Annotated in this window: 53 protein-coding genes (2 of these 53 running past the window's edge); 19 read left to right on the forward strand and 34 right to left on the reverse strand. The window is 68.2% G+C overall.

The genetic code is table 11. The features are described from left to right. From ACTIFS_RS02080 to htpX, 6 genes are all read right to left on the reverse strand, one after another. Window positions 1-377: the 5' portion of a carbonic anhydrase gene (locus ACTIFS_RS02080; RefSeq protein WP_439572369.1), read on the reverse strand. 340 nt of this gene lie to the left of the window's left edge; the window shows 377 of its 717 coding nt (coding positions 1-377); it begins with the start codon at window positions 375-377; the stop codon falls past the left edge of the window. A gap of 10 nt (window positions 378-387) precedes the next feature. Continuing rightward, the gene (locus ACTIFS_RS02085) at window positions 388-543 is read right to left on the reverse strand and encodes a hypothetical protein (protein ID WP_439572370.1); all 156 of its coding nucleotides are present in this window, start codon (window positions 541-543) and stop codon (window positions 388-390) included. Between the two features lie 181 nt (window positions 544-724). Then, window positions 725-1990, reverse strand: a complete 1266-nt coding sequence (lysA, locus tag ACTIFS_RS02090) for a diaminopimelate decarboxylase (protein WP_439572371.1) — start codon at window positions 1988-1990, stop codon at window positions 725-727. Window positions 1991-1993: 3 nt separating this feature from the next. After that, window positions 1994-2305 (reverse strand): LPS translocon maturation chaperone LptM, encoded by a 312-nt coding sequence (gene lptM, locus ACTIFS_RS02095; protein ID WP_439572372.1) that lies wholly within the window; start codon window positions 2303-2305, stop codon window positions 1994-1996. A gap of 65 nt (window positions 2306-2370) precedes the next feature. After that, a complete protein-coding gene (locus ACTIFS_RS02100; protein ID WP_439572373.1) occupies window positions 2371-3714 on the reverse strand; it encodes an RsmB/NOP family class I SAM-dependent RNA methyltransferase in 1344 nt (447 codons plus the stop codon). A 52-nt stretch (window positions 3715-3766) separates the two neighbouring features. Further along, window positions 3767-4687 (reverse strand): zinc metalloprotease HtpX, encoded by a 921-nt coding sequence (htpX, locus tag ACTIFS_RS02105; protein ID WP_439572374.1) that lies wholly within the window; start codon window positions 4685-4687, stop codon window positions 3767-3769. Between the two features lie 147 nt (window positions 4688-4834). Between htpX and fdxA the strand changes: the two genes are divergently transcribed. The 3 genes from fdxA (at window position 4835) to ACTIFS_RS02120 (ending at window position 7304) form a co-directional block, all read left to right on the forward strand. Next, a complete protein-coding gene (fdxA, locus tag ACTIFS_RS02110; protein ID WP_439572375.1) occupies window positions 4835-5170 on the forward strand; it encodes a ferredoxin FdxA in 336 nt (111 codons plus the stop codon). A gap of 402 nt (window positions 5171-5572) precedes the next feature. Beyond that, the gene (locus tag ACTIFS_RS02115) at window positions 5573-6157 is read left to right on the forward strand and encodes a CarD family transcriptional regulator (RefSeq protein WP_439572376.1); all 585 of its coding nucleotides are present in this window, start codon (window positions 5573-5575) and stop codon (window positions 6155-6157) included. 283 nt (window positions 6158-6440) lie between these two features. Further along, window positions 6441-7304, forward strand: coding sequence for an RNA polymerase factor sigma-32 (locus tag ACTIFS_RS02120; RefSeq protein ID WP_439572377.1), 864 nt, complete (start codon window positions 6441-6443; stop codon window positions 7302-7304). An 18-nt stretch (window positions 7305-7322) separates the two neighbouring features. On the opposite strand, the gene ACTIFS_RS02125 is transcribed toward ACTIFS_RS02120, so the two are convergent. The 3 genes from ACTIFS_RS02125 to ACTIFS_RS02135 form a co-directional block, all read right to left on the reverse strand. Beyond that, window positions 7323-7565, reverse strand: coding sequence for a Trm112 family protein (locus ACTIFS_RS02125; protein WP_439572378.1), 243 nt, complete (start codon window positions 7563-7565; stop codon window positions 7323-7325). A 75-nt stretch (window positions 7566-7640) separates the two neighbouring features. Then, a complete protein-coding gene (locus tag ACTIFS_RS02130) occupies window positions 7641-8315 on the reverse strand; it encodes an LON peptidase substrate-binding domain-containing protein (RefSeq protein ID WP_439572379.1) in 675 nt (224 codons plus the stop codon). 93 nt (window positions 8316-8408) lie between these two features. Further along, window positions 8409-9107 (reverse strand): peroxidase-related enzyme, encoded by a 699-nt coding sequence (locus ACTIFS_RS02135; protein WP_439572380.1) that lies wholly within the window; start codon window positions 9105-9107, stop codon window positions 8409-8411. Window positions 9108-9297: 190 nt separating this feature from the next. Here ACTIFS_RS02135 and ACTIFS_RS02140 point away from each other — a divergent pair, with 190 nt between their 5' ends. Continuing rightward, window positions 9298-14133: an NAD-glutamate dehydrogenase gene (locus tag ACTIFS_RS02140; protein ID WP_439572381.1), complete on the forward strand. Its 4836-nt coding sequence runs from the start codon at window positions 9298-9300 to the stop codon at window positions 14131-14133. After that, window positions 14130-14999, forward strand: a complete 870-nt coding sequence (locus ACTIFS_RS02145) for an alpha/beta hydrolase family protein (protein ID WP_439572382.1) — start codon at window positions 14130-14132, stop codon at window positions 14997-14999. The genes ACTIFS_RS02140 and ACTIFS_RS02145 overlap by 4 nt, the downstream gene beginning before the upstream one ends. An 18-nt stretch (window positions 15000-15017) precedes the next feature. Here ACTIFS_RS02145 and ACTIFS_RS02150 read toward each other — a convergent pair whose 3' ends face one another. The 6 genes from ACTIFS_RS02150 to ACTIFS_RS02175 all read right to left on the reverse strand — a co-directional run bounded on the left by ACTIFS_RS02150 (window position 15018) and on the right by ACTIFS_RS02175 (window position 20375). Further along, complete coding sequence (locus tag ACTIFS_RS02150) at window positions 15018-15203, reverse strand: hypothetical protein (protein ID WP_439572383.1); 186 nt, start codon at window positions 15201-15203, stop codon at window positions 15018-15020. Window positions 15204-15277: 74 nt separating this feature from the next. Then, the gene (locus ACTIFS_RS02155; RefSeq protein WP_439572384.1) at window positions 15278-16489 is read right to left on the reverse strand and encodes a CaiB/BaiF CoA transferase family protein; all 1212 of its coding nucleotides are present in this window, start codon (window positions 16487-16489) and stop codon (window positions 15278-15280) included. Between the two features lie 178 nt (window positions 16490-16667). Further along, window positions 16668-17543, reverse strand: a complete 876-nt coding sequence (locus ACTIFS_RS02160; RefSeq protein WP_439572385.1) for a 3-hydroxybutyryl-CoA dehydrogenase — start codon at window positions 17541-17543, stop codon at window positions 16668-16670. A 165-nt stretch (window positions 17544-17708) separates the two neighbouring features. After that, window positions 17709-18644, reverse strand: a complete 936-nt coding sequence (locus tag ACTIFS_RS02165) for an electron transfer flavoprotein subunit alpha/FixB family protein (RefSeq protein WP_439572386.1) — start codon at window positions 18642-18644, stop codon at window positions 17709-17711. Beyond that, window positions 18644-19393, reverse strand: a complete 750-nt coding sequence (locus ACTIFS_RS02170) for an electron transfer flavoprotein subunit beta/FixA family protein (protein ID WP_439572387.1) — start codon at window positions 19391-19393, stop codon at window positions 18644-18646. Before ACTIFS_RS02170 ends, ACTIFS_RS02165 begins: the two co-directional genes overlap by 1 nt. Window positions 19394-19562: 169 nt before the next feature. Next, window positions 19563-20375, reverse strand: coding sequence for an exodeoxyribonuclease III (locus ACTIFS_RS02175; protein ID WP_439572388.1), 813 nt, complete (start codon window positions 20373-20375; stop codon window positions 19563-19565). Between the two features lie 165 nt (window positions 20376-20540). Between ACTIFS_RS02175 and ACTIFS_RS02180 the strand changes: the two genes are divergently transcribed. From ACTIFS_RS02180 to ACTIFS_RS02195, 4 genes are all read left to right on the forward strand, one after another. Continuing rightward, a complete protein-coding gene (locus tag ACTIFS_RS02180) occupies window positions 20541-20690 on the forward strand; it encodes a histidine kinase (protein WP_439572389.1) in 150 nt (49 codons plus the stop codon). Between the two features lie 7 nt (window positions 20691-20697). Continuing rightward, window positions 20698-21627: a site-specific tyrosine recombinase XerD gene (locus tag ACTIFS_RS02185; RefSeq protein ID WP_439572390.1), complete on the forward strand. Its 930-nt coding sequence runs from the start codon at window positions 20698-20700 to the stop codon at window positions 21625-21627. 111 nt (window positions 21628-21738) lie between these two features. Beyond that, window positions 21739-22692, forward strand: a complete 954-nt coding sequence (locus ACTIFS_RS02190; protein ID WP_439572391.1) for an acetyl-CoA carboxylase carboxyltransferase subunit alpha — start codon at window positions 21739-21741, stop codon at window positions 22690-22692. 257 nt (window positions 22693-22949) lie between these two features. Then, complete coding sequence (locus tag ACTIFS_RS02195) at window positions 22950-24491, forward strand: L,D-transpeptidase family protein (RefSeq protein ID WP_439572498.1); 1542 nt, start codon at window positions 22950-22952, stop codon at window positions 24489-24491. A gap of 28 nt (window positions 24492-24519) precedes the next feature. On the opposite strand, the gene thpR is transcribed toward ACTIFS_RS02195, so the two are convergent. The 3 genes from thpR to ACTIFS_RS02210 form a co-directional block, all read right to left on the reverse strand. After that, window positions 24520-25059, reverse strand: coding sequence for an RNA 2',3'-cyclic phosphodiesterase (gene thpR, locus ACTIFS_RS02200; protein WP_439572392.1), 540 nt, complete (start codon window positions 25057-25059; stop codon window positions 24520-24522). 94 nt (window positions 25060-25153) lie between these two features. Beyond that, window positions 25154-25837 carry a glutamine amidotransferase gene (locus tag ACTIFS_RS02205; RefSeq protein WP_439572499.1) on the reverse strand — a complete coding sequence of 228 codons (684 nt, stop codon included), beginning with the start codon at window positions 25835-25837 and terminating at the stop codon, window positions 25154-25156. A 222-nt stretch (window positions 25838-26059) separates the two neighbouring features. Next, complete coding sequence (locus ACTIFS_RS02210) at window positions 26060-26413, reverse strand: response regulator (RefSeq protein WP_439572393.1); 354 nt, start codon at window positions 26411-26413, stop codon at window positions 26060-26062. A gap of 112 nt (window positions 26414-26525) precedes the next feature. Between ACTIFS_RS02210 and ACTIFS_RS02215 the strand changes: the two genes are divergently transcribed. The 6 genes from ACTIFS_RS02215 (at window position 26526) to ACTIFS_RS02240 (ending at window position 33341) form a co-directional block, all read left to right on the forward strand. Next, entirely contained in the window at window positions 26526-27458 is a 933-nt protein-coding gene (locus ACTIFS_RS02215; RefSeq protein WP_439572394.1) for an AEC family transporter, read from the forward strand. 128 nt (window positions 27459-27586) lie between these two features. Next, window positions 27587-28657 carry an SbmA/BacA-like family transporter gene (locus ACTIFS_RS02220; protein ID WP_439572395.1) on the forward strand — a complete coding sequence of 357 codons (1071 nt, stop codon included), beginning with the start codon at window positions 27587-27589 and terminating at the stop codon, window positions 28655-28657. Next, window positions 28554-29375: an ATP-binding cassette domain-containing protein gene (locus ACTIFS_RS02225; protein ID WP_439572396.1), complete on the forward strand. Its 822-nt coding sequence runs from the start codon at window positions 28554-28556 to the stop codon at window positions 29373-29375. The genes ACTIFS_RS02220 and ACTIFS_RS02225 overlap by 104 nt, the downstream gene beginning before the upstream one ends. 30 nt (window positions 29376-29405) lie before the next feature. Beyond that, window positions 29406-29981, forward strand: a complete 576-nt coding sequence (locus tag ACTIFS_RS02230) for a hypothetical protein (protein ID WP_439572397.1) — start codon at window positions 29406-29408, stop codon at window positions 29979-29981. 93 nt (window positions 29982-30074) lie between these two features. Then, window positions 30075-30431 carry a DUF2794 domain-containing protein gene (locus tag ACTIFS_RS02235; protein WP_439572398.1) on the forward strand — a complete coding sequence of 119 codons (357 nt, stop codon included), beginning with the start codon at window positions 30075-30077 and terminating at the stop codon, window positions 30429-30431. 147 nt (window positions 30432-30578) lie between these two features. Continuing rightward, window positions 30579-33341: a cation-transporting P-type ATPase gene (locus ACTIFS_RS02240; RefSeq protein ID WP_439572399.1), complete on the forward strand. Its 2763-nt coding sequence runs from the start codon at window positions 30579-30581 to the stop codon at window positions 33339-33341. A 59-nt stretch (window positions 33342-33400) separates the two neighbouring features. Here ACTIFS_RS02240 and trxA read toward each other — a convergent pair whose 3' ends face one another. From trxA to ACTIFS_RS02285, 9 genes are all read right to left on the reverse strand, one after another. Continuing rightward, window positions 33401-33724: a thioredoxin gene (gene trxA, locus ACTIFS_RS02245; RefSeq protein ID WP_439572400.1), complete on the reverse strand. Its 324-nt coding sequence runs from the start codon at window positions 33722-33724 to the stop codon at window positions 33401-33403. Window positions 33725-33834: 110 nt separating this feature from the next. Continuing rightward, window positions 33835-34998 (reverse strand): benzoate/H(+) symporter BenE family transporter, encoded by a 1164-nt coding sequence (locus ACTIFS_RS02250; protein WP_439572401.1) that lies wholly within the window; start codon window positions 34996-34998, stop codon window positions 33835-33837. Between the two features lie 389 nt (window positions 34999-35387). Beyond that, window positions 35388-36815 (reverse strand): adenosylhomocysteinase, encoded by a 1428-nt coding sequence (gene ahcY / locus ACTIFS_RS02255; protein ID WP_439572402.1) that lies wholly within the window; start codon window positions 36813-36815, stop codon window positions 35388-35390. Between the two features lie 123 nt (window positions 36816-36938). Next, window positions 36939-38558 (reverse strand): GMC family oxidoreductase, encoded by a 1620-nt coding sequence (locus tag ACTIFS_RS02260; RefSeq protein WP_439572403.1) that lies wholly within the window; start codon window positions 38556-38558, stop codon window positions 36939-36941. Between the two features lie 86 nt (window positions 38559-38644). Continuing rightward, on the reverse strand, window positions 38645-39523 hold the full coding sequence (locus ACTIFS_RS02265) for an NAD(P)-dependent oxidoreductase (RefSeq protein ID WP_439572404.1): 879 nt from the start codon (window positions 39521-39523) through the stop codon (window positions 38645-38647). Window positions 39524-39556: 33 nt separating this feature from the next. Further along, on the reverse strand, window positions 39557-40462 hold the full coding sequence (locus tag ACTIFS_RS02270; RefSeq protein ID WP_439572405.1) for a carbohydrate ABC transporter permease: 906 nt from the start codon (window positions 40460-40462) through the stop codon (window positions 39557-39559). After that, entirely contained in the window at window positions 40455-41414 is a 960-nt protein-coding gene (locus ACTIFS_RS02275) for a carbohydrate ABC transporter permease (RefSeq protein WP_439572406.1), read from the reverse strand. Before ACTIFS_RS02275 ends, ACTIFS_RS02270 begins: the two co-directional genes overlap by 8 nt. A gap of 101 nt (window positions 41415-41515) precedes the next feature. Continuing rightward, a complete protein-coding gene (locus ACTIFS_RS02280; RefSeq protein ID WP_439572407.1) occupies window positions 41516-42832 on the reverse strand; it encodes an ABC transporter substrate-binding protein in 1317 nt (438 codons plus the stop codon). 104 nt (window positions 42833-42936) lie between these two features. Further along, entirely contained in the window at window positions 42937-44001 is a 1065-nt protein-coding gene (locus tag ACTIFS_RS02285; RefSeq protein ID WP_439572408.1) for an ABC transporter ATP-binding protein, read from the reverse strand. Between the two features lie 237 nt (window positions 44002-44238). Here ACTIFS_RS02285 and ACTIFS_RS02290 point away from each other — a divergent pair, with 237 nt between their 5' ends. Then, on the forward strand, window positions 44239-45204 hold the full coding sequence (locus ACTIFS_RS02290) for a 2-hydroxyacid dehydrogenase (protein WP_439572409.1): 966 nt from the start codon (window positions 44239-44241) through the stop codon (window positions 45202-45204). A gap of 115 nt (window positions 45205-45319) precedes the next feature. Beyond that, window positions 45320-45730, forward strand: coding sequence for a heavy metal-binding domain-containing protein (locus ACTIFS_RS02295; protein WP_439572410.1), 411 nt, complete (start codon window positions 45320-45322; stop codon window positions 45728-45730). Window positions 45731-45742: 12 nt separating this feature from the next. Here the strand turns inward: ACTIFS_RS02295 and metW are convergent, their stop codons facing one another. The 6 genes from metW to ACTIFS_RS02325 form a co-directional block, all read right to left on the reverse strand. Beyond that, on the reverse strand, window positions 45743-46384 hold the full coding sequence (metW, locus tag ACTIFS_RS02300) for a methionine biosynthesis protein MetW (RefSeq protein ID WP_439572411.1): 642 nt from the start codon (window positions 46382-46384) through the stop codon (window positions 45743-45745). Continuing rightward, window positions 46381-47556 carry a homoserine O-acetyltransferase MetX gene (metX, locus tag ACTIFS_RS02305; protein ID WP_439572412.1) on the reverse strand — a complete coding sequence of 392 codons (1176 nt, stop codon included), beginning with the start codon at window positions 47554-47556 and terminating at the stop codon, window positions 46381-46383. The genes metW and metX overlap by 4 nt, the downstream gene beginning before the upstream one ends. A 101-nt stretch (window positions 47557-47657) precedes the next feature. Then, on the reverse strand, window positions 47658-48032 hold the full coding sequence (locus ACTIFS_RS02310; RefSeq protein ID WP_439572413.1) for an RNA-binding S4 domain-containing protein: 375 nt from the start codon (window positions 48030-48032) through the stop codon (window positions 47658-47660). Between the two features lie 26 nt (window positions 48033-48058). Continuing rightward, window positions 48059-51535, reverse strand: a complete 3477-nt coding sequence (locus ACTIFS_RS02315; RefSeq protein WP_439572414.1) for a helicase-related protein — start codon at window positions 51533-51535, stop codon at window positions 48059-48061. 366 nt (window positions 51536-51901) lie between these two features. After that, window positions 51902-53881: a PAS domain S-box protein gene (locus ACTIFS_RS02320; protein WP_439572415.1), complete on the reverse strand. Its 1980-nt coding sequence runs from the start codon at window positions 53879-53881 to the stop codon at window positions 51902-51904. Window position 53882: 1 nt separating this feature from the next. Then, the gene (locus tag ACTIFS_RS02325) at window positions 53883-54605 is read right to left on the reverse strand and encodes a response regulator (RefSeq protein WP_439572416.1); all 723 of its coding nucleotides are present in this window, start codon (window positions 54603-54605) and stop codon (window positions 53883-53885) included. A gap of 111 nt (window positions 54606-54716) precedes the next feature. Between ACTIFS_RS02325 and ACTIFS_RS02330 the strand changes: the two genes are divergently transcribed. Then, window positions 54717-55451 carry a response regulator transcription factor gene (locus ACTIFS_RS02330; RefSeq protein ID WP_439572417.1) on the forward strand — a complete coding sequence of 245 codons (735 nt, stop codon included), beginning with the start codon at window positions 54717-54719 and terminating at the stop codon, window positions 55449-55451. Between the two features lie 287 nt (window positions 55452-55738). Next, window positions 55739-56170 carry a globin domain-containing protein gene (locus tag ACTIFS_RS02335; RefSeq protein WP_439572418.1) on the forward strand — a complete coding sequence of 144 codons (432 nt, stop codon included), beginning with the start codon at window positions 55739-55741 and terminating at the stop codon, window positions 56168-56170. Between the two features lie 7 nt (window positions 56171-56177). On the opposite strand, the gene ACTIFS_RS02340 is transcribed toward ACTIFS_RS02335, so the two are convergent. Next, on the reverse strand, window positions 56178-56718 hold the 3' portion of the coding sequence (locus tag ACTIFS_RS02340) for a PAS domain S-box protein (protein WP_439572419.1). 1802 nt of this gene lie beyond the right edge of the window; the window shows 541 of its 2343 coding nt (coding positions 1803-2343); its start codon lies off the right edge, out of view; it ends in the stop codon at window positions 56178-56180.

The raw sequence follows: 56718 nt of genomic DNA on the forward strand, positions 1-56718 counted from the left end.
GCACGGATGCCGCCGCACCGCGCATGGCCGAGCACGACGATGTCGGAGACGCGCAGCGCCTGGACGGCGAATTCCAGCGCTGCCGACGTGCCGTGCTGGCTGCCGTCCGGCGCATAGGGCGGCACGAGATTGGCGACGTTGCGGACGATGAACAGTTCGCCCGGCCCGACATCGAAGATCGCCTCCGGCGACACGCGGCTGTCGCAGCAGGAAATGACCATGGTCTTCGGGCTCTGGCCGTCCTCGCCGAGCCGGCGATAGCGCTCGGACACTTGCGGGAACCGGCCTTCCAGGAACGTGGCATAGCCATCGATCAGACGTTGCGGCAGCAAGGAACACTCCTCAGGATCCAGCAACCATGAGGGTTTGTGGAACATCCCAGCATGGTTACATGAGCAAGAAAATAATGGCGCCAATAAAGAGCGTGGCAACGATCATCATGATCGTGACCGCCAACGCGATCAGATAGACACCCGTCAGTGCAGCGATGGGCGCCGCCACCAGTCCGGCGATGGTCAAGCCAAGATACTTGAGGAACTTCATGACCTGAATCCCTCTGTCGGGAGACGACGGACACGTGCATGATCCCATCATGCGCCTGGACTGTCGGCCATCTTCATCCAAAGGTTCACAACGGAGCTCGTGGCAAGGTTCGCGGAGCCGGAGCCCTGCATGAAGACCGTCCCGCGGCCGGGGTCAATCCCACCCTTCGGCGGTGCAGTATTCAGAGCCAGCCGGGCAGGCGATCCAGCGCGATGATGGCATCCACGTCAAGGCGCGGACGCACGACGGCGAAGTCCGCCCCCTTGACCATCACTTCCGGGGAGAGAGGGCGGGTATTGTAGGTGCCGGCCTGCACCGCGCCATAGGCACCGGCGGTCATGACCGCCAGCAGGTCGCCGGGACCGACCGCGGGCAGCTTGCGTCCGAGCGCCAGATAGTCGCCGCTCTCGCAGATGGGGCCGACCACATCGACTTTCGGCTTCGGCGCGCCGGGCACCGGCTCCTTGACGGGGCGGATCTCGTGATGGGCCTCGTAGAGCGTCGGGCGGATCAGGTCGTTCATGGCGCCGTCGACGATGACGAAGGCATGGCCCCCGGTGTCCTTCACGTAGATCACGCGGGTGACCAGGATGCCGGCATTGCCGACCATCATCCGGCCGGGCTCCATGATCACCCGGCAGCCCAGACCGGCCGTGTGCCGCCGCACCACCTCGGCATAGCGCAGGGGATCGGGCGGCGGCTCGTTGTCGTCGCGATAGGGAATGCCGAGGCCGCCGCCGACATCGACATGGTCGATCGCATGGCCGTCGGCGCGCAGCGTGCCGACAAATTCGGCCATCAGCGCGAAGGCATTGTCGAAAGGTTCGAGATCGGTGATCTGCGAGCCGATATGCATGTCGATGCCGGCGATGCGGATGCCCGGCAGCTTCGCGGCCCGCGCATAGGCCTCGCGGGCGGTGGAGATCGGGATGCCGAACTTGTCGCCCTTCTTGCCGGTGGAGATCTTTGCGTGGGTCCTGGCGTCCACGTCCGGATTGACGCGGAACGAGACATGCGCGGTCACGCCCATCGCCGTTGCGATGCGCGACAATTGCGCGACCTCCGGCTCGCTCTCGACATTGATGCAGAAGACGCCGGCCTCCAGCGCCGCGCGATGCTCGGCCTCGGTCTTGCCGACGCCGGAGAACATGATCTTCTCGCCCGGCACGCTGGCGGCCAGCGCCCGCTTCAGCTCGCCGCCCGAGACGACGTCCATGCCGGCGCCGAGGCGGGCAAGGGTCGCGATCACCGCCTGGTTGGAATTGGCCTTCATGGCATAGCAGACGAGCGAATCCATGCCGGCGAAAGCCTCCGAGAACACCCGGTAGTGCCGCTCCAGCGTGGCGGTGGAATAGCAGTAGAACGGCGTGCCGACCTCGGCCGCGATCCGGTCGAGCGGCACGTCCTCGGCATGGAGGATGCCGTCCCTGTAGGCGAAATGGTGCATGGGTCAGAGCAGGGGATCGAGGATGAAACGTCCCGAGGGCACGAGCTGGCCGCGGCCGACCGGCCGGTTGGGGTCGTAGTTCCGGCGCGGCTCCGGCGCTTCCGGCGAATGGCGCTGGGCCGGCCGGGTCGGATCGGATGGCGGCGCAGCAGCCGTCTCGGTCCGCGGCGGCAGGTTCGGCGGCGTCGGGCCGCCGATCGGCGAGGGTGTCTCTCCCGGCAGTTCGAGCCCGCCGCGGCGGCCGCAGGCGGCAAGCGCCAGGGTTCCGGCGGCGAGCATCAGGAGGGCGGTGCGGCGGGTCGGCGATGCGGTCAAGGCGTGAAGTCCCGGAAGGCAGAGCGGGCGCACCATAACGGATGCGGCCGGCGACCGCGAGGGGGTCACAGGCGCCTCAGCCGCGCGGCGAAGAAGCCGTCGAGGCCGGCAAGGCGCGGCTCGGCGCCGGGCCAATCCGATGCCGGCCAATGGCTGGGCAGGGTGCGCAGGAAACCCTCCGGCGTGACGAAGGGGGCGATGCCCGGCCATTCGTCCGGCCGGATCGGATCGAGCGCCAGCCGGCTGTCGCGGGCCAGCAGCGCGGCGATCTGGTCCTCGCCCTCCTCCGGCTCCAGCGAGCAGGTGCAATAGACCGCCCGGCCGCCGGGCACGAGCAGGTGGGCCAGGCGGTCGAGCAGGCGGGCCTGCAGGCGCGCGAGGCCCGTGACATCCGCGGTCGATTTCAGGCGGGCGACGTCGGGGTGGCCGCGCAGGGTGCCGGTGGCCGTGCAGGGGGCATCCAGCAGGACCGCATCGAAAGGTCCTTCGACAGTCTCGGCCTCGGCCGCCACGATCTCGACCGTCAGGCCGAGCCGCGTCATGTTCTCGGACAGCCGCTCCAGCCGGCGGGCGGAGCGGTCGACAGCGGTGACGCGCGCGCCCGCGCGGGAAAGCTGGGCGGTCTTGCCGCCGGGGGCGGCGCAGAGGTCGGCGACCGACAGCCCCTTCAGATCACCGAGCAGGCGGGCGGGCAGGGCGGCGGCTGCGTCCTGGACCCACCAGGCGCCGTCGGCAAAGCCCGGCAGGTCGGGGATCGGGCCGGACGGCAGCAGGCGCACGGAGCCGGTCGGCGTCACCACGCCGCCGAGCCGGGCCGCCCAGCCGGGCGGGTCCTCGCCAATCGTGAGGTCGAGCGGGGGTTCGATGGCGATCACCGCGGCAATGTCCGCCGCGGTCTGCGTGCCATAGCGGGCGGTCCAGCGCTCGCGCAGCCAGGGGGCGAGGTCGTCGAGCGGATCGAGACCGGCGAGGATCACCTCCCGGTCGCGGGCGATGCCGCGCAGGACGGCATTGGTCAGGCCGGCAAAGCCCTTCGCCTTGCGGTCGGCCTCGACCATGCGCACGGCGCTGTCGACCGCCGCATAGTCCGGGACGTCGAGGAACAGGATCTGGCAGGCACCGGTCAGCAGCACCGTGTTCAGCCGCGGCAGGCCGTCTGGCAGGCCCTTGGCGAGGCGCGTTGCCAGCACCGCCTCCAGCGTTCCCAGCCGCCTCAGCGTGGTCGCGGCGATCTTGCGCGCGAGCGCCCGGTCCGCCGGGTCGAGGGCGGATGCCTCCTCCAGCGCCTCGTCCAGCGGCCGGCGGCGGACCATGACCGCCTCCACCAGCTCGCAGGCGCGGCGCCGGGCGGGAAGTCCCGGATGGGCGGCGGGTTTCGGTCGGGGCGTCTTGGCGGAGCGGGCCTTCATCGACCCCCTCTAGCCCAGCCGGCCCCCGACGGACAGCCCCGGCCGCCGCGTCTCAGCCCCAGGGGCCGCGGGACTGCGAGCCGCCCCAGCCGTTACCGACCTGGGGTTGCCCGCCATAGCCGACCGCCATGCCCCAGGCCGCAGCCAGCTGCTGCAGGGCGGCAATCCGGTTGCCCGTGTCCGGATGGGTCGAGAACAGGTTGTCCATCCGCTCGCCCGACAGGGGATTGATGATGAACATGTGCGCCGTCTGCGGATTGTGCTCGGCGGTGTCGTTGACGTGGCGGTCGTGCGCGCCGGCGATCTTGGCGAGGGCCGAGGCGAGCCAGGCCGGGTTGCCGCAGATTTCCGCTCCAAGCTTGTCGGCCTCGTACTCGCGCGAGCGCGAGACGGCCATCTGCACGATGGAGGCGGCCAGCGGCGCCAGGATCATCATGGCGATGGTGCCGATCATGCCGAAGCCGTTGCGGTTGTTGCTGCCGCCGGAAAAGGCCGCGAAATTGGCCAGCATCGACACGGCGCCGGCCAGCGTCGCTGTGATCGTCATGGTCAGCGTGTCGCGGTTCTTGATGTGGGCCAGTTCATGCGCCACCACGCCGGCAACCTCCTCGCGGGTCAGCAGGTTGAGAAGGCCGGTATTGACCGCCACGGCCGCATTCTCCGGGTTGCGCCCGGTGGCGAAGGCGTTCGGCTGGTCCTCGTGGATGATGAACAGGCGCGGCATCGGCATGCCGGCACGCTGGGCCATCTCATAGGTCATCTGGTAGAGATCGGGGGCCGAGTTCGCGTCGACCTCCTGCGCGCCGTACATGTTCAGCACGGCCCGGTCCGAGCCCCAGTAGCTCCAGAAGTTCATGGCGGCGGCCACTGCCAGCGCGATCAGCATGCCGGCCTGGCCGCCGATCAGGAAGCCGATACCCATGAACAGGGCGGTCATGGCAGCGAGCAGGACGGCGGTCTTCATGTAGTTCATGGCAGATCCCCATGGATTCCGACCTGAGATCGTGATGGCAGGCCCGTTCGGCAAGATGCGGCGCGGCCGTCGCGGATCGCTTGCGTACGAACGACCTCATCTGGTAATCGGCAGGATCGCACCCATGCCGGCCCCTGGAGCCCGTCCATGACCTATGTGGTCACCGAGAATTGCATCAAGTGCAAGTATATGGATTGCGTCGAGGTCTGCCCCGTGGACTGTTTCTACGAGGGCGAGAACATGCTCGTGATCCATCCGGACGAATGCATCGACTGCGGTGTGTGCGAGCCGGAATGCCCGGCCGAAGCGATCAAGCCGGATACCGAGCCGGGGCTGGAGAAATGGCTCGGAATCAATGCCGATTTCGCGTCAAGATGGCCGAATATCACGCAGAAGCGCGACGCGCCCTCCGACGCCAAGGACTGGGACGGCAAGCCCGGCAAGGAGGCCATGCTGTCGCCGGAACCGGGTCAGGGCGACTGACCCTTCGCCGTTAACCTTTCGACACCGGAATTGACCGCCGACGGGCCGCCAGAACCCTCCGGATGACGGCAAGCCTTTGATTTCGGCGAAATTTGTGGTATGGTCGTGCCACAGTCGATCAACAAGCGGTCCTACCGGCGCGCTCCCTCGTTGCGGAGCGTATTTTTTCGGAAAACTCCGACAAGACGTCGTGATCAGCGCCGGAAACGGCTGTTCGCGTCGCGGTAAACCGTTTCGCTTGATGGCTGGTCGTCAGGAGCAAGCCAGGCCCTGGTCTGGCGCAGGATCGCTCCTTTCGCGCGAACCACCGCGGTCCCTTCGGGCACCGTGGATCGGGACAGGCGGATCGCCCGTCCCGCCGTCACCAGCGGCCGTTACGGCCGACGAGGAGTAAGGCGCAGCATGACCGCGAAGAAGAACGCGCAGACCCGTCAGGGCTTCAAGACGAACGAGTACATCGTCTATCCGTCCCACGGGGTGGGCCAGATCGTCGCCATCGAGGAACAGGACATTGCCGGCTTCAAGCTCGAGCTGTTCGTCATCAACTTCGAGAAGGACAAGATGACGCTGCGCGTTCCCACGGCCAAGATCACCCAGGTCGGCATGCGCAAGCTCGCCGAGCCGGATCTGATGACCCGGGCGCTGGACGTTCTGAAGGGCCGCGCGCGCATCAAGCGCACCATGTGGTCCCGCCGTGCGCAGGAATATGAAGCGAAGATCAATTCGGGCGACCTGATCGCCATCTCCGAGGTGGTGCGCGACCTGTTCCGCTCCGACACCCAGCCCGAGCAGTCCTATTCCGAGCGCCAGCTTTATGAACAGGCCCTCGACCGGATGGCCCGCGAGCTGGCCGCCGTCGAGCGCGTCATCGAGGCCGAGGCCGTCAAGATGATCGAGGCTCAGCTCGCCAAGGGTCCGCGCCGCGGTCCCGCCAAGGCCGAGGACCTGGCCGATGAGGCCGACGAGGCCGAGGTTGCGGCGGCCTGATCGGCGCCTGCCACTGACGTTCACCGAAGCCCGGCCTTGTGCCGGGCTTCGTCGTTTCCGGATGCTTGCCGGCGCCACATCGAAGGGCACGCCTCTGGACGCACATTCAGACCGGCCATGAGGCAAAGGTCTGCCAATGCAGCATTTTCTGCGGCACAAGGTCGCGATCCGCCGCTTTTTCGCAGCCGGTTGCTGGTGATCCGTCGCGGGAGCCCATACGTAAATCGCCATAAGCCGAAGGAGCAGGAAAGCCTGCCGGGGGCGGACGCCGAGGGAGTGCGTCATGGCGACAGGGACCGGCGGTCATCTGACCCGGGCTGCGATGGCGGCCCCGTTTCTCGACCGCGAGGAAGAGAAGGTGCTTGCCGTGCGCTGGAAGGAGGCCCGCGACGAGGTCGCGCTCCACCGGCTCGCCCAGGCCCATATGCGGCTGGTCATCGCCATTGCCGCACGGTTCCGTCATTACGGCCTGCCCATGGCCGATCTGATCCAGGAGGGCCATGTCGGGCTTCTCGAGGCGGCTTCGCGCTTCGAGCCGGAACGCGACGTGCGCTTCTCGACCTATGCGACCTGGTGGATCCGCGCCTCGATCCAGGACTACATCCTGCGCAACTGGTCGATCGTCCGCGGCGGCACGTCCTCGGCGCAGAAGGCGCTGTTCTTCAATCTCAGGCGGCTGCGGGCCCAGCTGTCGCAGACCCTCGGCTCTGGGGTCGGCAGCCAGGCCATCCACCAGCACATTGCCGAGGCGGTCGGCGTCTCCACCAGGGATGTCGCGGTGCTCGACGCGCGCCTGTCAGGCGCGGACGTGTCGCTGAACGCGGCGGCCTTCGGCGACGACGATGCCGGCGAGCGGCTGGACCGGCTCGCCGACGAGCGGCCGCTCCAGGACGAGGCGGTGGCGGAGGCGATCGATACCGACCGGCGCGTGCGCTGGCTGAAGGAGGCGCTGCGCGTTCTCAACGCGCGGGAGCTGCGGATCCTTCGCGCGCGGCGCCTGGGCGACGAGCAGGCGACGCTGGAAAGCCTGGGGGCGTGCCTCGGTATTTCCAAGGAGCGGGTCCGGCAGATCGAGAGCCGGGCGCTGGACAAGCTGCGACAGGCGCTGATCGACCGCCATGACGCGGATTTTGCCGCCCGTTTGTGAGGTTTGACGCGACCGCGCTCAATCCTCGATCGTGCGGGCTTCCTCGGGCAGCATGATCGGGATGCCCTCGCGGATCGGATAGGCGAGCCGTGCGTCGCGCGACACCAGTTCGCCGGCAGCGGCATCATAGGTCAGCATGCCCTTGGTCACCGGGCAGACCAGCAGTTCAAGCAGCCGCGGATCGACCGTACCCGGCCGGGTGGCGGGCACCGCGCCCCTGCCGTCCTGCTGCGACCCGTTCCGGTCCGTCTCCTCGGCCATGAAGCTGGTTCTCCCGTCATTCCGTTGCTGCCCGACTTACTTAGCACTGCCTGCAGGCCGCGCCAGAGCAGGGCCTCAGTTCAGCGGCTTGCGCTGGTCGTCCGCGTCGTTCTTCGAGAGCGCTACCTCGGTGACCGCAACCAGCAGGGCGGCCCGGGTCTTGAGATCGGGGGCCTCCAGCAGGGCCTGCTTTTCCCGCACCCCCCATGGGGACATCATGCACAGCGAGTTGACCAGAACCTCGGTCGGCGCGCGGCGGATGCCGTCCCAGTCGGCTTCCAGGTCATTGGCCTTGAGGAAGTCGGCGAGCGCCTTGAGGAGGCCGTCGCGATCGACCGCATCCTCCCCGCGGCGCGCCTCGAAATCGTCGCTGAACGCCCCGAAATCGACCCGGCAGCGTCGGAACGGGGTGTCGCCGGCCAGTTCCTCGACGATGCGGAAACGGGCGATGCCTGTCAGGCTGAGCATGTAGCGGCCGTCGCCGGTCTCGCCCAGCTGGGTGATGCGGCCGGCGCAGCCGACCTCCGCCAGTTGCGGCCGTTCGGCCTCCTCGTCGTCGGGGACCGGCTGGACCATGCCGATGATGCGGTGGCCGGCGAGCATGGCATCGTCGATCATCGCCAGGTAGCGCGGCTCGAAAATGTTCAGCGGCAGCTGGCCGCGCGGCAGCAGCAGCGCCCCCGGCAGCGGGAAGATGGCGATCTCGGCCGGAAGGTCGGCCGGGTCGCGATAGACGGCGTTGGTCGCCATGGCTCCGCTCCGCTACGGCTGGGACGATCCTTGTCCATGTAGGACGGGCGTGCGGACTTGCCAGTGCCGCCGTCCGATCCTGCGGGCAGACCCTCAGCGATAGCTGCCGTGATAGGCGGCGTTCGGCCGCATGTCCGTGCCGCTGGCCACCCGGTTGGACATGTTGAAGAAGGCCGCCACGGCCGAAATGTCCCAGATATCGCGGTCGGAGAAGCCGACCTTGCGCAGGCCCTCGCGATCCTCGTCCTCCACCGACCAGGGCGTCTCGGTCAGCTTTACGGAAAAGTCGAGCATCGCGCGCTGGCGGGCATCGAGCCGTGCGGCCCGGTAGTTCATCACCATCTGCTCGCCGAGAACCGGATCCCCCGAGAGCTGGCGCACCGCCGCCCCGTGCGCGGTCAGGCAGTAATAGCAGCGGTTCACCGATGAGACCGCCACCGCGATCATCTCGCGCTCCAGCTTGCTGAGCCCGCAGGGCGCCAGCATCAGGTCGTTGTACATGGCGGCGAAGGCCTTCAGCTTGGCCAGGTCGTGCGTATAGGCGAGCAGCACGTTGGGCACATAGCCGATCTTCTCGCGGCACTTGGCGAAGTAGGCCTCGATCTCGGCGTCCAGCGGCGCGGCAGGCAGATCGAGCGCGACGATCGGTGCATCGTCGGCATGCTTCGCGGAGGTCGCAGCCTTTCCGGCGATCCCCTTGCCGGCGGCAGCCTTGCCGCCTGAAGCCTTGCGGCCTGCTGGTTTCCGGGCTGCCTGGCTGGTGGCACCCTTGGCTGCGGCTTGCCGGCTCATCGCATCTCTCCCTGCATGGCACCCGCCTTCTTTCGCGGGAGGCCCACCGTCACGGGCCCGTCGCACCCGCGTAGCATGAGGAGGCCGCTGGCCGATAGCGGACGAAAGAGGCTTTACGGCCGTTCCGACCCGTGGTCATGCTGGCCACCGGCGCGAACAACAAGCAGCCAGCGCGACAAGGGGGCCGGGCATGACCAGCGGCATGGCGGACGCGGGGGCCGGTCGGGCCACGATCGAGCAGGCCGAGACCATCCTCAGGGGCACCGAGGACGCAATTCCCTCGACCTTCGTGGCCGACCTGTTCGGCCGCGCCGATCCGGAGGATCTTGCCGGTTACGAGGGTCGAGACCTCGCGGTTCTGGCGGCGGGCGCCTTCCGTCACCTCGGCCAGCGCGCGGCGGGGCAGTCCCGGCTGACCGTCCACGAGCCCGATCCGACCTCGGCCACCTCGGTCCTGTCGGGCGTGACCGTGATCGAGGCGGTCAACGAGAACATGCCGTTCCTGGTTGATTCGGTGCTTGGCGTCCTGACCGAGCTCGGCATGCGAATTCGCCTCGTCTGCCATCCGATCGTCACCATCGAGCGCGAGCCGACCGGCGAACTCTCCGTCTATCGCGGCCTCGACCATTCCGATCCGGCCGCGCCGCGCGAAAGCCTCATCCACATCCATGTCGACCGGGTCGCCGATGATGGCCGGCGGGCAGTGCTGGTGTCGGAGCTCGAGGCGACGCTCGCCGATGTCCGCATCTGTGTCGCCGACTGGCGGCCGATGATCACGCGCGTGCAGGCGATCATCGAGGACCTGAAATCCAATCCGGTCCTGCCGGTGACGGAGATGGCCGAGGGCATCCAGTTCCTCGAATGGCTGGCCTCGAACAACTTCACCTTCCTCGGCGTGCGCGACTACGCCTATGTCGGCGGTGTTGCCGAAGGCCAGATGGAGCCCGAATTCACCTCCGGGCTCGGCATCCTGCGCGACGAGAACGTCCGCATTCTCAGGCGTGGCACGGAACTCGTGACCATGACGCCGGAAATGCGCGAATTCCTGATGCAGCCGGTGCCGCTGATCATCACCAAGGCCAATGTGCGCTCGCGCGTCCACCGGCGCGTCCACATGGACTATGTCGGGGTCAAGCGGTTCGACCGGCATGGCAATCTGGTGGGCGAGGCGCGCATCGTCGGGCTGTTCACCTCCACCGCCTATACCCGCTCCACCCGCACCATCCCCTATCTCAGGCGCAAGGTGGACCGGGTGCTGACCCGCGCCGGCTTCGATCCCGATGGCCATTCCGGCAAGTCGCTGGTCAATGTGCTGGAGGGCTATCCGCGCGACGAGCTGTTCCAGATCGACGACGACACGCTGTTCGTCCACGCGATGGCCGTGATGCAGCTGGAGGATCGTCCGCGCGTGCGCGTGCTGCCGCGCGCGGACCGGTTCGACCGCTTCGTCTCGATCATGGTCTTCGTGCCGCGCGACCGGTTCGACACCACGGTGCGCATCGCCATCGGCAACCATCTGGCGAGCGTCTATCAGGGCCGGGTCTCGGCCTATTATCCGTTCTTCCCCGAAGGTCCGCTGACGCGCGTGCATTTCATCATCGGCCGGACCGAGGGCGAGACGCCGCGGATCGATCGCGCGACGCTCGAGCAGGCGGTCGCGCGCATCGTCCGGACCTGGGGCGACGGTCTTGCCGAGGCCATCCAGCTCGTCCACGACCCGGCCCGCGCCGGCACGCTCGCCTCCCGCTATCGGGACGCCTTCTCCGCGGCCTATCGCGAGGCGGTCAAGCCCGACCAGGCCATCAGCGATATCCGCATCCTGGAGAGCCTGTCGGACAACCGGCCGCTCGCCATCGACTTCTATCGCAACGATCCGGCCGTGCGGATCCGGGCCGGCCTCAAGGTGTTCGCCCGCGGCCGGCCCATCCCGCTGTCCGAGCGGGTCCCGATCCTGGAGGCCATGGGCTTTGCCGTCGTCGACGAGCGCACATACGAGGTGATGCCGTCCGGCCCAGGCGCCGACATCGTCTGGCTCCACGACATGTCGCTGGCCCGTCCCGGCGGGGACCCGATTGACCTGGAGGCGCTCGACGAGAAGCTGGAAGCCGCCCTTATGGCGGTGATGCGCGGCGATGCGGACAGCGACGGCTTCAACGCGCTGACGCTGGAGGCGGGCCTTGCCTGGCGCGACGTGGCGCTGATCCGCACGCTGGCGCGCATGCTCAGGCAGATCCGCGTGCCGTTCAGCCAGGATTACCTGTGGGCGACACTGCGCCGCCACACCGGCATCACCAAGGGCGTGGTGCTGATGTTCCATCTGCGCTTCGATCCGCGCCTGACCCTGTCGGTGCAGGAGCGCCTGACGAAACAGGCCGACGTGACAAGCCGGCTGGAGGAGGCCCTCGCACAGGTGTCCTCGCTCGACGAGGATCGCATCCTCAGGGCCTTCATCAACCTCGTTCAGGCGGCCGTCAGGACCAATTTCTACCAGACCGGCGAGGATGGCCGGGTGCGTCCGACCATCGCCATCAAGTTCGAATCGCGGAAGATCGACAAGCTGCCCGCGCCGAAGCCGCTCTACGAGATCTTCGTCTATTCGCCGCGCGTCGAGGGCGTCCACATGCGCTTCGGCAAGGTGGCGCGCGGGGGCCTGCGCTGGTCGGACCGGCCGCAGGACTTCCGCACCGAGGTGCTGGGCCTCGTCAAGGCGCAGCAGGTGAAGAACGCGGTCATCGTGCCGGTGGGCGCCAAAGGCGGCTTCGTTCCGAAGCGCCTGCCGCCGGCGAGCCAGCGCGACGCCTGGCTGGCGGAGGGCACCGAGTCCTACCGCATCTTCGTGCGCTCGCTGCTGCAGATCACCGACAACATCGAGGCCTCCGGCATCGTGCCGCCGGCCGATACGGTGCGCCACGACGGAGACGACCCCTATCTGGTGGTGGCTGCCGACAAGGGCACGGCGACCTTCTCGGATACCGCCAACCAGCTCTCGCTGGAGAAGGGCCACTGGCTGGGCGATGCCTTCGCCTCCGGTGGCAGCCAGGGTTATGACCACAAGGGCATGGGGATCACCGCGCGCGGCGCCTGGGAGGCGGTGAAGCGCCATTTCCGCGAGACGGGCACGGATATCGGCGTCACGCCGTTCAGCGTGGCCGGCGTCGGCGACATGTCGGGCGACGTGTTCGGCAATGGCATGCTGCTGGAGCGGACCATCCGTCTGGTCGCAGCCTTCGACCACCGGGACATCTTCCTCGATCCCTCGCCGGATCCGGAGGCATCCTGGGCCGAGCGGCGGCGGCTGTTCGATATGCCGCGATCCAGCTGGGCGGATTACGACAAGACGCTCATCTCGGCGGGGGGCGGTGTGTTCCCCCGCTCGGCGAAGTCGATTGCGCTCAGCCCCGAGGTGCAGGCGGTGCTCGACCTTCCCAAGGCCGAGGCAACGCCGCAGGAGGTCATGAACGCCATCCTCAAGGCGCCGGTGGACCTGCTTTTCTTCGGCGGCATCGGCACCTATGTGCGCGCCTCCGGCGAGACCGACGACGAGGTCGGCGACCGCGCCAACGACGCGATCCGCGTCACCGGCATGGAGATCCGGGCGAAGGTGGTGGGCGAGGGCGCCAATCTCGGCATGACCCAGCGCGGCCGCATCGAGGCTGGCCGGCGCGGGGTGAGGCTGAACACCGATGCCATCGACAATGCGGCCGGCGTCAATACCTCGGATGTCGAGGTCAACATCAAGATCGCGCTGACGACCCCGGAGCGCGACGGCCGCCTCGACCCGCAGGCGCGCAATGCGCTCCTCGCCGACATGACCGAGGAGGTCGGCCGGCTGGTGCTGCGCAACAACTACCTGCAGACGCTTGCCCTGTCCCTGTCGCAGCGGCGGGGGCTCGAGGAACTCGGCTTCCAGCAGCGGCTGATGCAGAGCCTGGAGACGCAGGGCAAGCTCGACCGGGCGGTGGAATATCTGCCGGACGATGCCGAGATCGCCGAACGCCGGCGGCGTGGCGACCCGCTGACCCGGCCGGAGATCGCCGTCCTCATCGCCTATGCCAAGATCGACCTCTACGACGATCTGCTCGACTCGACGGTTCCCGACGATCCCTACCTGTCGCGCGAACTGGTCCGCTACTTCCCGCGGCCCATCCAGGAGCAATATCCGGACGCCGTCGAGAGCCACCGCCTCAGGCGCGAGATCATCGCCACCGGCCTGTCCAATTCGATGATCAATCGCGGCGGGCCGGCCTTCGTCGCGCGGCTGATCGACCAGACCGGCGCGGATGTCGCGGCGATCGCCTCGGCCTTCGCGGCCGTGCGCGATGCCTATGGCATGACGGCGCTCAACACGGAGCTCGACACGCTCGACAACCGGGTCGCCGGCCAGATCCAGCTCGAGCTCTACGGGGCGATCCAGGACCTGCTGATCGACCGGGTGGTCTGGTTCATCCGCAATGTCGATCTCACGCGCGGCCTTGCCGACGTCATTGCCCATCATCGCTCGGGCATCGAGCAGGTGGCGGCCAGCCTCGACACGGTGCTGCCACCGGATGCGGCGGCCCGGCGCGCGGCACGGATGGCCGAGCTCCATGCGGCGGGCGTGCCCGACCCGCTCGCCAGCGTGCTTGCCGGGCTCGACTGGCTGGCGATCGCTCCCGACATCGTGGCGGTTGCGGATGCGACAGGCCGGCCGGTGGCCGATGTCGCGGCCACGACCTTTGCCGCCTCTGCCGCCTTCCGCCTGGACGAGGTCAAGGCTGCGGCGCGAACCATCGCCGTGACCGACTATTTCGACCGCCTGGCGCTCGACCGGGCGCTGGATTCCATCGCGGTGGCGGAGCGGCGCCTGGCTGCCGACATGATGACCGGTCCGGCGACCGGCGAGGCGGCCGTGGCCGCCTGGATGGCGGTGCATGGCGGGCGCGCGGAGCGCATCCGCACAGCCGTGGCGGAGATTGCCGGCTCGGGACTGACGGTCTCGAAGGCGACCGTGGCGGCGAGCCTGCTTGGCGATCTGGTGCGCGAATGAAGCGGTTTCTGCTTGCCGTCGCGCTTGCGGCGGCGCTGTGCCTGCCCGCGCCTGCCCTTGCCCAGAGCGCCACTGCGGAGGGTGGGCAGGGCTCGTTCCACCGCGAGCAGGTCTGGCGCATCCCGCACAATGTCGATGAAGGGCGCAGCCTCGGCGTCATCCTGTTCCGCCCGCCGGGCGAGGAGCGCCGCCCGCTGGTGGTGGTGACCCACCACACGTCCGGCAATGCCCAGAACAATGCCCAGCCGCGGCACGGGGTCTATCCGCATCTGGTGACCTGGTTCATCGAGCGCGGCTATGCCGTGGCCGTGGTCCACCGGCGTGGCTACGGGCTGACCGGCGGCGAACGGGCCGAGCGCTTCGCCTGCCGCAGGCCGGCCCACTATGCCGGCGGGCGCGCCGATGCCGCGGACCTGACGGCCGTGATCGATGCCCTGACCGCCCAGCCCTTCATCCGCCGCGACGGCGTCATTGCAGTGGGCCAGTCCACGGGAGGCTGGTCGGTGGCGGCGCTGGCAGCCGAGAACCACCCGGCGGTTGCCGGCATCGTCAATTTCGGCGGCGGGCGGCGCGGCCGCTCGGGCGAGACCGGGCAGACCTGCGCCCTCGACGAACTGGTTCGCGACGCGGCCTTCATGGGCCGGCGTGCGCGCACGCCCGCCTTGTGGATCTATGCCGAGAACGACCAGTCCTTCCCGTCCGCGCTGTCGCAGCGTATGGCGGAGGCCTATCGCAATGCCGGCGGCACGCTGGATTTCTCGCTGGTGCCACCGTTCGAGCGCGACGGCCATGCGCTCATGCCCAATCCGCGCGGCATGACGGTCTGGGGGCCGATCGTGGAGCGGTTCATCCTGAAGTTCAGGTAGCGCCAGAAGCCTGGCGGATCAGGCGGTCTTGTCGACCATTGCGCCGGTGCCGGGAGCGGGGGTGGCCTGAACGGCCGAGGCGAGCAGATCGACCACCGCCTGGTCCGCCTGCTTCTGCTGGTTCACCAGCACGGCCTGGATACCCATCCGGGTTTCCTGCGTGTTCATGGCGACCATGGCGCCGGCAATCGCTGACATCGACACTGCGTTACTCCCGTGCGGCCAACACTGTCGCCGATCGGGGTTAACGGACGCTTCCCGTTCCGGGGATTACGCGGTCAGGCGTCGGGCCCGGCCAGGATGCCGCGGGCCTTGAGGTCGGCGATGGTGCCTGCGTCGTAGCCGAGTTCGGCCAGGACCTGCGCGCTGTGCTCGCCGACGGCCGGTGCGCGGCGCGGGGCCTGTTTCGGGTCGTCGCCGACAAAGACCGGGCTGTTGACGGTGAGAAGTTCCTCGCCCGCGAGAGGCACCAGCGCCCCGCTCGCCCGCATCTGCTCGTCGGTCATCATGTCGTCGAGGGTGGCGACGAAGCCGAAGGTCAGGCCGTGTCCGTCGAGGAGAGCGCGCCATTCGGCCAGCGTCTTCTGGCGGACGGCCTCATCGATGAGGCCGATCAGTTCGGCGTTGTGGCGATTGCGCGCCGCGACGTCGGCAAAGCGCGGGTCCTGCGCCAGCGCGCCGAGGCCGATGCGGCTGATGAAGACCGGCCACTGGACCTCAGGATTGAGCAGCGAGACCAGCAGCCAGCGACCGTCTCTGGTCTCGTAATGGTTCATCAGCGGATTGGGCGCCTGCTCCCGCGGCAGGCGGCGGGGGATTTCGGCCCCGCACAGCCGGGCCTGCGCCAGATAGCTGTTCGACCAGAGCCCGTTGGACAGCAGGAAGGTGGAGGCAAGGCCGCCCTTGCCGGTCCGCTCGCGGCGGAACAGGGCGGTGACGATGGCGCCGTACAGCGCGATGGCCGAGGGATTGTCGCCCATGCCGGGCACGGAGCGGGCCGGCGGCAGGGCGGATTCGGCGCGCACCTGATCCATCAGCCCCGAGCGCGACCACCAGGCATTGCTGTCGAAGCCCGGTTTGTCAGCCTCGGGCCCGGTCTCGCCATAGGCGGAGAAGGACGCGTAGACCAGCCGCTCGTTGAGCGCGCCTAGCGTCTCGTAGTCGATGCCGAGGCGCCGGCGGGCGGGGAAGGGCGCATTGGTGATGAACACGTCGGCCCCGGCAACCAGCCGGTGCAGGACCTCGGCGCCTTCGGGGGTCGCAAGGTTCAGGGCGAGGCCGCGGCGCGACCGGTTGGCCATCAGCCAGGCGAAGTTCTCGCCCGCGTCGGGCTGGCCGTCGGTGCCGGCGAGCTTGCGGTAGATGTCGCCCGCCACCGGCTCGATCTTGATGACGTCGGCGCCGAAGTCAGCGAGCACCGTGGCCGCACCGGGCGCGGCGATGTAGCTCGCGCAGTCGATCACCTTCAGCCCGTCGAATATCGCTGCCATGACCTCTCCCGGAAACCGCGCGCCCTGTTGCCGGGTCTTGGCGCAAGGCTAGCAGCGGCTGCCGGAGGGGACAATTCCGTTTCATTTCCCGAAATGCCGTTTCGCCTATGCCGTTCGGCACAGAGAGTCAGGCGCAGACCCGGCGGCAGGACGGCGGATCTGTCGGGGCGTGGACGCCTCAGCGCGTCGGGATCGGCTTTTCACCGCGATAGTCGTAGAAGCCGCGCTGCGACTTGCGGCCCAGCCAGCCGGCCTCGACATATTTCACCAGCAACGGGCAGGGCCGGTACTTGGTGTCGGCCAGCCCCTCGTAGAGCACCTGCATGACCGACAGGCAGGTGTCGAGCCCGATGAAATCGGCAAGCTGGAGCGGCCCCATCGGATGGTTGGCGCCGAGCCGCATCGCGGTGTCGATGGCCTCGACCGAGCCGACGCCCTCGTAGAGCGTGTAGATCGCCTCGTTGATCATCGGCAGCAGGATGCGGTTGACGATGAAGGCCGGGAAGTCCTCGGCCACCGCGATGGTCTTGCCAAGCTTCAGGCACAGGGCGCGCGAGGCCTCGAAGGTCTCGTCCTCGGTGGCGATGCCGCGGATCAGCTCGACGAGCTGCATGACCGGCACCGGGTTCATGAAGTGGATGCCGATGAACCGCTCCGGGCGGTCGGTCGTCGAGGCCAGCCGCGTGATCGAGATGGACGAGGTGTTGGTGGCGAGGATCGCCTCCGGCTTCGCGATCGGGCAGACCGACTGGAAGATCTTGATCTTGACCTGCTCGTTCTCGGTTGCCGCCTCGATGATGAGGTCGCAATCGCCGAGGTCCTCGAACCGGGGTGCCGAATCGATGCGCATCAGGGCCTGCTGGCGATCCTCCTCCGAGATGAGGCCGCGCGAGAGCTGGCGGGTCATGTTGCCGTTGATGGTGGCAAGGCCGGACTTGATCCGGTCCTCCGAGATGTCGTGGAGCAGCACGTCGATGCCGGCGATTGCGGCGACATGCGCGATGCCGTTACCCATCTGGCCGGCGCCGATCACGCCGATCTTGCGAATGTCCATGATCCCACCCGATGGCCGGCCCGCTACAGGGCGGTCGGCGAAGCGTTCCAACTCGAACCCCATCTCTACGATGGCAGACCGGGCAACGCCATATGCATCGCCTGCAAGGCAACGGCCCGCCGGCGAAAAGGCGGGCAGGCAACACGCCCGCCCGCCCGATGCGTCCTACTTGCCGAGTTCCTTCTCGAGCTCGGGAAGAATGGCGAAGAGGTCGCCGACCAGGCCGTAGTCGGCGACCTGGAAGATGGGGGCTTCCTCGTCCTTGTTGATGGCGACGATGACCTTCGAGTCCTTCATGCCGGCCAGGTGCTGGATGGCACCGGAAATGCCGACTGCGATATAGAGCTCGGGCGCAACCACCTTTCCGGTCTGGCCGACCTGCCAGTCGTTCGGCGCGTAGCCTGCGTCCACCGCGGCGCGCGAGGCACCCACGGCGGCGCCGAGCTTGTCGGCGACAGGCTCGATCACCTTGGCGAAGTTCTCCTTGGAGCCGAGCGCGCGGCCGCCGGAGATGATGATCTTGGCGGCGCCGAGCTCGGGCCGGTCGGACTTGGCGATCTCCTCGCCGGAGAAGGTCGACAGGCCCGGATCGGCAGCAGCGGAGGCCGCCTCGACCGGGGCCGGGCCGCCGGCGCCAGCCGCCTGGAACGAGGCGGTGCGCACCGTGATGACCTTCTTCGTGTCGGTCGACTGCACCGTCTGGAGGGCGTTGCCGGCATAGATCGGCCGCTCGAACGTGTCGGGCGAGACGACCTTGGTGATGTCGGAGATCTGCATCACGTCGAGCAGGGCCGCGACGCGCGGCATGACATTCTTGCCATTGGCGGTGGAGGGGGCGACGATGTTGTCGAAGCCGCCGGCGAGCGAGACGATGAGGGCGGCGGTCGGCTCGGCCAGCATGTGGGCATAGGCCGCGTCGTCGGCGACCAGCACCTTCGCGACGCCGTCGAGCCTGGAGGCCGCCTCGGCAGCAGCCGCGCAGCCCGAGCCGGCCACCAGGACAGTGACCGGTGCACCGAGCGCGGCTGCGGCGGTCAGCGCCTTCAGCGTCGGGTCCTTGATGGCCTTGTTGTCGTGTTCGGCGAGGAGGAGAGTAGCCATCAGAGCACCCCGGCTTCGTTCTTCAGCTTGGCGACGAGCTCGGCCACCGAGCCGACCTTGACGCCGGCCTTGCGACCACCGGGCTCGGCGGTCTTGAGCACCTTCAGCCGCGGGGCGACATCGACGCCGTAGGAGTCGGGCGCCTTCTCGTCGATGGGCTTCTTCTTGGCCTTCATGATGTTGGGCAGCGAGGCATAGCGCGGCTCGTTGAGTCGCAGGTCCGTGGTCACGATGGCCGGCGTCTTCAGCGACACCGTCTGCAGGCCGCCATCGACCTCACGGGTCACCGACACGCTGTCACCGGACAGTTCCACCTTCGAGGCGAAAGTGCCCTGGCCCCAGCCGAGCAGGGCGGCCAGCATCTGGCCGGTCTGGTTCGAATCGTCGTCGATCGCCTGCTTGCCGAGGATGACCAGGCCGGGGGCTTCCTCCCCGACGACACCCTTGAGGATCTTGGCGACCGCCAGCGGCTCGACGGTTGCGTCCGTCTTCACGTGGATGCCGCGGTCGGCGCCCATGGCGAGAGCGGTGCGGATGGTTTCGGCCGCGCCCTGCGGGCCGATGGACACCACCACGATTTCGGTGGCCGCGCCCTTTTCCTTCAGGCGGATCGCCTCCTCGACGGCAATCTCGTCGAAGGGGTTCATCGACATCTTCACATTGGCCAGTTCGACCCCGGAGCCATCGGGCTTCACGCGGATCTTCACGTTGTAATCGACGACCCGCTTCACGGGCACAAGGATCTTCATCGCATCCCTCCCCGAAACGGGTCATTTCCCGTCCGGATGATCGGTTTTCAGGTCCATTCGACCGGCCGCGCACCGTAGAAGCGGCCCCGCGGGGTGTCAACGAAACGGCCGGCGCGCCCGCATAGGGCCTTCGGGTGATGCATTGCAACAAAAAGCAGGCGGAACGGCTTCAGAAATCGAGCCGTGCCACCACCGGGGCGTGGTCGGAGGGCCGGTCCCAGCCGCGTGCGCCGCGCACCACCTCGAAGCCGCGCATGGCCGGAGCGAGTGAGGGGCTCACCCAGACATGGTCGAGGCGCCGACCCTTGTCGGCGGCCGCCCAGTCGGGCGAGCGGTAGCTCCACCACGTGTAGAGCTTTTCCGGCTCGGGGGTCAGTTCGCGCATCATGTCGAGCCAACCACCGGCGCGCGCCACTTCGGTCAGCCGGCGACGTTCCAGCGGCGTGTGCGAGACGACCTTTGCCAGTTGCTTCGAGCTCCAGACGTCGTGTTCCAGCGGCGCGATGTTGAGATCGCCCACCAGGATCGAGCGCGTTGGTCCGTCGGCAACCCGCAGCCCGTCCCAGGCCTCCATCTCGTCCAGAAAGGCCAGCTTGTGGGCAAATTTCGGGTTGATCGCAGGGTCCGGCTCGTCGCCCCCGGCGGGGACGTAGAAATTGTGGATGCGCGTGCCCGCGGCCGGCCCGTCGGCCAGAGTCACGGCAATGTGGCGGGCATCGGCCTTGTCGCAGAAGCCGCGGCGATCGACGTCCTTCAGCGCGTGACGCGAGAAGATCGCGACGCCATGATAGCCCTTCTGGCCGTGGATCGCGACGTGGTCGAAGCCCATCTTCTTGACGTCGGCCAGCGGAAACTGCCCGTCCATGCATTTGGTCTCCTGCAGGCACAGGACGTCCGGCCGGTGGCTGTCAACGAAGCGGGCCACCGCCTCGATGCGCAGTCGGACGGAATTGATGTTCCAGGTGGCGATGGTCAGGGGCATTGGGTCCTCGGGGGCGCGGCGACCATAGAGCCGGGGCGGTGCGGCGGGAAGCGGTCCGGCCCGGCTGTCCACGGATCGCGAGGCGGCCGGTCGACGGTCGCGCTTGCACGCAGCGGCCGACGCGGTTTGATGGGGGCTCGAACGATTCGGCGGGGAGGCCGCGACATGCCGACGCTGTTCCGCTTCCTGGTGGTGCTCACCCTGATTGCCGGCGTGGTCTTCGCCGGCATGGCGGCGCTTGCCTATCTGGTCGAGCCGGAACCGCGCGACATGTCGGTCACCATCCCGCCCGCGCGGCTGCAGCCGCAGCGCTGAGGCCATTGTGACCGCCGCGGGCCGCATCGACCTGTTCCTCGACATGATGGCGGCCGAGCGCGGCGCTTCCGTCAATACGCTCGCGGCCTATCGCCGCGACCTCGAGGACTATGCCGGCTTCCTGGCCGGCGAGGGGGCCGGCCCCGACAGCGCGACGACCGATCTCGTCCGCGGCTTTCTCGCCGACTGCCAGTCGCGCGGGCTGAAGGCCGCCTCGGTCGCCCGCCGGCTCTCGGCGGTGCGCCAGCTTCACCGCTTCCTGTTCTCGGAAGGGCTGGTTCCCGACGATCCGGCGGCCGTGCTGGAGGGGCCGAAGCGTGCGCGGCCGCTGCCGAAGACGCTCGGACTGATGGATGTCGACCGGCTGATCGCGGTCTCGAAGGAAGGCATCGACGATGCGGCCCGCCCGCCCGGCGAGCGCTGGCGGGCGGCGCGGCTCAACTGCCTCATCGAACTCCTCTATGCGACCGGCCTGCGCATTTCCGAGCTGATCGCCCTGCCGGTGACCGCCGCACGGCGCGACCAGCGCTTCCTGGTGGTGACCGGCAAGGGCGGCAAGGAACGCATCGTGCCGCTGAACGATGCGGCGAAGGATGCCATGGCGACCTACCTCGCCCTGCGCGATGCGGCCGGTCTGGGGCCGTCGAAATGGCTGTTTCCGTCGTCGGGGGAGAGCGGCCATCTGACGCGCCAGCATGTCGGGCGGGAGTTGAAGGCCCTTGCCGGTGCGGCCGGCCTGCCGGCCGCGCAGCTTTCGCCGCATGTGCTCCGCCACGCCTTTGCCAGCCACCTGTTGCAGAACGGCGCGGACCTGCGATCGGTGCAGCAGCTGCTCGGCCATTCCGATATCGCGACCACGCAGATCTACACCCATGTGCTGGACGAGCGGCTGAAAGGCCTCGTGCGAGACCTGCATCCGCTCGGCGACGGCGGGTGATCCGCCGCCGGGGCGGGCTCTTCCCTTGACTTGCCACCCCCTGACAGGCATTTGCTCGCGCTTCCCAAGGCCTTCGGGCCGAGATCGAGCCCCTGGCCGGCAACCGCTCTGATGCGTAGCTATCTCGACTTCGAAAAACCGATCGCGGAACTGGAGTCCAAGGTCGAGGAACTGCGCGAACTGGCGCAGCGGGACGGCTCGGTCTCGATCACCGAGGAGCTGACGCGTCTGGAGCAGAAGGCCGACCAGGCGCTGAAGGACCTCTATCTGACGCTGACGCCCTGGCAGAAGACGCTGGTCGCGCGTCATCCCGGCCGGCCCCATGCGCTGGACTATATCGGTGCCCTGCTCGAGGACTTCACGCCGCTTGCCGGAGACCGCGTGTTCGGCGAGGACGAGGCCATTGTCGGCGGCTTCGGCCGCTTCCGCGGCGAGAGCGTCTGCATTCTCGGCCACGAGCGCGGCAACACGACGGAACTGCGCATCCGGCACAATTTCGGCATGGCCCGCCCGGAGGGCTACCGCAAGGCGGTGCGCCTGATGGAAACGGCCCAGCGCTTCGATATCCCGGTGATCTCGCTGGTCGACACCGCCGGCGCCTATCCCGGCATCGGCGCGGAGGAGCGCGGCCAGGCCGAGGCGATTGCTCGCTCCACCGACTGCAGCCTGGGTCTTGGCGTGCCGAACATTGCGGTGATCATCGGCGAAGGTGGCTCGGGCGGCGCCATCGCCATCGCCACGGCGAGCCGCGTACTGATGCTGGAACACGCCATCTACAGCGTCATATCGCCGGAGGGTGCGGCCTCGATCCTGTGGCGCGACACCGCCAAGGCGCAGGAGGCGGCGACCAGCATGAAGATCACCGCGCAGGACCTGATGCGCTTCGGCGTCATCGACCAGATCGTGCCCGAGCCGGTGGGCGGCGCCCATCGCGATACGGGTGCGGCGATCGCGCGCGTGGGCGATGCGGTGGAGGAGGCCCTGCGCGGCTTTGCCGGCCTTGGGGCCGACGAGGTCCGGCGGCTCCGGCGCGAGAAGTTTCTGGCGGTCGGCAGGGCCCTCTGAGGGGTCTGCCCCACCTTCGCCACGATCCCTGTCTTGATGAGTGTTTCGTTAACCCTCGGCTGTCTTTTGCGCCGCTTGCGGTAACCAGAGGTTGACGCTATCGGTCGGTTTCAAGGGTCCGTTAAGGATCTCCGGCGCCAAGGTTGTCGCGCTCGAGGGCATTCTCCGCTCGGAAACGGGAGCAGACATTGCAGCAGACGGCTCGTGCCGCCGCAGGCGCATCGCGGGTAAGGGGACTGAAGCTTGCCGTCCCGGCAATGCTGCTGGCGATGGCGCTCGGCGCCTGCCAGGACACGTCCATGTCGCGCAACAACCCCAACCGCGGCAACGTCCCCCTGTCCCAGGCGGTCGTTGAGGAACTGGGCAACCGGGGCATGACCCGCACCTCGCCGGTGCTGATCCGCATCTTCAAGGAAGAGGCCGAGCTCGAGGTGTGGAAGCGCGACCGCGGCGGCCGCTTCGCGCTCTTCAAGGTCTATCCGATCTGCAACTATTCCGGCGAACTCGGTCCCAAGGTCCGCGAGGGCGACCGCCAGTCGCCCGAAGGGTTCTACCAGGTCAATATGGGTCTGATGAATCCGCGCTCGTCCTATTATCTGGCCTTCAACATGGGCTTTCCGAACCAGTTCGACCGCTCCTACGGCCGCACCGGCTCGCATCTGATGGTGCACGGCGACTGCTCCTCGCGCGGCTGCTACGCCATGACCGACGAGGCCATCGCCGAGGTCTACGCGCTCGCCCGCGACGCGCTGCAGGGCGGTCAGGAGAGCTTCCAGGTGCAGGCCTTCCCGTTCCGGATGACGCCACGCAACATGGCCCGTCACCGCAACAGCCCTCACATGGCCTTCTGGCGCAACCTGAAGGAAGGCTACGATCATTTCGAGGTGACGCGGCATGAGCCGCAGGTGGATGTCTGCGAGCGCCGCTACGTGTTCAACGCCGTGGCACCGAACTCGGCGCTGGCTCAGGCCGGCGGTTCTTCGACCCGCGAGATGATTGCCCCCGACCCTTGGGCCGGCACGCGCAACACCCGCGGCACGTCGCGGGCCAATGTGACCACCACGGCGGCCCCGCGCACGCCGGTTCCGGTTTCGCTCAACCAGCCGGTCACGACGGTTGCCCCGGTCACGCGGGCGGCCCCCGCCGAACCGTCCCGCTCGATGCGCCAGCGCTTCACCGCCATCAGCGGCGACACGTCCGCAGAGCGCCCGCCCTTCCAGGCGGCCGGCCGCTGCCCGGCCTTCGTGGTGCCGCCCGCGATCCGCGAGGCGGTGGCTGCCAAGCAGGCGCGCGACAATGTCATGATCGCCTCGCTGTCACGGCAGATTACGGCCGCTCCGGCCCGCACGGGCATCGATGGCGGAACCCATCGCAGCTTTGCCGGCCGGTTCACCGATCGGCGCATCCGTGTCGGCTCGACGGAATCGGAATCGACGCTGGCTGCAGCGTCCTCGACGCCGGTCACGCTCGAGGCCGCCTCCGGCCAGGCGCCTGCTTCGGTGGCCGCCGCCGCTCCCGCTGCCACAGCGCCGGCGGCGACCGCCGCGGCTCCGCAGAACGAGACCGTGGCCACCCGGTCACCGGCCGGCACGTCTGCCCAGGCCCCGACGCTTTCGGCCTTCGCGCCGGTCGAGCCTGCGCCGGCCGCCGAGCCGCGGTCCGGCAACTGGTTCACGCGCCTGATGGGCCGGGACCAGCCGGCCGCGATACAGCCCGCCTCAACCGCGCCGGCTGTCGCCGCGCCGACCCCTCAGCCCAGGCCCCAGGCTGCAGCCGCGTCACGTAACCGCAGCAACTGAGGCCGGCCGCAGCGCAGGCCCGGACCGTTCAGGCGGCCAGCGGATAGGTCTCCTCGACCACATAGGGGCCGCCGCCGACCGAATCCTTGGCCGAGAACAGGGCGAAGCGCGGCACCAGAAAGCTGCGGCTCATGAACAGGCCGCGCAGCGCGATCCAGTCGGCAACCCCGCGTGAGGTGGTCTCGCGGCCGAGGCGGGCCAGCGAGACATGCGGCCGGAACTTGCGCGATTCCGGCTGCAGGCCGAAGCGGCGCATGATCCGCTCGTGTTCGGCCTGAAGCTCCACCAGCGGCTGGCTGGCCTTGACCTCGATGAACACCGAGCGTGGCTTGTCGCCGCCGAACGAGCCGAGCCCTGTCAGCGTCACCTCGATCGGCCGACGCTTCACCGCATAGAGCATGTCGGCGATGTCGTTGGCGGTGCGATCGTCAACGTCGCCGATGAAGCGCAGGGTGATGTGGAAGTCGTTCGGATCGTTCCAGCGGGCGCCGGTCAGCCCGCCCTGCAGCAATGCCAGTTCCTCGGCCATGGTCTCGGGAACCTCAAGACCGGTGAAGATCCGGGGCATGGCAACCTCCCTGACACGCGGGGCATCGAATCGCTTCGATACCCTCCGAGATTGACGCTGGCGGGCGGCGATGTCACGCCCGTGACACCGCGCGTCAGCCGGTTTTCAAGGCCGTCCAATGGTCGAGAAAGGCATCGAGCCACTGGCGGACGGCCGGGTCGTGCTGGTAGCGCCCGTCGAAATGATCCTGACGGGGCCGGGCATTTGGCGAGGCCATGCGCTCGTGCGCGCGCGTGGTCCAGCGGTTCATCATCCAGTGGGTGACCTCCGGGTGGAACTGGATGCCATAGGCGCAGCGCCCGACCCGGATGGCCTGGGTCTCGAAACAATCGCCGGTGGCCAGCAGCTCGGCGCCGGCCGGCGGGTCGAAGCCCTCGCGATGCCACTGATACACATGGTCGGGCCAGGGCAACTCGGTGCGGGCCGCCTCGGTCGGATAGATCGGATAATAGCCGACCTCGACATGGCCCTCGGGGTGGAAGTCGACCTTTGCGCCGAGATGGCGGGCAAGCATCTGCGCGCCCAGGCAGATGCCGAGGAAGGGAAGTTCCTGCTTCAGCGCGGTGCCGATCCAGTCGATCTCGGCCTTGATGTAGTCGTCCGGATCGTTCGCGCTCATCGGGCCGCCGAAGATGACCGCACCGGCGAATGCGCGCGTGCAGTCGGGCAGCGGGTCGCCGAAGCGCGGCCTGCGGATGTCGAGGCGGAAGCCGCGCTCCTGGAGCAGGCGGCCGACACGGCCGGGGGTCGAATGCTCCTGGTGCAGGACGACGAGCATGGTGTCGGGGCGGTCGGGTCCGCGACCCGTGCGGGGCCTTCGCGCCCGCTTCACGGGGCCGGACACCGTCGGGTCGCTGCGCAGGAGAGGGCGCGAGGGCATGGGACCTGCTCACGTGGCGCGGAAAAACCGGCTCGGAACTGCCGACGCGCACATGGTGATGAAAATGCAGGCGTGGTTAAAGATTGCTGAACGGAATGGCAGATGTGCGTTGCACAAACATCACATCCGGCCGGTCAGCGCCCTCGCCAGCACGGCTGCCTCCACCGGCTTCTGCAGCACGACGTCGAACAGGCCCGGCAGCATGTCGGCCGGGTCGTCGCCGGACAGCGCCACCAGCCGGGGATGACCGACGCGGGCCTTCATGGCGATGGCAACCGCCGCGCCGTCCATGTCCGGCATGCGCCGGTCGATCACGGCCACGTCGAAATGCGTGTCGGCAAAGGCTTCCAGCGCGGCGTGGCCGCCATCGACCGCGGTCACGCGGTGTCCGAGCGCCGTGACGATGCGCGAGACGACCTCGCGCGAATAGGGGTGATCGTCTGCGATCAGCACGTTCAGGCTGGCGACCGGCATGGTTCTGTCATGGTGACGGGTCCGCCAGCATGACGGACATGCACGAGTCCTAACGGTCATTGTCCAACAAATGGTTTATTGGCCGGGCCTCTCCCTCGGACGGCTCGCCCGGATGACCGATCTTTTCCTTCTCGTCCTGCCGGTCTTCGGACTGGTCGCCCTCGGCTATGCCGCCGGCCTGTTCGGGCTGATCGGCGAGCGCGCGAACGAGGGGCTGACCTCCTATCTGTTCGTCATCGGCTCGCCGGCCCTGATCTTCAAGCTGCTGACCGCCGCCAGCTTTCCCGACGTGTTTCCGTGGGGCTACTGGATCGCCTATTACGCCGGTATGGCCGCGATCTGGGTGGCGGCGACGATCCTCACCGCCCGCCTGTTCCGTCGTCCCCACGGCGAAGCCGTCATCGCCGGACTTGCCGCCGGCCAGGCGAACACGGTCCTCATCGGCATTCCGATCATCCTGAAGGCCTATGGCGAGGCGGCGGCCTTTCCGATCGCCATGCTCATGGCGGTTAACCTGCCGATCACCATGACGGCGGCGACGCTGATGCTGGAGGGCACGCGGGCTGCCCGCGGCGGAGCGCTGGCGGCAAGGCTGGCCAAGGGGCTTGCCACCCACCCGCTCCTGCTCGCAATCGTGGCGGGACTGGCCGCGCAGGCCGTCGGCTTCCGTCCCTCGGGGGCCTTCGGCTCCATGCTGGGCATGGTGGCGGACGCGACCATCCCGCTGTCGCTGATCGCGCTCGGCCTGTCGCTCAAGACCTACGGGGTGCGGGCCGACGTGCCGGTGGCGCTGATGGTCAGCGCGCTGCGGCTGCTGGTTCACCCGCTCATCGCCTGGGTGATCGCCGCCCATGTCTTCGCCCTGCCACCGGCGTGGACCGGCACGGTGGTGCTGTTCGCCGCCATGCCGGCCGGCATCAACGCCTATCTGTTCGCCGCCCGCTACGGCGAGGGCGTCGGCATCGCCTCGACGTCGGTCGCGCTGTCGACCGCGCTCTCGGTTCTCAGTTCCATCCTCTGGCTGAGGGTTCTCGGGGTAGGGTGACGGTGGCGATGGCGTTCTGACGGTTCATGCGCCGTTCAGACCGGAACGGCACAATTGCACGCAATCGTGATGTATAGGATGCTTGGCGCCTCAGTAGCGGGCCGGCCAGCAGCGGGTGTCAGCGTTCCATGTCTTCCGCATCCGGTGCCGCGTCCCAGGACGGGCTCGACCGCAAGGTCTTTCGTGACTTCTTCGCGTTGACGCTGGGCTGGTGGACCGGTCCGACGGCCCGCAACGCGTGGTTTCTGACCGCAGCGCTTGCCGGCTGTCTGGTCATCAATGTCGGCATCAATTTCGCGGTCAACACCTGGAACCGGCGCTTCTTCGACGCATTGGAAGCCACTGACACGAACACCGTCTTCTGGGCGGTGATCGTCTTCCTCGGGCTGGTCTTCTGCGCGGCGGCCGTCGGGGTGGGCATCGTGCTGTCGCGTGAGACGCTGCAGGTGCGCTGGCGCGCCTGGCTGGTCGGCTCGATCCTCGACCGCTGGATCGGCGGCCAGCGCTATTACCGAATGGGCCTTGCCCGCACCGAGCCTGCCAATCCCGAATACCGCATTGCCGACGACACGCGCATGGCTACCGAGCCGATCGTCGACTTCGCCATCGGCCTCCTGTCCTCGGTGATCTCGGCGCTGACCTTCGTCGGCGTGCTCTGGGTGGTGGGCGGTTCGCTCACCGTGCCGGTCGGCGGCTCCACCTTCGTCATCCCCGGCTACATGGTGCTGGCCGCCATCGTCTATGGCGTCACGGTCTCCGCGCTCATGCTCTGGGTCGGCCGTAAGCTGCCGGGGGCGGTCGCCCGCCGCAATGAGGGCGAGGCCAAGCTGCGCTTCGAACTGACGCGGCTGCGCGAGAATGCCGAGAGCGTGGCGCTGATCCGCGGCGAGGCCGACGAGCGGCGCCTGCTGGGCACGACTTATGCCGATCTGGTCACCCGGCTGGCTCGGCGTGGTGCGGCGGCATGGCCACATCACCTGGCTGACCAATTCCAGCGGTGTGTTCATCCCGGTCCTGCCGCTGCTGCTCGCCGCGCCGAAATATCTCTCCGGCGAGTTCACGCTGGGACAGGTCACGCAGCTGGCCGGTGCCTTCATGCAGGTCCAGATCGCCATCGCCTGGCTGGTCGACAACTTCAAGGCGGTGGCCCAGTGCTACGCCTCGATGCAGCGCGTCACCGCCCTGACCAATGCCGTTGACGACATCGACCGGGACTTCGACGCCAACCATACCGGCGGCATCGTGCTGGCGCCGTCCGGCTCCGGGGTGGTGCGGCTCGACGAACTGACCATCGCCGACCGCGCGGGCCGCGTGCTGATCGACCGCGCCGACGCCCGCATCGAGCCCGGCGAGAAGGTGATGGTGTCCGGCGAGAGCGGCACCGGCAAGTCAACGCTGGTGCGGGCGTTGGCCGGGCTCTGGCCCTGGGGCACGGGCGTCATCGCCCTGCCGGCCGGCGGCACGGTTGCCTTCGTTCCGGAGCGGTCCTACCTGCCGGCCGGCTCCCTGCGCGAGGCCCTGCTCTATCCGGCCCAGTCGGCGGTGGTCGACGATGCCGTTCTCGGCGAGGCTCTCGCCGATGCGGGGCTCGGCTATCTGGTGAACCGGCTCGGCGACGCCGAGCGCTGGGACCATGTGCTGTCCAACGGCGAGCGCCAGCGCCTGGCGGCCGCAAGGCTGCTCGTCCAAAAGCCCGATCTCGTTATCCTCGACGGCGCCACCAGCGCGCTCGACGAGGCGGGCGAGGCCCGCCTGATGCACACGCTTCTTGCGGCGCTCGACCAGTCCACCCTGATCAGCGTCGGCCTGAGGCCGGGCCTTGAACCGCTCCACACCCGCCGCCTGGTCCTGACCCGTGGCGAACAGGGCGCGCGGCTTGCCTCGCATGTCCTGACGCCTCACCCGCAATCCTCCTGACACCCCGCGCAAACGAGAAAGATCAGCGCCATGAGCCTCCATATCTGGGATCACTTCTGGGACCTCAGGGTCAAGGAATGCCCCTGCGACGTCCACTTCTGCGACTGGCTCGAGGAGAACAACGTCCGGGAAAAGGCCATCTTCCATTTCGGCACCGGCGGCCACCACATCCTCGGCCTGCACAATGTCGAGAAGGGACTGAAGAATGCCATTCTCGGCATCACCGCCTCGCCCGGCGAGATCCGGACCTACGAGACGATGATCGTCGAGAATCCGGAGCTCGGCTGGGGCTACAAGGCCTATTTCGGCGACATTTACCAGCTCGACAAGCGGCTGCTGCCGATGTTCGACATCGTCACCCTGTTCCATGTCGGCGAATTCCGCGGGCCGGAGAACGATTCCTATGGCGCGCTGACGGACTACGAGATGGTCAAGCTGCTGGCCGGCCAGACCAGGCCGGGCGGCACGATGGCCTTCTATGCCGGCTCGTTCGCCTACGAGAAGGGCAAGATCGAGCACGACCGCATGGTCGCCGAAGGCTATCTGACGCCCAAGGGGCAGTACAAGACGCTGCCGCTGTTCGAGCGGACGACCAAGCCGGTCTGAGGCGGAGGCGGTTGTCCGGCGGCTTGCCAAGCCGCCGGCTTCGGTCGATCATGACGGCATCGTGACGCGTTCCGGAGCGCCCGAAGGAGCCTCATGTCCGATCCCGATGCCAGCCAGTCCGGCACCGTCGTTCCCCTGAACGCCGGTGCCGCCGCCCTTCCGAAGGTCTCTTTCGACCGGCGCGAACTGCAGCAGATCCTGCAACTCTATGGCCGCATGGTCTCGGCGGGCGAATGGCGGGACTATGCCATCGACTTCCTGCGCACCAAGGCGGTTTTCGCCATTTTCCGGCGCGCGTCGGAAATGCCGCTCTACCGGATCGAGAAGAACCCCGAACTGAAGCAGGGCGCCTATTCGGTGGTGAGTGCGACCGGCCAGATCCTCAAGCGCGGCCCGGATTTGCGGCGCGTGCTGGCGGTGCTGGAAAAGCCGCTGCGGGTCGTCCAGTAGCTGGAGCGATTGTCGCAGGCCCGTCGTGCTGCATTGCGGCGGGGCCTGACCGGCTGTTACCACTCCCCCGTTCCCCCGGTTGCCCGCGCAGGCCTCACCTGATCGCGGCGGGGTCGCCATGAGCGGCGACCCGGATGGGAGGCGGCCTTGGCGGCAGGTGAGGAACGGTCGATCGTTGCGGCAGGGACCGGGACCGCCTGGCATGCGCTGCCGGGACAAGAGGTCTTGGGCATTCTGGGTGCCGAGGCCCGCGGTCTCGACTCCGGCGAGGCAGCCCGCCGCCTGGCCGAGCATGGTCCCAATGTGCTGCCGGCATCTGCCGGACGTCATCCGCTCATCCGCTTCCTCGGCCAGTTTCACAGCGCGCTGATCTACTTCCTGCTGGCGGCTGCTGCTGCTGCCCTTGTGCTCGGCCACCGGGTCGATGCCGGGGTGATCGTTGCCGTCGTGATGATCAATGCCATCATCGGCTTCATCCAGGAGGACAGGGCGGAACGGGCACTCAGCGCCATCGGCCGGATGGTCGCGCCGCGCGCCCACGCCTATCGCGACGGCCGGCGCGTGACGCTGCCGGTCGCCGATCTGGTGCCGGGCGATATCGTGCTCGTCGAGGCGGGCGACCGCGTGCCGGCGGATCTCAGGCTCATCCGCGCCCGCGGCCTCACGGTGGAGGAGGCCATGCTGACCGGCGAGTCGGTCGCCGCCGAGAAGCACGAGGACCGCGTCGCGCCGGAGGCGCCTCTCGGCGACCGCATCTGCATGGCCTTCTCGGGGACGCTGGTCGCGGCCGGGCAGGGCACAGGCGTCGTGGTCGCGACCGGAGCTGCCACCCAGATCGGCCAGATCAGCGCCCTGATCGCGGGCGTTGCGACGCTGACCACGCCCCTGCTGCGCCAGATCAACGATTTCGCCAGGCGCTTCACCTGGGCAACCTTCGCCGTGGCGCTGGCCCTGTTCCTGTTTGCCACGCAGCTGCGCGGCTACGGCTGGACCGAGGCGCTGATCGCGGTCGTGGCGCTCGCGGTCGGTGCGATCCCGGAGGGCTTGCCGGCGGTCATCACCATCACGCTGGCGATCGGCGTCCAGCGGATGGCCGCGCGCAGGGCGGTGATCCGCCGCCTGCCGGCAGTCGAGACGCTGGGCGCCACCTCGGTCATCTGTTCGGACAAGACCGGCACGCTGACCCGCAACGAGATGGTCGCCCGCCGCGTCGCGGTCGCTGGCCATATGCTGGCTGCTGCGGGCGAGGGCTATGCGCCTCAGGGAGCCCTCAGCGACGGCGATGGTATTGACGATGTCGCGGCGCTGGAGGCGGCGGCCGGAATCATCCGCTGCGGGCTGCTGTGCAACGATGCCGAACTCGGCCAGCGCGAGGGACGGTGGGTTGTCGATGGCGATCCCATGGAAGGCGCGCTGGTGGCGCTGGCGATGAAGGCCGGCCTCGACCCGGCACAGCTGCGCCTCGAGTGGCCGCGCTCGGACGAGATCCCCTTCGATGCCCGCTACCGCTACATGGCGACCCGCCACCGCGCGCCCGACGGCCGTCACGCCATCTTCGTCAAGGGCGCGCCGGAGCAGCTTCTCGCCATGTGCCGGAGCGAGGCCGCGACCGGGGGCGAGCGGCCGATCGATGCGGCCGCCTGGGAGCGGCTCATCGCGGCGGCCGCGTCCGATGGCGAACGGGTGCTCGGCTTTGCGGTGAGGCCGGATGCGCGTGCCGACGGCCCGCTCGGCCATGGCGATCTCGACGACCGCCTCGTCTTCCTCGGGATCGTCGGCTTCATCGATCCGCCGCGCGAGGAGGTGAAGGCGGCGATCGCTGAATGCCGCTCAGCCGGCATCGCGGTGAAGATGATCACAGGCGACCATGGCGCCACCGCAGCTGCCATTGCCCGCCAGCTCGGCCTTGGCGACCGGGCCGGCGTGGTGACCGGTGCCGATCTCGATGCCACTCCGGATGACAGGCTGGCGGCCCTGGCCGGCGAGGCCGACGTCTTCGCCCGCACCAGTCCCGAGCACAAGCTGAGGATCGTGCGGGCGCTGCAATCGACCGGGCAGGTGGTGGCGATGACCGGCGATGGCGTCAACGACGCGCCGGCGCTGAAACAGGCCGATGTCGGCGTGGCCATGGGCATCAAGGGCACGGAGGCAGCCAAGGAGGCCTCCGAGATGGTGCTGCTGGACGACAATTTCGTGTCCATCGTCGCGGCCGTCCACGAGGGCCGGACGGTCTATGACAACATCCGCAAGGTGATCGCCTGGACGCTGCCGACCAATGGCGGGGAGGTGCTGATCGTCATCGCGGCGATCCTTGCCGGCTTCACCATGCCGATGACGCCTGCCCAGATCCTGTGGATCAACCTGGCGACCTCGGTGACGCTGGGCCTCGTGCTTGCCTTCGAGCCGCCGGAGCCGGGCGTGATGAAAAGGGCGCCGCGCGATCCGTCGGCGGCGCTGCTGTCGCCCTTCCTCGTCTGGCGCGTCGTGCTGGTCTCCGGCCTGTTCAGCCTCGCCATTCTCGGCATCTTCTTCTTCGCAAAGGCGCGCGGCCACGATGTCGAGACGGCCCGCACCATGGTGGTCAACCTGATCGTGGTGATGGAGATCTTCTACCTCTTCAACGTGCGCTACCTGCACGGCGGCTCGATCACGCTGAAGGGGCTGGCGGGGACGCCGGCCGTGCTCGGGGCGATCGCGGTGGTTGCCGCCGGCCAGCTTGCCTTCACCTATGCGCCGGTCATGCAGATGCTGTTCCAGACCCGCCCCGTGCCGCTGTTCGAAGGCATGGTGATCCTGGGCTGCGGGGTGGCGCTGCTGATGGTTCTGGAGGTCGAGAAGGCCATGCTGCGCCGGCTCGGCCTGTTTGCGGAACTCTCGGACCAGCCCGTCGCCGCCGGCCGGCAGCGCTGAAACGACAAGGCCCCGGCGGTGAAGCCGGGGCCCTGATGCGATGCTTGCGGGAGGCGCGCTCAGGCGTGGCCGGAAATCCACTGCTTCAGGGCGGCCTGCGGCGCGGCGCCGGTCTTCCGGTCGACCAGCTGGCCATCCTTGAAGATCATCAGCGTCGGGATCGACATGATGCCGTAATTCGACGCGATCTTCGGGTTCTCGTCGACATTGACCTTCACGATCTTCACCTTGTCACCCATCTCGGCCGAGATGGCGTCGAGCGCGGGGGCGATCGTGCGGCAGGGGCCGCACCAGGGAGCCCAGAAATCCACGACCACCGGAGCGGCGGAGTTGATGACGTCGGCCTCGAAGGTGGCGTCGGTGGTGGCTGAAACGGCACCCATGGCGGGTCTCCACGATGGTTGGAGGAATCGAACAGATGGACGGAAGGTAGGAAGCCCCCCCCGAAGGCGTCAAGGAGAGAGCGGGCGTTTCTCACTGTGACGTGACGGCATCAGGGCTGCCGCATGGCAGCCCACACGCGCTCGACGGCCAGTGCGCCGAGCCCGGCGACAAGGCCCCAGAAGGCGGCCCCGACGCCCGCAACAGACATGCCGGAGGCCGCGACCGCGAAGGTCAGCAGCGCCGGAAAGCGGGTTCGCTCGTCCCCCATGGCGACGGCGAGCGAACCCATCAGCGCGCCGGTGAGTGCGAGGCCGGCGACCGTTGCCACCAGAGCCTGCGGCATGGCCGCGAACAGCGCCACGAAGAAACCGGCGAAGGCGGCGATGACGATGAAGGCGATGCCGTAGACGATGCCGGCCGGCCAGCGCTTCGCCGGATCGGGATGGGAATCGGGCCCGGCCGCGATGGCCGCGGTGATCGCCGCGAGATTGGAGGGATGGGCGCCGAAGAAGGCCGAGATCAGCGAGCCGAGCCCGGTGGTGGCGATGATCGGCCCGACCTTCGGGTCATAGCCCGAGGCGCGGAGCACGGCGATGCCCGGCAGGTTCTGCCCGGCCATGGTGACGAGGTAGAGCGGCAGTCCAAGGCCGACCAGCGCCGAGAGCGAGAAGGCCGGCGTCACCCATTCGAGGCGGGCAAGTGCGGCATCCGCCGGCAGCGGTCCGGCAAGGCCCAGCGCATAGGTGAGGGCCACGCCCGCGACCAGCACCACGATCATGGCGCTGGCGGGGTGGGCGAGGCGCAGGACGAGGAAGAGCGCCACCATCGGCAACACCAGCCATGGCGCCGCCGGCACTGCGAGAGCCACGTCCATGACGAACTTGATCAGGATGCCCGCCAGCATGGCCGAGGCGATCGGTGCCGGCAGCCGTGCCACGAACGCACCGAGGGGCCTGACGAGCCCTGTGAGGATGATGAGCACGGAGGCGAAGACGAAGGCGCCGACCGCATCGGGGAAGGCGATGCCTGAGGAGGCGCCGATCAGCGCCGCGCCCGGCGTCGACCATGCCAGCACGATGGGAATGCGGTAGCGCCAGGTGAGCGCCAGGCCGCCGAGCGCCTTGGCGAGCGAGACCGCCACGAGCCAGGAAATGGTCTGCCCGCCCGTGGCGCCGACTGCCTGCGCCGCGGCGATCACCAGCGCGACGGTGCTGGCCGTGCCGACCAGCGGCGCGATGATGCCGGCTGTGAAGGTGGAGAGGGTCAGGGGCATGGGGGGCTTCTCGCACAGGGCCGCGCCGCTGTGTAGCGACCGGAAGGCGGAGGCAGAACCGACGGCGGCGCAGGTCTGGCTGGTCGCGATGCGCCGCGGCCTTCCTGCTCATCCGCATCCGCCGGGGCAGGCGAGGCGACGGAAACACTCCCCGCCCTTACCCTCCCCGCGCTGCGCGCGGAGAGGGGGACGACGATGTGCCGCCCGTGACCTGGCCCTCGAGCCTGGCGCAACCGGCGCGGACGGGGCGATACGTCATAGTCCCCCTCTCCTTCGCGGCAGCGAAGGGGAGGGTGCGGGTGGGGCATTCCTGCCTCGCCTTCACCGCTCAAACCGAAAAGGCCCGGCTGATCGCCGGGCCCTTCCTGTCGCAAGGCCGAAGCCTGCAATCAATAGCGGTAGTGGTCCGGCTTGAACGGGCCCTTCTCGGGCACGCCGATATAGTCGGCCTGTTCCTTGCTCATCTTGGTCAGCTTCACGCCGAGCTTCTCAAGGTGCAGCATGGCGACCTTCTCGTCGAGAACCTTGGGCAGCGTGTAGACCTTCTTCTCGTACTTGCCGGGGTTGGCCCAGAGCTCGATCTGCGCCAGCGTCTGGTTCGAGAACGACGACGACATGACGAAGCTCGGATGGCCCATGGCGTTGCCGAGGTTCACCAGGCGGCCCTCCGACAGGAGGATGATGCGGTTGCCAGACGGGAACTCGATCTCGTCGACCTGCGGCTTGATGTTGACCCACTTGAAGTTCTTCAGGCCCGCGACCTGAATCTCGTTGTCGAAGTGGCCGATGTTGCAGACGATGGCCCGGTCCTTCATCTGCCGCATGTGCTCGACGGTGATGATGTCCTTGTTGCCGGTCGCCGTGACATAGATGTCGGCGCGGGAGAAAGCGTCCTCGATGGTCGCCACCTCATAGCCCTCCATGGAGGCCTGCAGGGCGCAGATCGGGTCGATCTCGGAGACGATGACGCGGGCGCCGGCCTGGCGCAGCGACGCGGCCGAGCCCTTGCCGACATCGCCGAAGCCGGCGACGAAGGCGACCTTGCCGGCCAGCATCACGTCGGTGCCGCGGCGGATGGCGTCGACCAGCGATTCACGGCAGCCGTAGAGATTGTCGAACTTCGACTTGGTGACGCTGTCGTTGACGTTGATCGCCGGGAACAGCAGCTTGCCTTCCTCGGCCAGCTTGTAGAGGCGGTGAACGCCCGTGGTGGTCTCTTCCGAGACGCCCTTGATGGCCTTGGCGACCTCGGCGAACCAGCCCTTCGGCTTTTCGGCGAGCAGCTTTCGGATGAGGGCGAAGAAGATGACCTCTTCGTCAGAGCCCGGCTTGTCGAGGAAGCCCGTGTCGCCCTGCTCGGCCTTCAGGCCGTAGTGGACGAGCATGGTGGCGTCGCCGCCGTCGTCGAGGATCATGTTCGGGGTGCCGCCGCCGTGCCAGTCGAACAGCTTGGCGGTGTAGTCCCAATACTCTTCCAGGCTCTCGCCCTTGTAGGCGAAGACCGGGATGCCGGCGGCGGCGATGGCGGCGGCCGCGTGGTCCTGGGTCGAGAAGATGTTGCAGGACACCCAGCGGATGTCGGCGCCGAGAGCCTTGAGGGTCTCGATCAGCACCGCGGTCTGGATGGTCATGTGCAGCGAACCGGCGATGCGCGCGCCCTTCAGGGGCTGCGACGGGCCGTATTCGGCGCGGATCGACATGAGACCCGGCATTTCGGTTTCGGCCAGGTCGATCTCCTTGCGGCCGAAAGGCGCAAGCGAAATGTCCTTGACGATGAAGTCTTTGCCCTGGTCGAGCGCCAGCTTTTCGACAGCCATTGGGATCCTCGGATAACGCGCGGCCGAAAGGATATCCGGCCTGTCGGCGGGGCCTGTAGCACGGGCGCGGCCGAGAGGCAATAAAGACATAAAGATTTCTTTATGTGTTGGTCGTCCCGCCGGTCACCGCGCATCCTCGAGGATCATCCGCGCTCCCTTCTCGGCGATCATCAGGGTCGGCGTGTTGGTGTTGCCGGAGGTGATGGTCGGCATGACGGAGGCGTCGGCGACACGCAGGCCGGAAATGCCGAAGACGCGCAGGCGCTCGTCGACGACCGCGAGCGGGTCGGAGGCGAGGCCCATCTTCGCGGTGCCGACGGGATGGAAGATCGTGGTGCCGATGTCGCCGGCGGCGCGGGCAAGGCTTGCTGCGTCGTCGCCGATCACCGGGCCGGGCAGGAATTCCTCCGGGCGGTAGGGCGAGAGGGCCGGCTGGCCCATGAGGCGGCGCGTGACGCGCAGGCTGTCGGCCGCGACCTGGCGATCCTCGTCGGTGGCCAGATAGTTCGGCGCGATCACCGGCTTGTCGGCGGGATCGGCCGAGCGGATATGCACCGAGCCGCGCGAGGTGGGCCGCAGGTTGCAGGGCGCCACCGTCACGGCCGGGAAGCGGTGCAGCGGATCGCCGAACTTGTCGAGCGACAGCGGCTGGACGTGAAACTGGATGTTGGCCCGCTCCTGGGAGGGATCGGAGCGGGTGAAGATGCCGAGCTGGCTCGGCGCCATGGTCAGCGGGCCGGTGCGGCGGACGAGATATTCAAGACCCATCAGCCCGCGACGGACGAGGTGGTGATAGGTCTCGTTCAGCGTCTTGATGCCGTGGACCTTGTAGATGGCGCGGATCTGGAGGTGGTCCTGAAGATTGCCGCCGACGCCGGGCCGCTCGACGCTGACCGGGATGCCGTGCCGGGAGAGCACCTCGCCCTTGCCGATGCCGGAGAGTTCGAGGATCTGGGTGGAGCCGATCGAGCCGGCGGTCAGCACCACCTCGCCACGGCAGCGTGCGACCAGCTGCTCGCCGCCCTGCCGCAGGACGACGCCCGTGGCGCGGCCGTCCTCCACCGTCACCTTCTCCACCTGCACGCCGGACATCAGTCGCAGGTTCGGCCGCGAGCCGAGGACAGGCTTGAGGAAGCCGCGGGCGGACGACCAGCGCAGGCCCTTCTTCTGGTTGACGTGGAAATAGGACACGCCCTCGTTGTCGCCGGTGTTGAAGTCGTCGATCGCCGGCACGCCCATCTGGACAGCCGCCTCGCGCACCCGGTCGAGCAGGTCCCAGCGCACCCGCGGGGCCTCCACGCGCCATTCGCCGCCGGCGCCGTGATGGTCACCTGCCCCGAGAAAATGGTCTTCGAGGCCGCGGAACACCGATGCGACATCGTCCCAGGCCCAGCCCGCAAGGCCAAGCTGGCGCCAGTGGTCATAGTCAGCCGCCTGGCCGCGCATCATGATCATGGCGTTGATGGCCGAGGAGCCGCCGATCACCTTGCCGCGCGGATAGATCAGCGAGCGGCCGTTGAGGCCCGGCTCCGCCTCGGTGCGGAACATCCAGTCCGCGCGCGGATTGTTGATGGCGAAGAGATAGCCGACAGGGATGTGGAACCAGATCCAGCTGTCGCGACCGCCGGCCTCCAGCAGCAGCACCCGCTGCCCCTTGGCCGAGAGGCGGTTCGCCATCAGGCAGCCGGCCGTGCCGGCGCCGCAGACGATATAGTCCCACTCGCCCTCGATCGCCCGCGCCATGGCCCTGTCCCTGCCTGCCTGTCCCCGCATGTTCCTTTGCGCGCAGGACCGGCGGCGTCAATCCGGCCGCTCGGCCGTCAACGCGCTTACGCCTTCGGCGCCAGCGCGCGATAGGCCTCGATCACCTTGGAATCGTCGGCCTTGCCGAGCCCCATGCCGGACGCGGCAAGGAAAAGCTGGTGGGCAGCCGCGGCGAGGAACAGCGGCGCCTTCGTGCCATGGCCGGCATCGAGAACGATGCCGAGGTCCTTGACGAAAATGTCGACTGCCGAGGTGACCGGGGGATCGTCCATCAGCATGCGCGGGCCGCGATTGCCAAGCATCCAGCTGCCCGCCGCGCTGGACCCGTAGATATCCAGGAGCAGTTCGGTGTCGAGACCGGCCCGCTCGCCGAGGGCGAGCGCCTCGGCGGCAGCGGCGATATGCACGCCGCAGAGCAGCTGGTTGATGGTCTTGACCATGGCGCCATCGCCGGCCTTGCCGCCGACATGATAGAGGCGCGAGCCCATCACCCGCAGGATGGGTTCGGCAGCCGCGAAGGTCGCCTCCGGCGCGCCGGCCATGATCGTCAGCGAGCCGGCTTCCGCCCCGACCACCCCGCCGGAGACAGGCGCGTCGACGAAGCGGCGCTGGCTTGCCTCCACCTTCGCGCCGATGGCGGCGGCACGGGCCGGCGCGCAGGTGGCGCAGAGGATGACGAGGGCGTTCGGCGCCAGCGCATCGAGGGCACCGGCCTCGAAGAGCACGGTTTCGGCCTGGTCGGCATTGACCACCATGAGGACCAGCGCGTCGGCCCCCTCCGCCGCCGCGCGGGCGCTGGATGCGACCTCGCCGCCCCGGGCCTTCAGCCAGTCGAGGGCGGCCGGATTGATGTCCGTGCCGCGGACGGCATGCCCGGCCTTCACCAGATTGGCGGCCATGGGCCGGCCCATGGCGCCGAGCCCTGCGAATGCGATGGTTGCCACGGTTGTTCGCTCTCCCAAAGGCCCCGACCGGGCCTATTCCTTTACGGCGCCGGTCATGGCCGACACGTAGTGCTCGACGAAGAAGGCATAGAGGATGACCAGCGGCAAGGAGCCGACCAGCGCGCCTGCCATGAGCGAGCCCCAGCGATACTGGTCGCCATCGGTGAAGGCGGTGACGATGGCCACCGGCACCGTCTTGTTGTGGGTCGAGTTGATGAAGGTGAGCGCGTAGATGAACTCGTTCCAGCACAGGGTCAGGCAGAAGATGGAGGCCGAGATCAGACCGGGGATGGCCAGCGGCAGGATGATCTTCCAGAGGATCTGCCAGCGCGTCGCCCCGTCGATCAGGGCGCATTCCTCCAGCTCGAAGGGGATGGTCTTGAAATAGCCCATCAGCAGCCAGGTCGAGAACGGGATGAGGATGGTCGGATAGGTCAGGATCAGCGCAAAGGGCGTGTCGAACAGGCCATACTGGAACACCACCGTGGACAGCGGGATGAACAGGATGGAGGGCGGCACCAGATAGGCGAGGAAGATGAGGCCGCCGACCATCTGGGCGCCGCGGTAGCGGATGCGCACGATGGCATAGGCGGAGAAGACCGAGGCGATCAGCGCCAGAACGGTCGCCACCACCGAGATCATCATCGTGTTCCACAGCCAGCGCGGATATTCGGTCTCGAACAGCAGCGCCTTGATGTGGGAGAGCGTCGGAGAGAGCGTGAAGAACGGGTTGTGGGTGTCGAGGTCGAGCAGGTGCTCCTTCGGCTTCACCGCCGTCACGCCCATCCAGTAGAACGGAAACAGCAGCACGATCATGATGAGGCCGAGCGGCATGTAGACCGTGACGACGCGGCGCGGCAGCGTCGACAGGTAGCTCATGCCCTCCGAATGATCGGAGGTGGCGGCCGTGGTCGGGGTGGTGCGCGTGGCGTCAGTCATTGTCGCTCCCCTGCTGCCACTTGCGGCGCTGCAGACCGAACCAGGAGATCATGATGGCCCCGAGCAGGAAGGGGATCATGGCGGTGGAGATGGCGGCGCCTTCCCCGATCCGGGTGCCGAGAATGGCGGTGTTGTAACTCATCGTCGCCATGAGCTCGGTGGCCCCGGCCGGACCGCCATTGGTCAGCACCTTGATGAGCTGGAAGTCGGTGAAGGTGAACAGCACCGAGAAGGTCATCACCACCGCGATGATCGGGGTGAGCAGCGGATAGGTCACATAGCGGAACATCTGCCAGCGGGTGGCGCCGTCCAGTGTCGCCGCCTCGTAGAGCGAGGGCGAGACCGTCTGCAGGCCGGCGAGCAGCGTGATGGCGATGAATGGCACGCCGCGCCAGACATTGGCGAAGATGACGCTCCACCGGGCATTCCAGGGGTCGCCGAGGAAATCGACATTGACCGAGATCAGGCCCCATTTCTTCAGCGTCCACGAGATGATCGAGAACTGCGGGTCGAAGATCCACCAGAAGGCGATGGCCGAGAGCACCGTCGGCACGATGAACGGGATCAGGATGATGGCGCGGATGATCGCCTTGAACGGCAGGTGCTCGTTCAGCAGCAGCGCCAGATAGAGGCCGACCGCGAATTTGATGACGCTCGCCACGAAGGTGTAGAACAGCGTGTTGAACACCGATGTCAGGAATTTGGAATCGGTGATGATCCACTCGTAGTTCTCGATGCCGATGAACTGGCCCGGCCGGCCGATGCGCGCATCGGTGAAGGACAGCCAGATGCCGAGGCCGAGCGGATAGACCAGGAACAGGACCAGAAACGCGACGGTCGGCAGCATGAACCAGGCGCCGAGCCAGTTGCGGTTGGACTTCAACCGGTCCCAGGCGGTGATATCCCGCATCGGTGCCGGCCCGGAACCGGAACGGATTGCGACATCAGCCATGGAGGCGCTCCTTGGACGGGATGGGCGCCGGTTGTGCTCCGGCGCCCCTGGTTTTCAGTTGGGAGGAGGCGGGCACCGCGCGGTGCCCGGGCCCCGACGCGCTAGATGCGCGGGGGCGGGGGCGCGGCCGTGCGCATGGCGCTCTTGGGATCGTCACGGCCGGTGCAGACGGTGGCGAACATGTCGAGCACCACGAAGTCGGCCAGCGCCGAGGCCGCCTTCTCGCCCACCGAGCCGAGATGGCCGGCGGTCAGCGTGCGCTTGGCGACGTCGCGGCAGACCGTCAGCTTCGGGTCGGACGTCCAGACCGGGTTGGCGTCGTAGTGGTTGAGCGGGTGGGTCAGATAGGCGACCGCCCCCTGCAGCCACTTGTCGAAGTTCGCCGCTTCCATGGTGAAGGCCATGAAGGCCTTGCAGGCCTGCGGGAAGCGGGAATAGGTCATGCCGACCATGGGATAGGCGATGTGGAACTCGGTCGGCTTACCGACCGGTCCAATGGGCCACAGCGCATGGTCCATGTCGTCCATGACCTCCTTCATGCGCGGGTCGCGCCCGGCCTCGGCCTTGGCGGCGGCATAGATGGAGACGCCGTTGTTGGTCAGCGACACCTCGCCGGAGAGGAAGGCCTTGTTGTTGAAGGCATCGTTCCAGGCGGCGGTGCCTGGCACGAAATGCGCGGACATTTCCTTGGCGTAGTTGAGGGCGGCCTCGGTCTGCGGCGAGTTGATGATCACCTTGTCATTGGCATCGACCAGATTGCCGCCGTGGGCCCACAGAACCCAGTGGATCCAGGCATTGCCGTCGCCGGAGGCGCGACCGAGGGCAAACCCGCCCGGCACGCTCTTGGCCTTCAGCTCCTTCATCAGCTGCAGGAAGGCGGTCGTGTCCTCCGGCACCTTCTGGAAGCCGGCCTTCTGGATCATCGACTTGCGGTAGTTGATGACGTTGCCGTTATAGGCAACGGGGATGGCGATCCACTTGCCGCCCGACTTGCCATACACCTCGGCGCTCGGCACCCAGCCCCCATATTTGCCGCCGAGATAGGTGGCGACATCGGTGACGTCGAGGCACTTCTGCGGGAACAGGTGCGGCAGCGAATAGAGGCCCCAGAACAAGTCCGGGCCCTGGTTGGTGTTGGCTGCGACGGAGGCCTTGGGCTGCACGTCGTCGAGCGATTCGTTGATGACGTTGACCTGCACGCCGGTGGCGTCGGTGAAGGCCTTCACGAGCGCCATGAAGGCATCTTCCTCCGACTGGACGAAGCGCTTCCAGCGCAGCAGCTGGAGCCTTGCGCCCTGCTCGGGCCGCCACTGGGTGGTCTGGGCCCAGGCCTTGGCGAAGGGGCCGAGGCCGGTCAGCCCCAGCGTGCCGGCTGCGGACATGCCCTTGAGCATGCTGCGGCGATTAAATCGGTTCATGTTCAGTCCTCCCTTGGTCGTTGTCGGAGCCGCGATCGCTCTTCCGTCGCTTCGCGGTCATGCCGATTGCATGGTGCCGGTTCGGGCGTTTTGCCCTCCGGGCCTTAGTGATGGGTCAGGTTCACTCCCGACTGGGCGTCGAACAGATGCGTGACCCGGCGGTCCGGGCCGAGCCGGATGCGGTCGCCGGGCTTGAAGTCGTGCCGCTCCCGGAACACGGCCGTCACGTCCTGGCCGCTCATGCGCGCGAAGACCTGGATCTCCGAGCCGGTCGGCTCGACCACCAGCACCTCGGCCTCCGCGCCCTGCTCGTCGTCGAGGATGAAATGCTCGGGGCGGATGCCATAGGTCAGCGGACGGCCCTCGGCGCCGGGCGGCGGCGTGCCGACCGGCAGGCTCGCCCCGCCGTCCAGCGCGAAGGCCCCGCCTTCCAGCCGGCCCTTCAGCAGGTTCATGGCTGGCGAGCCGATGAAGCTGGCAACGAACAGGTTGCGCGGATTGTCGTAGAGTTCCAGCGGCGCCCCCATCTGCTCGACAATGCCGTCGTGCATGACGACGATCTTGTCGGCCATGGTCATGGCCTCGATCTGGTCGTGGGTGACATAGACGGTGGTGGTGCGCAGACGCTGGTGCAGTTCCTTGATCTCGGTGCGCATGGCCACGCGCAGCTTGGCATCGAGGTTCGACAGCGGCTCGTCGAACAGGAATACCTGCGGGTCGCGCACGATGGCCCGGCCCATGGCGACACGCTGGCGCTGGCCGCCGGAGAGCTGGCGCGGATAGCGCTCCAGCAACGGCGTCAGGTTGAGGATGTCGGCGGCCTTCTGGACCTTGGAATCGATCTCCTCCTTCGGTGCCTTCCTGAGCTTCAGCGAGAAGCCCATGTTGTCGGCCACGGTCATGTGCGGATAGAGCGCGTAGTTCTGGAACACCATCGCGATGTCCCGTTCCTTGGGCGGCACGTTGTTGACCACCCGGTCGCCGATGGCGATCTCGCCGCCGGTGATGTTCTCCAGCCCGGCGATCATGCGCAGCAGCGTCGACTTTCCGCAGCCGGAGGGGCCGACCAGCACGACGAACTCTCCGTCGGCGATCGGCACCGACACCCCGTGGATGATCGGGACCGCGCCGAACGCCTTGCGGACGTCGCGAATATCGACGGAAGCCATGCCTGTCCCTCCCTTGGGCCTTTTGCAGACCCTCTCTCCGCCAGCGGCCCTTGACCGGGGCTCTGCGATCCGGTCCCGTGGGGTCCGGATCGGGCGATGAGACGCGTTCCATCGGCGAGTGTGGCACGGCGCTTTCTGGAATCAAGCGAAAGAAGCGGTCTGTCACGAAATAATTTAATCGGTTGAATCCGGGTTGCATCAGCGCAATCCGACAGAAGCAGAACGAGGGAGCCCCCGATGGACAAGCCCGATCTCCTGATGACAGGCCCGATGATGGCCATGATCCAGGAGCAGCTCGCACAGCGTTTCACGGTCCATAAACTGTGGGAGGCGGAGGACCGGGACGGCTTCATCGATGCCGTCGCGCCGAAGATCACGGCCGTTGCCTCGGGCAGCCACGTGATCTGCGGACCGGCGCTGATGAGCCGGCTTCCCAATGCGAAGATCATCTCAAGCTTCGGGGTGGGCTACGACCATATCGACGCGGCATGGGCCGGGCAGAACGGCATCGTGGTGACCAACACTCCGGACGTGCTGAACGAGGAGGTCGCCGATACGGCGCTGGGGCTGCTGCTCTGCACGGTCCGCGAGTTCCCCCAGACCGATCGATACCTGCGGGCCGGGAAGTGGCTCGAGAAGCCCTATCCGCTGAGCGGGACGCTGCGCGACCGCAAAGTCGGCATTCTCGGCCTCGGCCGTATCGGCAAGGCCATTGCGAAACGGCTGGAGGCTTTCGGCGTGCCGGTGGTCTATCACGGCCGGTCCGAGCAGACGGACGTAGCCTACCGCTATTATCCGACGCTCGTCGGCATGGCGCGCGACGTCAACGTGCTGCTGATCGTTGCACCGGGCGGGGCCTCCACCCACCACATCGTCAACCGCGAGGTGCTGGAGGCGCTCGGGCCGGACGGCATCCTCATCAATGTCGGCCGCGGGTCGGTGGTCGACGAAAAGGCACTGGTCGAGGCGCTGGAGACGAAGACCATCCGCTCGGCCGGCCTCGACGTGTTCGAGGACGAGCCGCGCGTGCCGGCCGAGCTGATCGCGATGGATCATGTGGTCCTGTTCCCGCATGTCGGATCGGCCTCGGTCCATACCCGCAATGCCATGGCGCAGCTGGTCATCGACAATCTGATCACCTTTGCCGATGGCAAGGGGCCGCTGACCCCGGTCGTCGAGACGCCATGGCCGCCGCGCAGCTAGGCCCCCCCCTGTCGCGCGGGCGCCCGATGATCGCTGTGAAAGCCGGCGGCGTCGGGCCTTTCGCGTCGCCCGGGAAGCCATTACATCTCGCATGGGCGACCCGGAGACCGCATCCATGCTGCTTGCAACCACGCCGATCATCGAAGGCGGCCGCATCATCCGCTACAACGGCGTCGTCACCGGAGAGGTGATCCTCGGCGCCAATATCTTCCGCGACTTCTTCGCGTCCATCCGCGACATCGTCGGCGGGCGCGCGGCGTCCTACGAGACCGTGCTGCGCGACGGCCGCAACACCGCCATCCAGGAGATGGTCAATGAGGCGCAGCGGCTCGGCGCCAACGGGGTCGTCGGCATCGCTCTCAACTATGAGACGGTCGGCAAGTCGATGCTCATGATCGCCGTCTCCGGCACGGCCGTGACGGTGGAGATGGCGATGAGCCAACCGCAGCACGCGTCACCCGGTTACGGCCAGCAGGGTTTCGGTCAGCAGGGCTCGGGCCATCAGGGTTCCTGGCCGGGACGGTAGGGTGGCGGGCGCTCAGCCCTCGCGGCGGAGCTTGAACACGCCCTGCTCGCCGAACAGGTTCCAGAACCACCACGGCGCATTCATGCGCACCTCACGGCCGTGCCAGTCGAGCGCGGTCGAATGCTCGATTGCGGCGTCGAGCTCGCGTACCAGATCGACGAAGTCGCGGATCGTGCAGAAATGGATGTTCGGCGTGTCGTACCAGCGGTAGGGCAGGTTCTCGGTGGTCGGCATCCGGCCGCGGGTGACGAGTTCCAGCCGCAGCCGCCAGTGGCCGAAATTCGGAAACGACACGATGGCCTGCCGGCCGATGCGCAGCATGTGCTCCAGCACGACGCGCGGCGCGCGGGTCGCCTGGATTGTCTGCGACAGGATTACCACGTCGAAGGCATTGTCGGGGTAGAAGGCGAGGTCCGTGTCGGCGTCGCCCTGCACCACGGCCAAGCCCTCGGCGACGCACTGGTTGACCCCTTCGCGCGACAGCTCGATGCCGCGGCCGTCCACGCCCTTCTCGTCGCGCAGCAGCTTGAGCAGGCCGCCATCGCCGCAGCCGACATCGAGCACGCGTGAGCCGGGAGCGATCAGGCGGGAGATGACGAGATAATCGGGGCGAACAGGCCCCGGCAGCGCCGACATGGTCAGGTCCGGGCTCATTTCAGGCCTCGGGCACGCCCGGCGGAGGCGAGGAACCCGCGGGTGATGGCGAACAGCTCGGGCTCGTCGAGCAGGAAGGCGTCGTGGCCCTTGTCGGATGTGATCTCGGCAAAGGAGACCGAGGCTCCGGACGCATTCAGAGCGTGGACGGTCTGGCGGGAATCGGCGGTGGGAAACAGCCAGTCCGAGGTGAAGGACACGACGCAGAAGCGCGTCTTGGTGCCGGCAAACGCGCTGGCCAGCGAGCCGCCGTGGTCGGCTGCGATATCGAAATAGTCCATGGCGCGCGTCACGTAGAGATAGGAATTGGCATCGAACCGTTCGACGAAGGCCTCGCCCTGGTAGCGAAGATAGCTCTCCACCTGGAAATCGGCGTCGAAGGAGAAGGTCGGGGCCTGGCGGTCCTGGAACCGGCGGCCGAACTTTCGGTGCAGGGCGGCATCCGAGAGATAGGTGATGTGAGCGGCCATGCGGGCCACCGCCAGGCCTGAGGACGGGCGCGTGCCTTCGGCCAGATACCGGCCGCTGCGCCATTGCGGATCGGCCATGATCGCCTGGCGGCCGACCTCGTGGAACGCGATGTTCTGCGCCGAATGACGCGCCGAGGTGGCGATCGGCATGGCCGCGAACACCATGTCCCGATAGCCGGCAGCCCATTGCAGCACCTGCATGCCGCCCATGGAACCGCCGAGCACGCAGAACAGGCTGTCGATGCCGAGACGGCGCACGAGCATGGCCTGGGCGCGCACCATGTCCGGCACGGTGATGAGCGGCAGCGTCAGGCCATAGGGCTCGCCCGTGGCGGGGTTGGTCGAGGCCGGGCCGGTCGTGCCCATGCAGCCGCCGAGTACGTTCGAGCAAATGACGAAATAGCGGTCGGTGTCGATCGGCCGACCCGGACCGATCATGATGTCCCACCAGCCGGGCTTGCCGGTGACGGGATTGTCGTTGGCCACATGCTGGTCGCCGGTCAGCGCGTGGCAGATGAGGATGGCGTTGGAGCGCTCGGCATTCAGCGCGCCGTATGTCTGATAGCCGATCTGGAACGGGGTCAGGGCAACGCCGGCATCGAGGATCAGCGGCTCGTCGGGTCCGAAATGGGCCACCAGCCCGGCAGGCCGGTCGGCCTGCAGGCGGGCAAGGTCGTCGGTGGTGCGCAGGGCGCGGGACATGGCGGCGGCGCGGCGTTTCTCTCAACAATCAGAATGTTCGTTATTCCGAACGCCGGGTTCCGTGCAAGCGGAATCATCGTGATCGGCGCCTGGAGACCGATCTACTCGTCCCTGAACCGGTCGAGTTGCCGCCGCTCGGCCTTGGTGGGGCGGCCGGCGCCTGGCTCACGCTCTGCGACGGGCGAGGGCAGTTCGGTGCGCGGCGGCTCGGGGGAGAGGTCCTCGTAGATGTGCTGGGCCTCGCTGTAGGGGCCGCGCCGTTCGGCGAGCGACACCACCTTCAGCACCTTGACGCGGTTGGCGACGGCGACCGTCAGCACGTCGCCGATGCGCACCGGCTTGTGAGCCTGGTCGATGCGCGTTCCGTTGAGCCGGACCGACCCGTCCTCGCAGAGCGCCGCCGCGGCGCTGCGCGTCTTCACCACCCTGGCGAACCAGAGCCATTTGTCGATGCGCAGCCTGCCGGTTTCGCTCAAGCTCGTTGCCTGCCTCTCCGCCCGCCTCAGGGCTTCTTGGTCAATGCGTCCTTGAGCGCCGCCAGCTTGGCGAAGGGCGACAGCGGATCGGGTTCCTTCTCGCGCCGCGGCGGCCGATCCGGCTGACGCTGGCCGCGATGGTCCGGCCTGTCGTCGCGATGGGGTCGCTCGTGGCGCTTGCCGTCACCGCGCTGGCCCTCGCCGCGCGGGGCATCGGCCCGCTGCCCTTCGCCGGGCTTCATGCGGAAGTCGCGGAACTTGCGCTGGTCGCGGCGCGGGGGGCGACCGCCCTCGCGGGTCTCGCCTTCCGGCCGGGCGCCTTCGGGATTGGCTCCTGCGACCGGGCCACCGGTGGCCGCATCCCCTGGTGCCGGCTGGCCGCCGTCGCGCCGGCCGCCGCCCTGCTGGGGCCCACGCTGGCCGGGGCGCTGGTCGCGCCGCGGACCCTTGCCGTCGCGCTCGCCGCCGCGACGGAACTCGCGGCGCTGTGGCCGCTCGCCGTCCATCCGCCCGCCGGGGCGCCAGACCTCCACCAGTTCAGGCTCGGCAGCCGCATTCTCCGGCGCCGGGGGAGCGGTGTCAGACGCCGTATCGGCATCCGGGGATGTGGAGGCGGTTTCCGTCGCCGGTGCCTCCTCTGTCGGAGCGGCAGCGCTGTCGGCGGGTTGGCCGCCATCCGCTGCTGCGGCAGACGGCTCGGTCTCGACAGGTTCGGCAGCAACAGGTTCTGCGGCATCAGGTTCGGCCGCACCGGCCTCGGCGGCTTCAGGCCCGGCAGACGCAGCCGCGTCAGGCGAGGGCGCATCAGGCGAGAGAGTATCAGACGAGGGCCCGGCTTCCTCGGCGACCGCCACCGGTTCCGCCGCGACGGCATCGGGCTGTTCGCCTTCGGCGGTGACCTCGCCGGCAGGCTCTATTGTCACCTCGTCGGACGCTGTGCTCTCGGGTGCCGGCAGGTCGGCGGCGACGGTCTCGTCAGCGCTGGTCTCTGCCGCCCCGGCCTGAGGCGCGGCCACAGGCTCGGCCGGCTTCGGCGGTGCAGGCCGCTTCTCCACCCGGTAGCCGAGGCCCTTGAGGATCGAGGCGAAATCCTCGCCCGAGCAGCCGACCAGCGAGGTCATGGCCACCGTCACGGTGAAGCCGCCGCCGGGATAGTGACCGGCAGGCGCCGGGGATGGCGTGCCGGGCCGCCAGGCAAGTGCCGGGCGGATCAGGTCGGCAAGCCGCTCCAGGATATCGACCCGGACGGCGCGGGTTCCCAGCGCCCGGAAACCCACGAGGCGGTAGAGGTCGCGCTCGATCTCCGGATCGATGGCAATCGACGTGCGGCCGGATGCGGCCAGCGCCGGCAGTTCGGCGAGGCCCTTCTGCTCCAGCTTGTCGTCCTTGAGCATGGACAGTTGCAGGGCAAGCGCCCTCGGACCCGGCTTCAGCGTCGCCGGAAGGTAGATGTGGTAGGCGCCGAACCGGACGCCGAGCTTGCGCAGAGCCGCGCGCGCCTCCTGATCCAGTTGCTTGACGTCGTCGGAGATCTTCGCGCGCTCGATCACACCAAGCGCCTCGGAGAGACGGAACGCCACGCCGCGGGCAAGGCCTGTCAGTTCCTCGGATTTCTCCAGCGCGGTGACCGGACCGAGATGCTTCTCGATCTGGGCATGGACCCACAGGTCAAGGCGGGCCTGCACGCGGTCGCGTGGCTCGCCGGTCAGCTGTTCGTCGGACAGGATGCGCACGCGCGGCGCCAGAGCCTTCTCGCCGGGGACGAGCTTCGACACCGCCTCGCCGTGCCAGCGGATGGTGCCGTCACTGGACAGTATGAAGGTCTCGTCGCCGGAGCCGGCCAACTTCTCGGCGCGGGCGTCGATCTCGCCGGCCAGGGCCTTGGACGCCGCTGCGCGCAGCGCCCGGCCTGCCTCGCCGTCGCCGGCCTGCGGATCGGGCGCGAAGCGGAAGCCCTCGAGGCGTCCGACATGCTGGCCCTCGACGGTGACGTCGCCGGTCCTGGAGATTTCGGCCTCGAGCATTGTGTTTTCCCTTAGGCGCCGCATCAGCACGCTCGTCCTGCGATCGACGAAGCGCTGCGTCAAGCGTTCGTGCAGCGCGTCGGACAAAATGTCTTCCACCCGGCGCGTCTCGGCCTGCCAGTGAACGGGGTCGTCGACCCAGTCCGGACGGTTGGCGGCGAAGGTCCAGGTGCGGATATGGGCGATGCGGTTGGACAGCGTGTCGATGTCGCCGTCGGTGCGGTCGGCAAGTGCGACCTGGCTGGCGATCCAGTCGGAGGGAATGCGCCCCAGGCGGCCGGTCAGGAAGCCGAAAATGGCCGAGACCAGCTCGGCATGGCTCGCTGGCGCGATCTTGCGGTAGTCCGGCATCATGCAGGCGTCCCACAGACGCGTGACCGCCTCGCGCCCGCGGGCCCGCGCGTGAACGTCCGGGTCGCGCAGGCAAGTCTCCAGGACGCGCTGGTCGATCGCCAGCGGCGAGCGGGTCAGGCCCGGCTCCTCGGGCACCCGGTCGAGGCTGTCGCGCAGCGTCTCGACGGATGCGAAATCAAGATCGGTGTTGCGCCATTGCAGCACCTTCACGCCCTCGAAGGCGTGGCTCTCCAGCGCCTGGACCAGATCGTCCTCGATGGGCGGGCAGCGGCCCGTCGTGCCGAAGGTGCCATCGCGGTTGGACCGGCCGGCCCGCCCGGCGATCTGCGCGAACTCCACCGGATTCAGGCGGCGGAACTGATAGCCGTCGAACTTCCGGTCGGAGGCGAAGGCGACATGGTCGACGTCGAGATTGAGGCCCATGCCGATGGCATCGGTGGCGATCAGGTAGTCGACGTCGCCGGACTGGTAGATCTCCACCTGGGCATTGCGTGTGCGCGGCGACAGGGCGCCGAGCACCACGGCTGCGCCGCCACGCTGGCGGCGGATCAGTTCGGCGATGGCATAGACCTCGTCGGCCGAGAAGGCGACGATGGCCGAGCGCCGCGGCAGGCGGGTGATCTTCTTCTCGCCGGCAAAGGCGAGGGTGGAGAAGCGCGGGCGTGTGACGATGTTGGCCCCGGGGATCAGGCGCTCGATGGGTCCGCGCATGGTGGCGGCACCCAGCAGCATGGTCTCGTCGCGGCCGCGCCGGTTGAGGATCCGGTCGGTGAAGATGTGGCCGCGCTCGAGATCGGAGGCGATCTGGATCTCGTCGATGGCGAGGAACGACACGTCGAGGTCCAGCGGCATGGCCTCGACCGTCGAAACCCAGAAGCGCGCGCCGGGCGGCTTGATCTTCTCCTCGCCGGTGACGAGTGCGACCGACCCCTCGCCGGCACGCGCCACCAGCCGCGCATAAACCTCGCGCGCCAGAAGGCGAAGCGGCAGGCCGATCATGCCGGAGGGGTGTGCCAGCATCCGCTCGATGGCGAGCGTCGTCTTGCCCGTGTTGGTGGGGCCAAGGACTGCTGTTACCCCACGCCCGCGGAGGGCGGGGGGCAGTGGCGGAAGCGACAGGGTCATTCGCAGCCTGTGTATCACGCCGGGACGGGAATGGCGTGACATTTCGGTGTCACGGCGTGCCTCGTTCACGACCGGAACGATAGGCGAACGAATCAGGCCCGAATCGCTGACCTAGAGAGAATCACGATTCGTTCTGATTTCCAGCGGCGGCTGCGAGTCGCTGCATGTCGCCGTTCAAGTCGAGCATGACGGCGCAAGAGTCGATCAAGGTCCCGATACGGGTCGCAAGGTTAACGAATGCTTGACGAATGCATTGACGCTTGCCGAAGGCGCCGTTTCGCTGAATTGCTCGACTCTGGCGGCCTGGTTCATAACACAGGCGACCGAGAGCAAGACGTGACGCATTGACGCTTTCAGGGAGCCGTCTCAGTCATACTCGGCGAGGATGCGCTTCACGTCGCCCAGCGTGAACGGCTTTTCCATGATGGGAATGCGGGCCGCGTCAGGGTGGCGCGCGATCAGGCCCGGTCCCTCCACCGCGTCGCCGGTCATGATCACCACCCGCCCATCGAGGCGCGGGTTGCTGGCGAGCACCGCGTCGCGGAAGCGCAGGCCGTCAATGCCGGGCATCCTCAGGTCGACGAAGACCAGATCCGCCATGAGTGCGACGCCGCTGTCCAGCGCCTCCCTGGCGCCCAGAGGCGGCAGCACCTGGTGGCCGAGCAGTTCGAGCATTTCCGCGAGGCTCTCGCGCACATCGGTCTCGTCGTCCACCACGAGGACGCGGAAGCTGCCGTCGGCCGTGTCCGCGGCGGGCGTGCCGGCGCCGGGCTGGGCGGTTGCGACCGGCAGCCTGATGACGAACCGGGCCCCGCCCTCGGCGGCGGTGTCGAGCGCGATCGTGCCGCCATGCGCTCCGACCACCGACTTGCTGATAGACAGCCCGATACCTGTGCCGACGCCCGTCGGCTTGGTGGTGAAATAGGGCTCGAAGATGCGCTCGCGCAGATGGGCGGGCACGCCGGGACCGTTGTCGCTGACCTCGATCACGACCGTGTCGGGCTCGTGCCGCGTCGCCAGCACGATGCGCCGCGGCTCGGGCTGTTCGGCCAGAGCGTGCTGGGCGTTGACGACCAGATTGGCAATGACCTGGCCGAGGAAGTCGGCATCCGCGATCACCGCCGGTCCGGTGGGATCGAGGCGGGTCTCGACGCCGATGCCGTGGCTGCGCAGGCCATAGGCCAGCATGTCGATGGTGGCGCTGATCAGCGGGTTGACCGCGACATGCTCGCGCTTCTCGGGCTTCTGCCGCGCCATGGCGAGGAAGCTCTTGACGATGCGGCCGGCCCGCTCGGCGGCGGCATGGATGCGCTCGGCACGCCGACGCTGGTTCAGGTCGCTCGATGTCTCCACCAGCAGCGTCGACTGGGCAACCAGAATGGCCAGTGGATTGTTCAGTTCGTGGGCGACGCCGGCCAGCAGCGAACCCATGGCGGACAGCTTCTCGGCCTGGTGAAGGCGGTCGCGCTGGCGCGCCATTTCCTCTTCGGCGGCGCGGGCGGCGGTGAGGTCGCGCAGGTGGGCGGTGAACACGCGCCGGCCCGGCAGGCGGATTTCGGAAATGGTCAGCTCGATCGGAAAGATCGTGCCGTCGGCCCGCATGGCATTGACTGTCAGCCGCTGGTCGAGCACCCGGCTGATGCCGGTCGCGGTGTAGCGCGCCATGCCGGCGGCATGGGCGCCGCGCATGGTCGGCGGGATGATCAGGTCGGCGATCGTCCGACCGACCGCCGCGGCCCGCGAATAGCCGAAGGTGGTCATGGCGGCCGGGTTGAGGTCGAGGAGCACGCCCTCCTCGTCCACCACCATGATGGCGTCGATCGAGGTCTTGATGATGGCGGTGCTGACGCGCTCCTGTTCGTCGAGGGCGGCGAGCCGCCGCTCCAGCGTCTCCTCGCGCAGCTTCAGTTCGGTCATGTCGCGGATGAACGCGAGGAAGCCGATCAGGCGTCCGTCGCTGCCCATGCAGGGCGCGTAAAGCTGTTCGACGAACCGGCGCTGGCCGTCCTTGTAGACCGCCCAGTCGGTCCAGCGCGGGGTTTCGCCCAGCCGGAGCTGTTCGAGCAGCGGCGTGGTGCGCTGGTCCATGGCCTCGCCGAGCACCTCGGCCACGGTCCTGCCGGTGATCTCGTCGAGGCTCGCGCCGAAGAAGTCGAGTGCCTCGCGATTGGCATAGACATAGCGCCCGTCGGCATCGAGGGCGACGACCCGGGCGGGGAGGGCATCGAACAGCGTGCCGAGGATGCCGGCATCGAGCCGCCCGCCGGGCGCCAGGACGCGGTCGTCGAGCAGGGCGCCGAAGCCCTCCGGCGGCCCTGCCTCGCGCAACGGTTCGGCCGGTGCCACGTCAGGCCCCGCCGGGCACGAAGACATAGCCCTCGCCGCGCACGGTCTTGATGAAGCGCGGATGCTCCGGATCGGGCTCGATCTTCTTGCGCAGGCGCGTCACGCGGATGTCGATGGAGCGGTCGCTCTCGTCGGCGCTGCGACCATGGGCGAATTCCTGCAGCTGGCCGCGCGACAGGACGCGGTTCGGGCGGGTGGCGAGCGCCTGAAGGAGGTCGAACTCCATGGCGGTCAGTTCGATCGGGCTGCCCTCCTGGCCGGTCAGCCGGCGGGCGTCGAGATCGAGGGTGAGGTGACCGAACTTGAGGCTGCGCCCCTCCTGGGCGGCCGGCGTCGCGGTTCCGGTTGCGGCCGGTGCTGCCTTGACGCGGCGCAGCACGCTCTTGATGCGGGCGAGCAGCTCGCGCAGTTCGTAGGGCTTCACCAGATAGTCGTCGGCGCCGATCTCCAGACCGACGATCCTGTCGATCGGCCGGCCGGCGGCGGTTGCCATGATGATCCCGGTCGATCCGGAACGCCGGATATGGCGGGCGAGCGAGAGCCCGTCCTCGCCCGGCATGGCGATGTCGAGGATCGCCACGTCGATGGTGCGGCCGGGCGAGCCTTCGCGGAAGGCCTGGGCGCTGCGGAAGCTCAGCACCTCGAAGCCCTGCAGGTCCAGATATTCGGCAACCGCCTCACGCAGATGCTCTTCGTCGTCAACGATGGCGACCGTCGTCTTCATGCGCTATGCCCTTGTTCTCTTGGCGATGATGACATCGCATGCGGCTGCAAACTAGGATGCACGATCGGCAGGCGACGGATAAGCCGGCGTCTGCATCGGAAAGGCGTGGGTATGGCGCGGCGTGGCCGGATCGCGATCGTCGATGACGAGCCCGACTGGGCCGGGGCGGTTCAGGAATATCTGGGCGATCTCGGCTACGACGTCGACTGTCTGGCTGCGGCCTGGGAGCTTGAGCCCTATCTGGCGCGCACCCGGCCCGATCTCATCATCCTCGACCTCGGCCTGCCTGGCGAGGGGGGAATCGATATCCTGATCCGCATGGACCTGGCCAATGACGTGGCCGTGCTGGTGCTGACCGGCAATCCCGATCCGGTCGACCGGGTCCTGGGGCTCGAACTGGGCGCCGACGATTACGTCCAGAAGCCGATCGACCTGCGCGAACTGGCGGCGCGGGTTGCCGGCATCCTTCAGCGTCGCCTCGGCCGGAGGCGCAACCTGGTCGTGTTCGAGCAGGCCTCGGTCGACCTTGTGGCCGCCCGCGTGCTCAAGACCGACGGCTCGACCGAGCGGCTCTCGGCCGGGGAGGTGGCGCTGATCCGCGTCTTTGCCGACAATCCGGGCAAGGTGCTGACGCGCGAGGAAATTATGGAACAGGCGCCGGCGGAGGACGAGGAGGCCTTCGACCGGGCGATCGATTCGCGCATTGCGCGCCTGCGCCGGAAGCTCGGCACGGAGGCGATCCGGACGGTGCGCGGCCATGGCTACGTGTTCGACATGCCCGACCACGGCGCCGCGGCTGCGGCGGGGGTCGCAGACACCGCTCCGGAGGCCGGCGATCCGGCCTGAACCCTGGCGCAGCTGGCAGGGGCCTCGTTCACATGCAGGCTGGAAGGGTCGCATCGAGGGTCCGGGATCGTCCGGCAGGTTCGTTTCGCCGCCGGCGCATGGCCGAAACCTGCAGCGCCCACGCCACGGGATGATGTCGCGGCCGGCGCGGCCATGTTTCAGCCACGATCGGAGACGGCCCGGCCCGGAAATGATGGAAACAGGACGGGCGCCTGACTGCCATCGAAGCGAAGGGACGCCGGGCCAGGATGGGTCAACCTGACAAGACCCGATCCGGACACCCGACCATGACACCCCAGCAGATTGCCACCGTGCGCCGCCAGTTCGGCCTCATCGCCCACAACAAGGACGGCTTTTCCGCCGCCTTCTACGACAATCTCTTCGATGCGCATCCGACGCTGCGCCCGCTGTTCCCCGGTGACATGCGCCCGCAGCGCGTCAAGCTGGTCCAGGCGCTGGCCCACGTCATCCTGTCGCTCGACAACCTCGCCGCCGTCATCGACGACGTGCGGGCGCTGGGCATGCGCCACGCCGGCTATGGCGTGACCCCCGACCATTACAATGCGGTCGGTGAGGCGCTTCTGAAGACGCTGTCGGAGACGCTCGGCGACAGTTTCGACCACGCCTCCGAATCCGCCTGGGCGCTGGCCTATGGCACGCTGGCCGATGCCATGATCGAGGCGGCCGACGACGCGGCGCTGCGCACCGCTGCCGAATGAACGGGGCTCAGGCGCGGCCGTTGGGCCGCGCCGCCGCCGACCCGCCGTTCAGCGCGGCCGAGAGCCGGCCGAGAACCTGCCGGACCTCATCGAAGGTGAAGGGCTTCTCCAGGACCACCACTTCGCTGCCGAGCGCCTTGGCCAGCCGGTCGGGACCGGCCACCGTGTCGCCGGTGACGATCACCGTTCGGTCGGCGAGCGCCGGATCGCGGGCATGAATGCGGTCGCGCAGGTCGATGCCATCGAGACCCGGCATCCGGAGGTCGGCAAAGACGATGTCGAACCGCTCCTGCCCGATGCGCTCGAGTGCGGCCGTCGAGCGGTCGACGACGATCGGCCTGTGGCCGAGCCCCTCGACGATCTCGGCCAGGCTGCGGGCGACATCCGCCTCGTCATCCACGATCAGGATGGTGAGGCCGGTCCTGCCGCGTGCCGCTCCGGGCGCGGCCACGGCCTGCACGACCTGCGCCGCGGCCGGCAGCACGATGTCGAAGCGCGCACCGCCGCCGGCCTCGTTGGTGAGGCGCACCTCGCCGCCATGGGCCTCG

It is taken from the genome of Phreatobacter sp. (assembly GCF_051860605.1).
Taxonomy (GTDB): domain Bacteria; phylum Pseudomonadota; class Alphaproteobacteria; order Rhizobiales; family Phreatobacteraceae; genus Phreatobacter.

Bases quoted from the DNA above. Each gene is read 5' to 3' on its own strand.
- ACTIFS_RS02220 (WP_439572395.1), top strand. From the start codon at position 27,587: ATGTCTTCCGCATCCGGTGCCGCGTCCCAGGACGGGCTCGACCGCAAG.
- ACTIFS_RS02135 (WP_439572380.1), bottom strand. From the start codon at position 9,107: ATGAGCCGGCAAGCCGCAGCCAAGGGTGCCACCAGCCAGGCAGCCCGG.
- ACTIFS_RS02315 (WP_439572414.1), bottom strand. From the start codon at position 51,535: ATGACCCTGTCGCTTCCGCCACTGCCCCCCGCCCTCCGCGGGCGTGGG.
- thpR (WP_439572392.1), bottom strand. From the start codon at position 25,059: ATGCCCCGGATCTTCACCGGTCTTGAGGTTCCCGAGACCATGGCCGAG.
- lysA (WP_439572371.1), bottom strand. From the start codon at position 1,990: ATGCACCATTTCGCCTACAGGGACGGCATCCTCCATGCCGAGGACGTG.
- trxA (WP_439572400.1), bottom strand. From the start codon at position 33,724: ATGGGTGCCGTTTCAGCCACCACCGACGCCACCTTCGAGGCCGACGTC.
- ACTIFS_RS02120 (WP_439572377.1), top strand. From the start codon at position 6,441: ATGGCGACAGGGACCGGCGGTCATCTGACCCGGGCTGCGATGGCGGCC.
- ACTIFS_RS02175 (WP_439572388.1), bottom strand. From the start codon at position 20,375: ATGCCCCTGACCATCGCCACCTGGAACATCAATTCCGTCCGACTGCGC.
- htpX (WP_439572374.1), bottom strand. From the start codon at position 4,687: ATGAACTACATGAAGACCGCCGTCCTGCTCGCTGCCATGACCGCCCTG.
- ACTIFS_RS02250 (WP_439572401.1), bottom strand. From the start codon at position 34,998: ATGCCCCTGACCCTCTCCACCTTCACAGCCGGCATCATCGCGCCGCTG.
- ACTIFS_RS02290 (WP_439572409.1), top strand. From the start codon at position 44,239: ATGGACAAGCCCGATCTCCTGATGACAGGCCCGATGATGGCCATGATC.
- ACTIFS_RS02130 (WP_439572379.1), bottom strand. From the start codon at position 8,315: ATGGCGACCAACGCCGTCTATCGCGACCCGGCCGACCTTCCGGCCGAG.
- ACTIFS_RS02235 (WP_439572398.1), top strand. From the start codon at position 30,075: ATGTCCGATCCCGATGCCAGCCAGTCCGGCACCGTCGTTCCCCTGAAC.
- ACTIFS_RS02195 (WP_439572498.1), top strand. From the start codon at position 22,950: ATGCTGCTGGCGATGGCGCTCGGCGCCTGCCAGGACACGTCCATGTCG.
- ACTIFS_RS02260 (WP_439572403.1), bottom strand. From the start codon at position 38,558: ATGGCGCGGGCGATCGAGGGCGAGTGGGACTATATCGTCTGCGGCGCC.
- ACTIFS_RS02325 (WP_439572416.1), bottom strand. From the start codon at position 54,605: ATGAAGACGACGGTCGCCATCGTTGACGACGAAGAGCATCTGCGTGAG.
- ACTIFS_RS02180 (WP_439572389.1), top strand. From the start codon at position 20,541: ATGCCGACGCTGTTCCGCTTCCTGGTGGTGCTCACCCTGATTGCCGGC.
- ACTIFS_RS02170 (WP_439572387.1), bottom strand. From the start codon at position 19,393: ATGAAGATCCTTGTGCCCGTGAAGCGGGTCGTCGATTACAACGTGAAG.
- ACTIFS_RS02100 (WP_439572373.1), bottom strand. From the start codon at position 3,714: ATGAAGGCCCGCTCCGCCAAGACGCCCCGACCGAAACCCGCCGCCCAT.
- ACTIFS_RS02225 (WP_439572396.1), top strand. From the start codon at position 28,554: ATGCAGGTCCAGATCGCCATCGCCTGGCTGGTCGACAACTTCAAGGCG.
- ACTIFS_RS02230 (WP_439572397.1), top strand. From the start codon at position 29,406: ATGAGCCTCCATATCTGGGATCACTTCTGGGACCTCAGGGTCAAGGAA.
- ACTIFS_RS02215 (WP_439572394.1), top strand. From the start codon at position 26,526: ATGACCGATCTTTTCCTTCTCGTCCTGCCGGTCTTCGGACTGGTCGCC.
- ACTIFS_RS02155 (WP_439572384.1), bottom strand. From the start codon at position 16,489: ATGGCAGCGATATTCGACGGGCTGAAGGTGATCGACTGCGCGAGCTAC.
- ACTIFS_RS02295 (WP_439572410.1), top strand. From the start codon at position 45,320: ATGCTGCTTGCAACCACGCCGATCATCGAAGGCGGCCGCATCATCCGC.
- ACTIFS_RS02085 (WP_439572370.1), bottom strand. From the start codon at position 543: ATGAAGTTCCTCAAGTATCTTGGCTTGACCATCGCCGGACTGGTGGCG.
- ACTIFS_RS02335 (WP_439572418.1), top strand. From the start codon at position 55,739: ATGACACCCCAGCAGATTGCCACCGTGCGCCGCCAGTTCGGCCTCATC.
- ACTIFS_RS02280 (WP_439572407.1), bottom strand. From the start codon at position 42,832: ATGAACCGATTTAATCGCCGCAGCATGCTCAAGGGCATGTCCGCAGCC.
- ACTIFS_RS02275 (WP_439572406.1), bottom strand. From the start codon at position 41,414: ATGGCTGATGTCGCAATCCGTTCCGGTTCCGGGCCGGCACCGATGCGG.
- fdxA (WP_439572375.1), top strand. From the start codon at position 4,835: ATGACCTATGTGGTCACCGAGAATTGCATCAAGTGCAAGTATATGGAT.
- ACTIFS_RS02125 (WP_439572378.1), bottom strand. From the start codon at position 7,565: ATGGCCGAGGAGACGGACCGGAACGGGTCGCAGCAGGACGGCAGGGGC.
- ACTIFS_RS02210 (WP_439572393.1), bottom strand. From the start codon at position 26,413: ATGCCGGTCGCCAGCCTGAACGTGCTGATCGCAGACGATCACCCCTAT.
- ACTIFS_RS02270 (WP_439572405.1), bottom strand. From the start codon at position 40,462: ATGACTGACGCCACGCGCACCACCCCGACCACGGCCGCCACCTCCGAT.
- ACTIFS_RS02190 (WP_439572391.1), top strand. From the start codon at position 21,739: ATGCGTAGCTATCTCGACTTCGAAAAACCGATCGCGGAACTGGAGTCC.
- ACTIFS_RS02115 (WP_439572376.1), top strand. From the start codon at position 5,573: ATGACCGCGAAGAAGAACGCGCAGACCCGTCAGGGCTTCAAGACGAAC.
- ACTIFS_RS02285 (WP_439572408.1), bottom strand. From the start codon at position 44,001: ATGGCTTCCGTCGATATTCGCGACGTCCGCAAGGCGTTCGGCGCGGTC.
- ACTIFS_RS02165 (WP_439572386.1), bottom strand. From the start codon at position 18,644: ATGGCTACTCTCCTCCTCGCCGAACACGACAACAAGGCCATCAAGGAC.
- ahcY (WP_439572402.1), bottom strand. From the start codon at position 36,815: ATGGCTGTCGAAAAGCTGGCGCTCGACCAGGGCAAAGACTTCATCGTC.
- ACTIFS_RS02330 (WP_439572417.1), top strand. From the start codon at position 54,717: ATGGCGCGGCGTGGCCGGATCGCGATCGTCGATGACGAGCCCGACTGG.
- ACTIFS_RS02145 (WP_439572382.1), top strand. From the start codon at position 14,130: ATGAAGCGGTTTCTGCTTGCCGTCGCGCTTGCGGCGGCGCTGTGCCTG.
- metX (WP_439572412.1), bottom strand. From the start codon at position 47,556: ATGTCCCGCGCCCTGCGCACCACCGACGACCTTGCCCGCCTGCAGGCC.
- ACTIFS_RS02205 (WP_439572499.1), bottom strand. From the start codon at position 25,837: ATGCTCGTCGTCCTGCACCAGGAGCATTCGACCCCCGGCCGTGTCGGC.
- ACTIFS_RS02140 (WP_439572381.1), top strand. From the start codon at position 9,298: ATGACCAGCGGCATGGCGGACGCGGGGGCCGGTCGGGCCACGATCGAG.
- metW (WP_439572411.1), bottom strand. From the start codon at position 46,384: ATGAGCCCGGACCTGACCATGTCGGCGCTGCCGGGGCCTGTTCGCCCC.
- ACTIFS_RS02160 (WP_439572385.1), bottom strand. From the start codon at position 17,543: ATGGACATTCGCAAGATCGGCGTGATCGGCGCCGGCCAGATGGGTAAC.